Origin of the sequence: Mesorhizobium sp. CA8 (assembly GCF_020164955.1) — a bacterium.
Classification (GTDB): domain Bacteria; phylum Pseudomonadota; class Alphaproteobacteria; order Rhizobiales; family Rhizobiaceae; genus Mesorhizobium.
Genome location: NZ_JAIUHG010000020.1, coordinates 1 through 57,418, shown reverse-complemented (window position 1 = coordinate 57,418; position 57,418 = coordinate 1). Strand labels below are relative to the sequence as shown.

51 protein-coding genes and 1 pseudogene (1 of these 52 cut by a window edge) are annotated in these 57,418 nt (G+C 61.3%); 19 read left to right on the top strand and 33 right to left on the bottom strand.

The genetic code is table 11. The features are described 5' to 3' along the window. Positions 1-2,669, top strand: the 3' portion of a protein-coding gene (locus tag LB553_RS20950) for an SNF2-related protein (RefSeq protein ID WP_224516215.1). It extends 202 nt beyond the left edge of the window; 2,669 of the gene's 2,871 nt are visible here — the last part of the coding sequence; its start codon lies off the left edge, out of view; the stop codon is at positions 2,667-2,669. Here the strand turns inward: LB553_RS20950 and LB553_RS20945 are convergent. The 11 genes from LB553_RS20945 to LB553_RS20895 form a co-directional block, all read right to left on the bottom strand. Further along, positions 2,638-3,588, bottom strand: a complete 951-nt coding sequence (locus LB553_RS20945) for a hypothetical protein (RefSeq protein WP_224516214.1) — start codon at positions 3,586-3,588, stop codon at positions 2,638-2,640. The genes LB553_RS20950 and LB553_RS20945 overlap by 32 nt on opposite strands. Continuing rightward, positions 3,585-5,306 (bottom strand): NERD domain-containing protein, encoded by a 1,722-nt coding sequence (locus LB553_RS20940; RefSeq protein ID WP_224516213.1) that lies wholly within the window; start codon positions 5,304-5,306, stop codon positions 3,585-3,587. The genes LB553_RS20945 and LB553_RS20940 overlap by 4 nt, the downstream gene beginning before the upstream one ends. Then, a complete protein-coding gene (locus LB553_RS20935) occupies positions 5,306-11,464 on the bottom strand; it encodes a DEAD/DEAH box helicase (protein WP_224516212.1) in 6,159 nt (2,052 codons plus the stop codon). Before LB553_RS20935 ends, LB553_RS20940 begins: the two co-directional genes overlap by 1 nt. 85 nt (positions 11,465-11,549) lie before the next feature. Then, positions 11,550-13,571: a Druantia anti-phage system protein DruA gene (locus LB553_RS20930; protein WP_224516211.1), complete on the bottom strand. Its 2,022-nt coding sequence runs from the start codon at positions 13,569-13,571 to the stop codon at positions 11,550-11,552. Positions 13,572-13,582: 11 nt separating this feature from the next. After that, a complete protein-coding gene (locus LB553_RS20925) occupies positions 13,583-15,151 on the bottom strand; it encodes an ATP-binding protein (RefSeq protein WP_224516210.1) in 1,569 nt (522 codons plus the stop codon). Positions 15,152-15,465: 314 nt separating this feature from the next. After that, entirely contained in the window at positions 15,466-15,738 is a 273-nt protein-coding gene (locus LB553_RS20920) for a DUF1403 family protein (RefSeq protein ID WP_224516209.1), read from the bottom strand. A 53-nt stretch (positions 15,739-15,791) separates the two neighbouring features. Next, on the bottom strand, positions 15,792-17,756 hold the full coding sequence (gene rlxS, locus LB553_RS20915) for a relaxase/mobilization nuclease RlxS (protein WP_224516208.1): 1,965 nt from the start codon (positions 17,754-17,756) through the stop codon (positions 15,792-15,794). Positions 17,757-18,008: 252 nt separating this feature from the next. Further along, positions 18,009-18,629, bottom strand: a complete 621-nt coding sequence (locus tag LB553_RS20910) for a lytic transglycosylase domain-containing protein (RefSeq protein WP_412033367.1) — start codon at positions 18,627-18,629, stop codon at positions 18,009-18,011. Next, the gene (locus tag LB553_RS20905; RefSeq protein WP_224516207.1) at positions 18,617-19,165 is read right to left on the bottom strand and encodes a S26 family signal peptidase; all 549 of its coding nucleotides are present in this window, start codon (positions 19,163-19,165) and stop codon (positions 18,617-18,619) included. Before LB553_RS20905 ends, LB553_RS20910 begins: the two co-directional genes overlap by 13 nt. Further along, positions 19,162-19,401 carry a helix-turn-helix transcriptional regulator gene (locus LB553_RS20900; RefSeq protein ID WP_224516206.1) on the bottom strand — a complete coding sequence of 80 codons (240 nt, stop codon included), beginning with the start codon at positions 19,399-19,401 and terminating at the stop codon, positions 19,162-19,164. Before LB553_RS20900 ends, LB553_RS20905 begins: the two co-directional genes overlap by 4 nt. A gap of 181 nt (positions 19,402-19,582) precedes the next feature. Continuing rightward, on the bottom strand, positions 19,583-19,906 hold the full coding sequence (locus LB553_RS20895; RefSeq protein ID WP_224516205.1) for a DUF736 domain-containing protein: 324 nt from the start codon (positions 19,904-19,906) through the stop codon (positions 19,583-19,585). Between the two features lie 239 nt (positions 19,907-20,145). On the opposite strand from LB553_RS20895, the gene LB553_RS20890 reads away from it, so the two are divergent. Further along, on the top strand, positions 20,146-20,304 hold the full coding sequence (locus LB553_RS20890; protein ID WP_224516204.1) for a hypothetical protein: 159 nt from the start codon (positions 20,146-20,148) through the stop codon (positions 20,302-20,304). A gap of 140 nt (positions 20,305-20,444) precedes the next feature. Here the strand turns inward: LB553_RS20890 and LB553_RS20885 are convergent, their stop codons facing one another. From LB553_RS20885 to LB553_RS20865, 5 genes are all read right to left on the bottom strand, one after another. Beyond that, the gene (locus tag LB553_RS20885) at positions 20,445-22,175 is read right to left on the bottom strand and encodes a ParB/RepB/Spo0J family partition protein (protein WP_224516203.1); all 1,731 of its coding nucleotides are present in this window, start codon (positions 22,173-22,175) and stop codon (positions 20,445-20,447) included. Positions 22,176-22,252: 77 nt separating this feature from the next. Next, positions 22,253-22,669 carry a DUF2958 domain-containing protein gene (locus tag LB553_RS20880; RefSeq protein ID WP_224516202.1) on the bottom strand — a complete coding sequence of 139 codons (417 nt, stop codon included), beginning with the start codon at positions 22,667-22,669 and terminating at the stop codon, positions 22,253-22,255. A 14-nt stretch (positions 22,670-22,683) separates the two neighbouring features. After that, positions 22,684-22,887: a hypothetical protein gene (locus LB553_RS20875; protein ID WP_224516201.1), complete on the bottom strand. Its 204-nt coding sequence runs from the start codon at positions 22,885-22,887 to the stop codon at positions 22,684-22,686. Further along, positions 22,884-23,849, bottom strand: a complete 966-nt coding sequence (locus LB553_RS20870) for an ArdC family protein (RefSeq protein WP_224516200.1) — start codon at positions 23,847-23,849, stop codon at positions 22,884-22,886. Before LB553_RS20870 ends, LB553_RS20875 begins: the two co-directional genes overlap by 4 nt. Before the next feature lie 383 nt (positions 23,850-24,232). After that, positions 24,233-24,469, bottom strand: coding sequence for a helix-turn-helix domain-containing protein (locus LB553_RS20865; RefSeq protein ID WP_224516199.1), 237 nt, complete (start codon positions 24,467-24,469; stop codon positions 24,233-24,235). Positions 24,470-24,590: 121 nt separating this feature from the next. Here LB553_RS20865 and LB553_RS20860 point away from each other — a divergent pair, with 121 nt between their 5' ends. Beyond that, positions 24,591-24,872 carry a DUF2285 domain-containing protein gene (locus tag LB553_RS20860; protein WP_263484157.1) on the top strand — a complete coding sequence of 94 codons (282 nt, stop codon included), beginning with the start codon at positions 24,591-24,593 and terminating at the stop codon, positions 24,870-24,872. A 13-nt stretch (positions 24,873-24,885) separates the two neighbouring features. On the opposite strand, the gene LB553_RS20855 is transcribed toward LB553_RS20860, so the two are convergent. From LB553_RS20855 to LB553_RS20810, 10 genes are all read right to left on the bottom strand, one after another. Continuing rightward, complete coding sequence (locus LB553_RS20855; RefSeq protein WP_224516197.1) at positions 24,886-25,491, bottom strand: DUF2285 domain-containing protein; 606 nt, start codon at positions 25,489-25,491, stop codon at positions 24,886-24,888. Further along, positions 25,406-25,699: a transcriptional regulator domain-containing protein gene (locus LB553_RS20850; RefSeq protein ID WP_224516196.1), complete on the bottom strand. Its 294-nt coding sequence runs from the start codon at positions 25,697-25,699 to the stop codon at positions 25,406-25,408. The genes LB553_RS20855 and LB553_RS20850 overlap by 86 nt, the downstream gene beginning before the upstream one ends. A 40-nt stretch (positions 25,700-25,739) precedes the next feature. Continuing rightward, the gene (locus LB553_RS20845; RefSeq protein ID WP_224516195.1) at positions 25,740-26,369 is read right to left on the bottom strand and encodes an acyl-homoserine-lactone synthase; all 630 of its coding nucleotides are present in this window, start codon (positions 26,367-26,369) and stop codon (positions 25,740-25,742) included. Between the two features lie 91 nt (positions 26,370-26,460). Further along, a complete protein-coding gene (locus LB553_RS20840; RefSeq protein ID WP_224516194.1) occupies positions 26,461-27,189 on the bottom strand; it encodes a LuxR family transcriptional regulator in 729 nt (242 codons plus the stop codon). Between the two features lie 384 nt (positions 27,190-27,573). After that, positions 27,574-29,337: an ABC transporter permease subunit gene (locus LB553_RS20835; RefSeq protein WP_224516193.1), complete on the bottom strand. Its 1,764-nt coding sequence runs from the start codon at positions 29,335-29,337 to the stop codon at positions 27,574-27,576. A gap of 26 nt (positions 29,338-29,363) precedes the next feature. Continuing rightward, positions 29,364-30,404 (bottom strand): ABC transporter substrate-binding protein, encoded by a 1,041-nt coding sequence (locus LB553_RS20830; RefSeq protein WP_224516192.1) that lies wholly within the window; start codon positions 30,402-30,404, stop codon positions 29,364-29,366. 28 nt (positions 30,405-30,432) lie between these two features. Further along, on the bottom strand, positions 30,433-31,452 hold the full coding sequence (locus LB553_RS20825; RefSeq protein WP_224516191.1) for an ABC transporter ATP-binding protein: 1,020 nt from the start codon (positions 31,450-31,452) through the stop codon (positions 30,433-30,435). 68 nt (positions 31,453-31,520) lie between these two features. Next, positions 31,521-32,726: a M24 family metallopeptidase gene (locus LB553_RS20820; RefSeq protein WP_224516190.1), complete on the bottom strand. Its 1,206-nt coding sequence runs from the start codon at positions 32,724-32,726 to the stop codon at positions 31,521-31,523. Positions 32,727-32,736: 10 nt separating this feature from the next. After that, positions 32,737-33,498: a PfkB family carbohydrate kinase gene (locus LB553_RS20815; protein WP_224516263.1), complete on the bottom strand. Its 762-nt coding sequence runs from the start codon at positions 33,496-33,498 to the stop codon at positions 32,737-32,739. 67 nt (positions 33,499-33,565) lie between these two features. Then, positions 33,566-34,591 (bottom strand): SIS domain-containing protein, encoded by a 1,026-nt coding sequence (locus LB553_RS20810; RefSeq protein ID WP_224516189.1) that lies wholly within the window; start codon positions 34,589-34,591, stop codon positions 33,566-33,568. Positions 34,592-34,736: 145 nt separating this feature from the next. Here LB553_RS20810 and LB553_RS20805 point away from each other — a divergent pair, with 145 nt between their 5' ends. Then, the gene (locus tag LB553_RS20805; RefSeq protein ID WP_224516188.1) at positions 34,737-35,834 is read left to right on the top strand and encodes a LacI family DNA-binding transcriptional regulator; all 1,098 of its coding nucleotides are present in this window, start codon (positions 34,737-34,739) and stop codon (positions 35,832-35,834) included. 1,505 nt (positions 35,835-37,339) lie between these two features. Here the strand turns inward: LB553_RS20805 and LB553_RS20800 are convergent. Continuing rightward, entirely contained in the window at positions 37,340-37,612 is a 273-nt protein-coding gene (locus LB553_RS20800; protein WP_224516187.1) for a hypothetical protein, read from the bottom strand. A gap of 147 nt (positions 37,613-37,759) precedes the next feature. Here LB553_RS20800 and LB553_RS20795 point away from each other — a divergent pair, with 147 nt between their 5' ends. The 3 genes from LB553_RS20795 (at position 37,760) to LB553_RS20785 (ending at position 38,504) form a co-directional block, all read left to right on the top strand. Next, on the top strand, positions 37,760-37,957 hold the full coding sequence (locus LB553_RS20795) for a hypothetical protein (protein ID WP_224516186.1): 198 nt from the start codon (positions 37,760-37,762) through the stop codon (positions 37,955-37,957). A gap of 12 nt (positions 37,958-37,969) precedes the next feature. Beyond that, positions 37,970-38,263, top strand: a complete 294-nt coding sequence (locus LB553_RS20790) for a hypothetical protein (protein WP_224516185.1) — start codon at positions 37,970-37,972, stop codon at positions 38,261-38,263. 91 nt (positions 38,264-38,354) lie between these two features. Continuing rightward, entirely contained in the window at positions 38,355-38,504 is a 150-nt protein-coding gene (locus tag LB553_RS20785; protein ID WP_224516184.1) for a hypothetical protein, read from the top strand. Here the strand turns inward: LB553_RS20785 and LB553_RS20780 are convergent. The 3 genes from LB553_RS20780 to LB553_RS30720 form a co-directional block, all read right to left on the bottom strand. After that, positions 38,501-38,710 (bottom strand): hypothetical protein, encoded by a 210-nt coding sequence (locus tag LB553_RS20780; RefSeq protein WP_224516183.1) that lies wholly within the window; start codon positions 38,708-38,710, stop codon positions 38,501-38,503. The genes LB553_RS20785 and LB553_RS20780 overlap by 4 nt on opposite strands. A 626-nt stretch (positions 38,711-39,336) precedes the next feature. Beyond that, the gene (gene ligD / locus LB553_RS20775) at positions 39,337-41,106 is read right to left on the bottom strand and encodes a DNA ligase D (protein WP_412033366.1); all 1,770 of its coding nucleotides are present in this window, start codon (positions 41,104-41,106) and stop codon (positions 39,337-39,339) included. 336 nt (positions 41,107-41,442) lie between these two features. Further along, positions 41,443-42,819, bottom strand: coding sequence for a recombinase family protein (locus LB553_RS30720; protein WP_224516182.1), 1,377 nt, complete (start codon positions 42,817-42,819; stop codon positions 41,443-41,445). Positions 42,820-43,225: 406 nt separating this feature from the next. Between LB553_RS30720 and LB553_RS20765 the strand changes: the two genes are divergently transcribed. The 5 genes from LB553_RS20765 to LB553_RS20745 all read left to right on the top strand — a co-directional run bounded on the left by LB553_RS20765 (position 43,226) and on the right by LB553_RS20745 (position 46,402). Further along, on the top strand, positions 43,226-43,984 hold the full coding sequence (locus LB553_RS20765; RefSeq protein WP_224516181.1) for a metallophosphoesterase: 759 nt from the start codon (positions 43,226-43,228) through the stop codon (positions 43,982-43,984). Between the two features lie 667 nt (positions 43,985-44,651). Next, a complete protein-coding gene (locus LB553_RS20760) occupies positions 44,652-44,903 on the top strand; it encodes a helix-turn-helix transcriptional regulator (protein ID WP_224516180.1) in 252 nt (83 codons plus the stop codon). Between the two features lie 58 nt (positions 44,904-44,961). After that, positions 44,962-45,183, top strand: coding sequence for a helix-turn-helix domain-containing protein (locus tag LB553_RS20755; protein WP_224516179.1), 222 nt, complete (start codon positions 44,962-44,964; stop codon positions 45,181-45,183). Positions 45,184-45,212: 29 nt separating this feature from the next. Then, entirely contained in the window at positions 45,213-46,070 is an 858-nt protein-coding gene (locus LB553_RS20750; protein ID WP_224516178.1) for a hypothetical protein, read from the top strand. An 11-nt stretch (positions 46,071-46,081) separates the two neighbouring features. Continuing rightward, the gene (locus LB553_RS20745) at positions 46,082-46,402 is read left to right on the top strand and encodes a tyrosine-type recombinase/integrase (RefSeq protein ID WP_224516177.1); all 321 of its coding nucleotides are present in this window, start codon (positions 46,082-46,084) and stop codon (positions 46,400-46,402) included. A gap of 835 nt (positions 46,403-47,237) precedes the next feature. Here the strand turns inward: LB553_RS20745 and LB553_RS20740 are convergent. The 3 genes and pseudogenes from LB553_RS20740 to LB553_RS20730 all read right to left on the bottom strand — a co-directional run bounded on the left by LB553_RS20740 (position 47,238) and on the right by LB553_RS20730 (position 48,375). Beyond that, positions 47,238-47,705, bottom strand: coding sequence for a metallophosphoesterase family protein (locus tag LB553_RS20740; RefSeq protein WP_224516176.1), 468 nt, complete (start codon positions 47,703-47,705; stop codon positions 47,238-47,240). Continuing rightward, a pseudogene (locus LB553_RS20735) lies at positions 47,702-48,232 on the bottom strand (MBL fold metallo-hydrolase); the annotation flags it as partial. The pseudogene LB553_RS20735 and the gene LB553_RS20740, both read right to left, overlap by 4 nt. Continuing rightward, the gene (locus tag LB553_RS20730) at positions 48,223-48,375 is read right to left on the bottom strand and encodes a hypothetical protein (protein WP_224516268.1); all 153 of its coding nucleotides are present in this window, start codon (positions 48,373-48,375) and stop codon (positions 48,223-48,225) included. The gene LB553_RS20730 and the pseudogene LB553_RS20735, both read right to left, overlap by 10 nt. 574 nt (positions 48,376-48,949) lie before the next feature. On the opposite strand from LB553_RS20730, the gene LB553_RS20725 reads away from it, so the two are divergent. From LB553_RS20725 to LB553_RS20695, 7 genes are read left to right on the top strand one after another with little or no spacing between them, the layout of a single operon-like run. Then, a complete protein-coding gene (locus tag LB553_RS20725) occupies positions 48,950-49,039 on the top strand; it encodes a K(+)-transporting ATPase subunit F (RefSeq protein WP_036257910.1) in 90 nt (29 codons plus the stop codon). A 21-nt stretch (positions 49,040-49,060) separates the two neighbouring features. Next, positions 49,061-50,764: a potassium-transporting ATPase subunit KdpA gene (kdpA, locus tag LB553_RS20720; RefSeq protein ID WP_224516175.1), complete on the top strand. Its 1,704-nt coding sequence runs from the start codon at positions 49,061-49,063 to the stop codon at positions 50,762-50,764. Positions 50,765-50,771: 7 nt separating this feature from the next. Next, positions 50,772-51,002, top strand: a complete 231-nt coding sequence (locus tag LB553_RS20715; RefSeq protein WP_224516174.1) for a hypothetical protein — start codon at positions 50,772-50,774, stop codon at positions 51,000-51,002. After that, on the top strand, positions 50,999-53,092 hold the full coding sequence (gene kdpB, locus LB553_RS20710; RefSeq protein ID WP_224516173.1) for a potassium-transporting ATPase subunit KdpB: 2,094 nt from the start codon (positions 50,999-51,001) through the stop codon (positions 53,090-53,092). Before LB553_RS20715 ends, kdpB begins: the two co-directional genes overlap by 4 nt. A 12-nt stretch (positions 53,093-53,104) precedes the next feature. After that, entirely contained in the window at positions 53,105-53,668 is a 564-nt protein-coding gene (kdpC, locus tag LB553_RS20705; RefSeq protein ID WP_224516172.1) for a potassium-transporting ATPase subunit KdpC, read from the top strand. Positions 53,669-53,723: 55 nt separating this feature from the next. Then, positions 53,724-56,447, top strand: coding sequence for a sensor histidine kinase (locus tag LB553_RS20700; RefSeq protein WP_224516171.1), 2,724 nt, complete (start codon positions 53,724-53,726; stop codon positions 56,445-56,447). Continuing rightward, entirely contained in the window at positions 56,444-57,136 is a 693-nt protein-coding gene (locus LB553_RS20695) for a response regulator transcription factor (protein ID WP_224516170.1), read from the top strand. Before LB553_RS20700 ends, LB553_RS20695 begins: the two co-directional genes overlap by 4 nt. Positions 57,137-57,418: the final 282 nt, after the last annotated feature.

Below are 57,418 nucleotides of genomic sequence, written 5' to 3'. Positions count from 1 at the left end.
TCATGGTAATGCGCGCGCTTGCAGCGCAGTCTTCCCGCCTGTTCAACGTTGCGCTCGTCGTGCCCGACGACCTGGTCGAGCAATGGGAAGAGGAGTTGCTGGCGCGCGGCCACACAATCGCGATCGAAGCCGGCGAGTCGGGGGGGCCCAACAGTAATCTCCTTATGCGCCTCATCCGGCCGAGCCGGATCGTGGCGGGCGGAAAGATCGCTGCCGACAGAGTCGACATGCTTCTCGTCGACGAGTTTACCAAGCTGCAGGTCGCGGTTCGCAATGAACTGATCGCGGCCGCACGAACAATTCCGCACGTTATCGCGATGACAGCCACTCCGGCGCTTCACCAAGTTCGCACGCGCGGCGAACTCATGGAGTTGCTCGAGCCGGAGGCTGCGCGAATTGCCCGGGCCGAAGGCCGCAATGTCCTTGAGGTACTCTCGGAGCGCGAACAGGCAGCCTTCGACCGATTCCGCGGCGAACTTACCGACGCCGCCCGCCGTCGAGCGGTCGGGGACAGCTATGGCCTCTACCGGCGGCTCATTCGAACTCAACGCACCGACTATCCCGACACTTTGCCACAGCGCCGCTATCAACCGATCCGCGTTGCGCCAACTGACGGCGACGTGGAGCGCGCCAAAGCGACTCGAGCCTACCTTGAGGCGGCCGAAGCGGCCGGTCTCGATTATAGGCGGGACGCGCTGCTCCAAGTTGCGGGTCGCAGTCCGCAATCGCTTCGTGAACGACTCTCAACGCTCAAACGGACGCAAGCCGTTGCAGATGCCTGGCGGCACATCGAGACCGTGCTACGCGAAGAACCGGGGGACGCCAAGCTTGATGCACTCGTCGACCACGTTCGAGAGGTCCGCGCCAGCAAGCCCGACGCTCGCATCGTGATCGTCGCGGAGGACAATCCCACCACTGATTACCTTTACGATGCACTGACGAAGCTCGTCGATGCCAAGGTCGCTCGAAAACGTCGTGTGATGCGAGCAGCCGAAGAACTCGAAGTTCAAGTCGCCTTGCTCAAAGGCGCGCTCGAAGATTTCGTCAGCGGGGAAGCGCATATCTTGATTGCCGCGCTCGACGCTCGTGAAGGTCACAATCTTCAGTTCGCAGACGAGATCATCTTCTTCGCGCTCCCGTGGTCGCCGCCGGACATTCAGCAGTGGATCGGGCGCATCGACCGCCTGGGGACGCGAGGGGTTCCATCAAGTCGAACCATCGCCATCACCCCCATCGTGACGGAGAACTCAATCGAGGCTCGAATCCTCGATGTGCTCGAGGCGACGAAGGTGTTTGAGAGAAGCGAGGTTTGGGACGACTCTGAATGGGAGGCTATCAGCAAGGCGATTAACGCGGCGGCTGAAGGTGATCGCGGAGCGAGTTGGAGCGACGCCACATCACATGCGCGCAACCTCGGCGAAACTGCAGATGATTGGCTGAAGAGTACCAAACTACCGCCTAGCCCCCGTACTACGATCGCAGAAAAGAGAGCTGCTGGTCTGCGCAACCGCGACTATGCGTGCCCGCTCACGGCCGAGGCCGAGGATCGAAAACTCAACTGGTTCCAGTGGCGCGAGCGAGGTCTGGATGTCCTTCTGAAGCTAGCGCGCGAAGAGTATTTCGACATCCGCAGCGGAAAGGACGGCCAACAGAGCTTCAAAACCATCTGGTACAGAGGTGATGGTCGCGAACCAGAATTGGCCCTGCCCGACATCGACAACCGGAGTTCCTGGCATCGGCAAGCCTTCATCGCGAAACGCACCGCGATTGAATGCCCTCCTAACACCTATGTAGAGCAGAAGGACGGCCAGAAGCGCCGCCTGCACTTCCTCGATCATGGCTGCAGCTTGCACGACCAATTGATCGATGCACTCGTTAGAAAGCCCATATCAAGCGACCTCACGACTGAGTTCGTCGTAGAGTTCCCACCCGGTCATCCAATCCTCGCCTGGGAAGGCAGGAGGCTCTTCATCGCAGTTGCAGTGCTCGATCTCTCCAGTGCGCTGGCGCCGGACTTGTATGCAATCATCGGCCCGATCGATAGGCAGGCGTCGAAACCCGAACAGGATGCGCGAAACACCGCGCTACGATCCCTTGAAGCATCGCTCGCTGCCGACCGCCGTTGGCTACTCGACCGCTGCCCGCCCGTTTTCCTGATGAGCCTGTTTGTCGAGAACACGGGCAGCTTCTCACCGGCGATGACGGCAGCCGGCGCGATCCTGGATCCGTCACATGACCGGTTGCGCGGTCGCCAGCTTTCGCGACGACGATCATCTCTTGCCGAGCCGCAGATTGCGGAGGCTCGCGCCGCCGCACAGGCGGACCTGCAAAAAAGGGGGTCTGAAGCGCTTGGTCGCGCGCTCGTTTCCATCAAGAGCGCTATGGAGACTCGCCTGTTCGCGGTCGACGCAGATGCGGTGCAGCATGTCAAAGCGGCGCGAGCCGAACTGGCAAGTGCCGAGGCGTTAGATCAGAAGCTGGTTTTCAATCAGGCGGCAGTGCGTGGGGCAAAGCTGGCGGTCGAAATCAGTGAGAGGGCAAGCGCCGCGCGCAAGGCTTGGCTTACCGGAGTGGCCGGCAGCGTTTCGAAAGCAGCTGCGCTGAGCAAGCGGCGGTATTTCTGGGTTGTTCCCAGGACTATGTCCGAGGAGAGCCTAGCAGGCGCTTAATGACGCCACGCGCTTGATCGTCGAGGCGCCAGGACCAAGCGTTGACCTGCTCGCCGGTCAGCAACGCAGCTCGCTCGACTTGTCGCGGCGGCGGTGTGAGGAATTCGAACGTTCCTGCCTCTCGGTTAATGGCCCAGACCGGTTGTCCCACGGACAGTGTGATGCCTACGATAATCCAGTGCCAGATGTCGCGTGTCGGCGGCTCCCACACCGTTGCCTTTCCATTCTCAATCGCCAAAATGACGCGGCGCTTCCGATACCCTCCGCTGATCATCGCTGCAAAGCATCCGTCACCGGCGGCCCGAGCCCACCGCCCGCTCGGGCCGTCCGGCGTGCCAAAGTAGGCACCCGATCCGCTCAGCACCGCCAGGTTCTGCGGTTCATCGAGGGAATACCGCTCGCCCGAATTCGCCAGAGCTCGAGCATACTCCCAGAGTGCCTTGGCATCATCCTGGGGCTGGTCCGCACCGCCCAGTTCAACGAGGGCATCCAGCCACGCTGGTCGACCTAGCTCGACGTGGAGAGGCGTCGGGATCAAATCCATTCTCCCATCCAGCGGCAATCGCCTGATCGGATCGCTAGAACTGAGCTCCACCGCACCGAGTACCACATTGTCGGCGCCACCCCACACCAAACGCCGCGGAGTAGTCGGCGCATATCCGCGACCGGCACCGGTCGCTAGTTCATCGATATCTCCCGATCGCATGAGCAAGCCGATCGCGTCGTCGATCACTGCGCGCAAAGTGTCTTCGGCGATGCCCAGAGGGCGATAAGCCTCCTTTATTCCGCTGGTGATGCGGCCTCGACTGACATAACCCCCCTCCCGGATTGCGTCGCGGATGTGCCTTAATACGCTGCCTGGCAGTGCCTCTTCGGTGTCGAGGTGTAGGACTGCCGCCCATAGTGAACTCTTGCTCATTCGTCGGAGCCAAGGGCTACAGCCGCCGCGATCGCATCATCCAGTTGTTCGCGCGACGATCGATCGTGCGCCACTATGATCAGATGCGAACGAGCACGCGTCAGCGCGACATAGAGATCGCAAACCGTGAAAAGGCCACCGAGCCCCGAAAAATCGGCAAGCACTACCACGTCGGCTTCGAGTCCCTTAAAACTGCGCGCGGTCGTCACCAAGATGCCGCCGCCCTCGCGCCAGGTCCCGGCATCTTCAACGAGCGACACTCCGTCAACATCACGGACGTTCGCGAGCGGTCCCTTTCCCTTAGCGGCTGGACCAAGAATGGCGATTTGACGCGATGTGAGCCGGTGCTCTTTCAACAGCGAACGCAGTTCTCCCTGGATCAGCCCGGCGATCGATGCGGCGCTAGGGGGAGTAATGATCTTCGGAGGCCTTCCGAGGGGTGCTGTCTCGAACGGTAAGGAGGCTATGTTGGTCGCGGCGGTGGCGCAGGCGACGATTCGGCGCGTGTTCCGGCAGTTGATGTCTAGCCGGAAGCGGAACGCACCCTTAATGGGCGGATCCACCGGCTCGCGACGTAGGCTCTGCGCTGTATCAAGAAATGCCCAAACCGGACCGTTCTCCTCGAGGAGATACTCAAGCGCGTCCCACCAGCCGGGCGAAAAGTCCTGCGCCTCGTCGACCACGAGTGCAGTAAACGGCAGTCCATCGCTATAGATATCCATTGCCGCCTGCGCGAGCAGATCGGGCACCAGTTCGTCCCACCATTTCTGCGGCTCGGAGGCATTCGCGTTGAATTCGATACCAGCCTCTCGGCAAAGGTCGGCCGCGAGGCGATGGAAGTTCTCAACCCTGATGCGTCCCCCATTCTCGACGAGTTCGTCGGCGAACTCCTCCCGAATCCACTTCGCGAGTTCGGAGTTGAAACAGGTAAACAACACTCTGTGGCCCGCGCCCGCAAACGACCGTGCGCGCTGCATGGCCACGAGCGTTTTGCCGGATCCGGCGACGCCTTCGATGATCGCACGAGGATTGGTCTCGAACCCGCGCAAAACCTGAAGTTGCTGATGGGTCAGTCGCGAGAGCGTCGCCTCATTGGCGGACAGGCTTACACTGAGCGGTTCGTAGATCCGGAACTCTGGCGCTAGCGCCTTGCGCACCGCCTCGAGATCTTCAATCGAGAGTTCGGGTTTGAAGGCACCGTTGGCCTTATAGACCCGCGTCAATCCCGCCTCGAGGTCGGCCATGTCGTCGATCGAGAGCACGGCCTCGATCGGAAGATCTGTCGGTGCCTCGCCCTTGAACACGCAGTGGGGGAAAGCAACCGCCGTGCCCCAGGTCACGCGCTCGACGAGAGCCCTCCCGCATATCAGTTCGACACGCTTCCTCAGAGCCCACTTGCTTCGAGAGGCCTGTCGAACCGGGTCTTTTATTTCTTCGACACAACTCTTCTTGCGCCGAAACCAACGACGCTGCCTAACTTCGATTTCGCCGCCCTTAACTTCCAGAACGAGCACACCGTGCTGACGGTGAAGGATCAGGAAGTCGGCCTCACCCTCGCGAGCCGGCGCGGCGAGATCGTCGCGGGCAGGATTTGCCCATGGCAGGGAATGCATGACGATAAAGCCGGCCCCGAGGCTGGCTTGCATTGCGCGCGCGACGTCGGCCTCTGATCCATGCTCGATCGTGTCCGGATTGATTGGCGGGATGAACAATGCCATCAACCAACAACCTTCACAAATCGAGCAAGCACTTCGACCGCAGTCGCAGGCACTACCAGTTCACTCACGCATTCCATATGCTGAGAAGCCGCACGATATCGGATGCGCATACCGTCGGTGCCTGCAGGCTGGAGGATGCCAATCGTCCATTCGGCACTCGTCGATCCGAAGGCCTTTCCATCGGTGCGGCGAAGCAGACAGATGTCCGTTTTTCCAGGTGCGTCGCTTGAAGGTCTGAACAGACAGAGAGCACCGCTCTGAACCGCGCTACCTTGACCATCCCCATTCTTGCCGCTGAGCATATTTCCTCTAACCCGGAAAAGCAGGTCGTTTGTCCCCGCACCGGCGACTGCATATTTTGGCGTTCCGGAATCGCCGGCTAGATTCCCGGCGATGACCAGCGATGCATCCAGCTCAGGCGTCCCGTTGGGGTCGAAGGCGAGAGTGCTCGTGCTTGTCGTTACTGGTCCGACAAGCGCGATATTGGTGGCGATCGGTAGGGCGCGCAGAACCATCAGGATGTCGACGGCCGCCACCACCTGGCCATTGGCGAGCGCTTGAGCTCGCGACGAGCACGGCTCGCCATCGATGAAGGGGTGCGAAAGGCAGACTATCCGGCCATCTTCCTCGACGAGCCCTCCGTCGACGCGGGTAAACTTCGCATCGCTTTCCAGGAGGTCGCGACCCAGCCGATCGAGCGCTTCGTCTTCACGTTTGACAGCAATGGTGAGCGGTTGTCCCCCGAAGCACGCCTTCAGCAGATCACCGCCGATAAAGCGATCGAACATCGCATGGTCGAACCGATTCTTGTACGACCGTAGGCACTGGTAGCAGCTATCGTCGCAGGTGCAGTCATCGAGCAGTTCGATTGCACGTTTGACCAACCGGTTCGGGTCTTTGGAGGCTGCCTTCACGAAGCCGGCGCCGCCGGCTGCCTGATCATAGAGATAGAGATCCATGAACTGTTGATCGCCGCTCGCCGGAGCAAACCGGAAGTCCCCATCGATGTCGTTGGGCTCAAGATCTTCGAGTTGGCAAGCCGCGCGGCGGAGAGCTTCGACCGCTGATCGCGCTGCGATGACGGTGGAAGGCCGATCCGGATCAAACCGCCAGCCGACCGGCAGCCCCAGGCGAAACACTGCGACATCAGTCCTAAACTCATTCCCAAGGACGATCTTCAGCACCGAGCCCGTACACTGTTCGGGCTCCTTGGGGCGCCGGGGGCGTGGCCTGTCATGCGGCTGTTTGCCGAAAAGCTGTCGCATCGTGGGATCAAAATTCGCAGGCTCAATCCGGCCGCACTGCGTGCAGTAGTTGAATGCCGGATTCGCAGCATCAAGAGATCCGCGATTGGTGACGACGAGATTCTTGCTCTCGCTCCATGCCTCCCAACTCGTCCCGAGCGGCCAAGTCGCGCCACCGATGCGCGAGCTCGGCGTGAATGTCATGGAGTCGAGAGTCGCCTTTGTTGGGCGGAGACGCATCCCCGCGTCGAAATCCGGAGGGAGCGCGGTTATGGTCGGAGGATGCGAGAAGCCGGGCGGCCGAACCCAGCGCCGTGCCGGCCCCAACGTGGCCCGGCCGCTGCAGGCCGGACAATCTCGGGTCTGGTCGACATAGCCGTCGGACCAATCCAGCAGATCGGCGTAGTTGCAAACCCTGCACTGATAATAAAGCTTGCGAGCACGGTAGGCGTCGAGCCTGTCACTATCACGCTCGGCGTAAATGCCGAGGGACAGGAAGCGCTTACCATCGACCCAGACCTCATGACCTGGTGCATACTGACTGAGCGCCGCGTTGAGCGCTTGTTGCGGTGAATATCGACGCTTGGGGCGCCAGGGATCAGTGTCGTCCTCAAATACGCTGAAAGCGGCGACATCTGTCGGGAACGCATACTTGGGGAGCAATCCCTCGGCGAACAACCGATCGAGGAGACGCCCATCTCTGACGGGAGGAACGTCCTCTTCGCTCCCGTCCTCCAAGATCTCATCGGAATAATCGTCGTCCCCGTCAGCCGCGGCTACGGGCTCCGCTGGGATTCCCTCATCCGGTTTGATGAGAGCTTCCTCGAGTACTCGCGGAAGGTCATCGAGCACACCCTTGGCGTCAAGCGCTGGGCAGGATTGCACGAATAAACGCTCGATGTCGGCTTCAAGCGATTCCTGATTGAACGACAGCCAGGCTCGCAGCCCGGCCAGGGAAAAGCTCTCCTCAGCGCCATTGACAAAATCGGAGACGGAGCCGAGGGACGAAAAGACGTCCGAGGCACTAGAGACGTCATCGATCCGATCCTGTTGGAACCGGCCGATTAAGAACCCGAACGCTTGGCGCTTCGCAATAACCACGTTGTCGAGATTGAGGATCGGGTCTGGCGCCGGCCCCGCCACGATCGGTCCAGGGTCGCGATAATAGGTCTGGTCGTGACTGTCCGCGCCGCAGAACATAATGACGGTCGAAAGCCCGGCACCACGTCGGCCGGCGCGACCGGCGCGCTGTTGATAGTTCGCTCGTCCCGGCGGGACGTTCCGGAGGGCGACCGCTGTCAACCCGCCAATATCGATGCCAACCTCCATCGTGGTAGTGCAACTCAGGATGTCGATGGGCGCACCCACCTGCCCATCTTGCTCGATCGGAATATCCTGGAATCGAAGCTCGTAGGCCTCGTTTCGCGACATTGCGTTGGCCATGCCGCTATCATTGAGAGCGGCCGAATGCTCCTCGGCAATCAGTTGATGTGGAGCATAACCGTCGGCGGGATCGCTCAGCCTCTCCCATAGCCTACGGAAAAACGCCTTTCTGCTTCGAAACACTGGATCGTGCGCCGGATCAATGGGATGCGCGTTTCCGGTGCAACTCGTGCAGCGGTCGCCGATCAAGGCGTTGCGTGGCGATACCGTCGTGCAGCGCTCGCAGCGAATCCACTGAGTGGCGGGATTCAGCTCAAGTGCGACTTTGGCGCCCTGCACATAGAAATCACCAGTAACGTTCGGCGAAAACACATCGCGCAGCGCTGGGCCGACCGAACTGGCAAAATCGCCTTTCAGCCATTGCTTGAGGCCGCGTGCTTCAAGCAGCGTTGTAAACTTCTTGGAGAATTTGCCGTTCCACGCGCGGATGCCCGACGATCCGCGGCCCGTTTCGACATTGTCAGGCGTGTCGCGCAATCGGATTGCGTGCTTGTGCAGGGCTTGCCAAAGCCAGAGCTCGACAAGGGCCGCACGCGCCTCTTCATCACTCAACCCGGGGATCGTTGGCAACGCGACGGCCGCATTCAGCTTGTCCGCCTCGATCTTGGTCAACTTTGCTTTTAGGGTTGCGAGGGCGAGGGGGAAGATACCCGTGTGCTCGTCCTGGAGCACAGCGTAGATGCTCTGAAAAACAGAGAGCGGCGTATCAGCGCTGGTCTGGTTGGTGAGTTGCCGGAAATCTTCGGCGTCCGCGTCGGGACTTCGGATTAAGCCGATGGCGTGCCGCCCCGCCCGATCCATCCGGCCGTCTTCAGCGCCGCTTGGACGCAACCGTACCCCGTGACGGGCGCCCCCAAGCGCGATCGCGAGAGGCGCATCGTCGAGCGAGGGGATGAACGCAGGTTGCTTTAAGGCGGACATGCCCGCCAGCAACAGCGGCCGAAGACTGTCGCGGAAGGAAAAGGTTTTTAGGGTACCGGCCAAGCGGGACGCCGTTTGGCGGCCGTCTGAGAACACCAACGCCTTTCGCCCTTGAAGAGGCGTATCGCTATCGGGCCTCGGAGGCTGCTCGAGCACCTGAACCGAGATCAGTTCCTGAAAGGGTTGCTCGCCTTTGGTCTGAAGATCAGAAATTCCGTTCGAGGAGGACGGGTCGCAATTAGCGCCGCAACGCGGGCATTTCTCGAATAGCTTCGAGCCGAGAAGCGGCGCGAGCCACACCTCTCGAACGAACGTGCCACCACCGTCGATCTTTCCGGTTGCGAGATCGAGGTACACGGGCCGGACGGTCCCCGCCACTTGTGGCTTCGGGTTTTCGAGACAAACGTGGACGGGCTCGATCAGGCCTGTGTCACCGGCATAGGCATAGCCGTTGTCCTGCCAGAGATGCTCCGTGCCCGCAGGTGCTCCTATGTTAGCGCGGGCCACCGATAGTCCGCACGACCGACAACTGTGAAGTTCAAGGACCTGCGATCCGCAGTCGCAACTGCGGCGGGGCTCGGAGTATAGCTTCCCCGTCGGCCCCCCACGATAGGAAGGGTCGATCTGGTCGCAGTCTGGGTTGGCGCAAGCCCACAAGCCGGGCAGACCGCGAAAGAGCATGTGGACACGAGCGGGCAGCAGCGGCGGTTTGTCGGGCGCAGGCTTGGCGAGCGATGCTAATTCGAGCAGCGCATCGGTCGCCGCGACGCCGTTCGAGCTGTCGGTAAAAAGCGCGCCGGGCAACTCTGTCACGGCCCATGCGGCGCCCGGCACGTCGACGGGGTCAGCGGGATTCTCGGCACCGCTCGTAATATTCCGGAGGCGACCAACGACCGGAAGAGGCGCCAAAATCTCGAAAAGGGCTGCGGGCAGATCGTCCGCGGTATTGCGAAAGCCTTCGGCATCCGCTTCGCCCAGCGGATAACATCTTGCCACGCTGACCCGTCCCTCGGGGGACAAAACCGTGTCGACAATGAGGAACGGCTCTTGAGAATGCGCTTCGCCGCCAGGTTCGACAACGACGGCTTCCTCGAAGCGACGGCCGCGCAGATCGAGCCCACCGATCGTAACCGATGCAGCCTCGAGGCCGCTGTCGATCCTCTTTAACGTGACGCGGTTGCCGGATAGGCCGGAACGCTGCGACGCTAACGGTGCGACGACGCCGGAGCGGTCCCGAAGATCCGGCGAGTGTAGAGCATCCAGCGGTACAGTGGCCAATTGGTTCGCCAAATCGGTAGGCCCCGCACCTGCCACATCGACAGCATGTTTGCTTCCGGTCAGCCGGCGGATGGCCTTGGGCTCAAGACCGCAAAGTCCGGCTACGAATTCCTTCGCGCGCTCGTCTTTCGAGAACGACGCGCTCGTCGCTATGAAGATAACACGCGACGGAGGCAGTCCCAGTCGGTCCAGGAGCCGACGGATGAGATAGGCGACTTCCGTGCCATTCGCGCCTCGGTAGAGGTGCGCCTCATCCAAAATGAGGAGGAACTTCTCCTCAGGGTGGGCCTCGAAGTAGGCGCGGGTTTCTCCAAATATTTCGCGCTCAAGCGGACGCAGGAGCATGTACTCCAGCATCGAGTAGTTCGTGACCAACAGGTCGGGACAGGCCTCCTGGATTTCGTGCCGGGTCAGCAGTTCGGGATCGTCGAGTTGCTCAATCGCACGGGCGGGCTGGCCACTTGCATCCTCCCAGTGTTGGCCCGAATTGCCGTACCAGTTCCGCAGGCCATCATATGCGCCTATGAAACTGTCTGGCTTTCCCGGCCACCTGCCTTTTGCCCGGAGCGTCTCGACGAGTTCCTGATCCTTAGAACTCCCCGCGCGAGCAGCGTCTTCGATCTTCAGGTAATAGCCGAGTGTTTTCAGACGCTCCCGATCGCGGTCCGCACTCCGAAATCCCGGATACAGCGTGCGCCCAGTGTAACGCCCGAATTTCGCCGGTCGACCGCCGGCACTTTTGAAGGCCCGTCGCACCGACGGCGCACCGAATAGGTTTCGCAGGCGCCCCAGTTGATCGTTAACCAGCGCGTTCATCGGGTAAAGCAGTAATGCGCGCACCGCCCGCGTCTCAAAATGCGCTTTCCTGTTGAGCGCCTCGTCAGCGAGGCGCGCAAGCACAGGCAGTAGGAAGCTCTCAGTCTTGCCGGAGCCGGTGCCGGTCGTTACGACGATCCCACTTCCTGCTGCATCCGAACGAGTCGTGTCTTCGAGCGCCTGCGCCTGGTGCTCGTACGGTGGGTTGAAAAGCAGATCCTCGGCCTTTTCGGCTAGGTCGGTAAGGAAAGCGGACACACCCTTTGGCAGAGAGAGGTCCGCATATTTGCGGTGACCGGCGTAGCTCGGGGTGCTTTCGATGAACGGTGTCTGCGCGACACCATGATCAGTCAGCAGCTTTCGCCGCAATGCGACGACCTTCGGATCAGACAGATGATAGGTCGCCTCAATATAGGAAGCGAGCGCCTCCCTCATGTGCTCAATTTCGGTACGCACGTGCCCCCCAATCCCCCGCTTATCCCGCCCCTTTAGTTTTTGATTCTTTGCCGCGTAAGGCTAAGAAATTTCACCCCGATTGTCCTTATTCGCCAAGCGCAGTTAGTAGGTCGATCATCGGCTCGGCGTTCAAGCTGCGCTGCACGCTTTCCGGGCCGAGGACCTTCACCGCGGCTATGGTCGCATCGCGGCGAACGCGACCGTCCAGCCATCGACGCCGCCATGCTGCCGAGATCGCATCGGCGGAGGCGGCGTGGGTCTCGATCGATGCCAGGCTCATTAGCGAATTTCGCGAGCTTCCACTGAGTTCGCAGGCGTAGAATAACCGAGGGGTGGCATGGTGGAGAATGCTATGGCTTGCGATGCCTAGTGCGTCCAGCCCCTCCCTGATCTGTCGCAGGCGCGGGCTTGTGCCCTCACCAAACCGGTTGTTCACGCGGCGAGAGGTGTGCAGGCTCTGCGCCATTAGCCGAAGGGCGTGGGCGGTATCTTGGCCGAGATGCAGCGTGCCAAAGCCACCGGTCTTGCTCCGCCCGATCGAGTCCCATCGTAGATCGTGCGTCAAACCCTCGTGCTCGATCGCCCGGAGGCTGAGCCGATTGTATTGACTCGATCCTACCCCATAGAGGCTGGTCGTCGTGAGGACGCACAAGTCAGCAGGCTTCGAGATCGCTCGTCCGGCCATCTGCGACGCGATCACACTCACCTGGCCGCCGTATCGTTTGGAATAATGATCTCGGACCTCCTTGGACGCCAGCAAGAGGGCCACGAGCTTGCCGCCAAGCAGTTCATTGTAAGGAGCGACCGCTCCACAGATGCTTACGTCGGCCACGCGGCTGGAAAGTCCGGCCTTTCTAAACTCGGTCAGCACAATGTCGATGGCACGCTGTCCGCTTCTTGCGGAAAGAAGTTGGTCGAGGGCGGACGAGGGATCTGAATCGAGGTCGGCCGCCCGAAACATTTGCTTTGCGAACAGCAGTTGAGCGAGCAGTTCGGCTCTCTTCCGCACGAAGAGCAGGTCTTCGGAAGCCCTGACCCAATCGGTATCGGCCCCGACCACCTTGACGGCTCCGCGCATCGGGCGAACCCGATCCCCCTCTTGAAGGCTGGTTTGGTAATGTACCTTCAATTCGAGATCCCGCGCATACGCGGCGCCGGACGCCTTTTGCTCGAGGCGCAGGATCGTGTTCTCGCTCGGGCTTTCGATCTCGTCCGGCCGCGCCAGGTCGTCCCAACGGACCTCCTCAATCGACGAATTCAGTCGATCGAGGAAAGCCTCCGCGAGGCATGCGGGGTCCCACAGACCCGACCGGAGATTTTTCTCTGTCGACTCCCGCAGCCAACCTATCCAGTTGTCTCGCGCCGAGAGCCGCATGACGGGACTCGCCAGCATCGCGATTCCCATGACGGGTCGTCCTGAGCGCGCGGCGTTTCTGATCAAAACCAGCAACTGGCGCCCGGGAATCGGACGATACTCGTGCGCCCAGGTATGACGGAAGTAACGCCAGATTTCGTTTAACGGCAGCCCAGTCTCAGAACATTTCGCTCCCGCTTGGCAAACCTCGACCACCGGATCGATCAATCGTGCGAGAGCTACATCGCGGTCGGCCGCCGGCAGTTGATTGATCGCTTCCAGATCGTCCCCTAGCGCTGCCCCATCATCGATGAGATCGAGCACAGAACTGCGCACGCCTGGCTTACGCAGCGTCCGCCGCCCCATCCGTTTGATGAAGTTCGCCACGGAGGGTTCGGACAACTGGCGACGGCGAGCGAGTTGGAGGGCGGATCGAATTCGAAGCTTGATATCGTCGACAGTCTGGTCGGGGCTCGTTTCGATTCCAGGCGCTTTGAAATGCAGCCCATTTCCTTCGAAAGCGACATGCCACCCTTGATCCAGAAGGTCCGCCACCAGCAGGCAGATGGCGCGCAGCTTGCTGCTATCGCCCTCGTCCACATATCTTCGGGCAAGTTTGCGAAGACTCTGCGCGAAACCGGGAGGTGTCGGTCCAGTAAAGTTGAGAAGCTCGTGGAGTTCCTCACGTTCCTCGGGGGCAAGAAACGGCGTGAACGGCCGTAAATTCAACCGATCAAGCTCATATTCTGCCATGACTTCCCCCTTTACGACCGCCCACGGGTCTTCACTGTCACTTTCGGCGCCTCTGCGCCAGCCGGCAGCGGCAGGTGGCCAGCGCGCATGTCGGAAGCCCATTCTCTCAGCAAGCTGTCATAGTCGGCGGCGTGTTCAGCGCGACCGAGCCTAATCCGGACAAGGATTTTCGCCAAGAGAGCATCCAGGGCGGCTTCAGGCGCAAACTCTCGAAGTATGCGGCCAGTCAGAACCTTTACATCCAGTGGGGAGGCAGGTTCGATTGCATGAGATTTCGTGCTTGAGGGAGAGGCGACCACCGAGGTGGAGGTCGACGCGACAGCAGGTCGCGAAGCAGTTGTGCGGTCTGCTTTCGCAGAACGCACCTTTTGCCGCAGATGTTCGATTGCCTTGGGCAAGCCGGCCGCGCGAAGCAAGTCCCACATCTCGCGCGAAAGCGACACCTGCTGCTTCGCGGTGGTGACACCGAACGCCTCGTCTAGGCCTGCGGAAAACTCGATCTCAACGCGGATATATCGATCGTTGTTGATGAACGTCGTCCAAGGCGTCCGACTCTGAATGTCCACGATCCGTCCATTTCGGCTGAAGATGATGCCGTGATAGTGCTTCAGGATGGGGAATCGCGAATTGGCGTTGATGCCGATTGCGTCGCGGCTCTTATCAATCGCGCCAAAAGAAGGCGGCAGCCATGCATACCGCAGCGTCACTGATCCGCGCGCATCACCCAGTTCACCATCTATCGTCATGGTGACCGAATCGAGCGCATGAGCGTGATCTTCGTCCAGGCCAAATAGTTCGGCGTCAGGGGACAGGAACAGCGGGTCGATTGGACGGACCCTTTCCCCATCGATGTAGATCGACGTCGCCCGAAGCAGCTTGTGATAGGCGACCCCGAAATGCCGGACCAGATTGCGACGCAGGCCCGCCGCGGTGGTCCAGTCCAGGCGGTCCAACTTGTCTATGACCACGACCGTTCCGGACTTCCATCCACCCGGATGGCTTTGCGCAAGTGCGTTGCTAACAAAGTCTGGCAAGTGGGCGCGACGCGCTGGTGGGATTTCCAATTCGCCATCGTTGTTTCGGTAGGCGTCGTTATCGAGCAGATCGAGATCAAGAGTGACAACGTGGGTCGCGCCGCGTTCAACTTTCGAATAGATCGAGAAACGGCGCCCCATGCTGACGGTCGCGCAGGGAAGCCCGTATCCGAACCTTCCCAGACCTTCGCGATCATTCTCTCTGTGAGTCCCGCCCCACATCATGGCAAACCGCAACATTGCAGGTGCCATTCCATGTCCATCATCGACAACTGCCAATTGGGTCGGCCTAGCAGTTGATCCCTCGCTCGCGAAGTTGAAGAGCAGATCTACCCGTTCCGAATAGGCTTGGATTGAATTGTCGACGAGTTCGGAGAGCGCCTCCAGATTGCTCTTGTATCCGATATGCCTGATGCCGCGGATGAATGCTTCGGGGACGAATAGATTTAGGTTTCGGTCTCGCGCTTTGGCCTCGCAATAACGCCGTTGCTCAGAGATCACTTTGCGAGTTCTCAGTGCTCCATCCATATCATCCCCCACGTCCATCTTTGCGTATCTTAGCTAACCCAACAAGCTGTCGGGTAGCTGGAAAGCCCTTACATCAGTCCAGCGTTCTTGGCTCTTTTCGTGATCGATAATCAAGGCGCCATATCCTGTTCAAGCCCATTCAGCCGTTCAACGCGCGCCTCGGCAAAGTCCCATCATCCGTTACGCCACCTTGGTCCCCAAGCATACCGGCATCCTCGAGCGCTTCGAGACCAGGCTTTGGGATTGTTTCGCACGTCTGGCCATCGTCACAACCCGTAGAGCCGAGAGGCCGGGCGGCGGCTGGGCTCACGCACCGCGCCCGGTTCCTGCAGCTATTCGAACAAGCCGCCGCGCCGCGCGCCCCGAGAGTTTGGCGCTCGACCACCACCAGGCAGCGCATCGTCCTCGAGCAGCAGCGTCACCACCTCGGCCGAGCCCTTGGCCCGCAGCTTCGGCGCCACCTCAATAAGCTGCCGGGCACGCGTGCTGAGGTTGGCGCCGAGGTCGCAGGCCTCGGCCCCGCCTGGGCATAGGCGACTAGCACCGCCCTGCCCCAGCCTTCGCTGCCCGGCCGGATGCGTCAGCGCGGCTCGTCGGCCTTGCATCTGGCGGCGTTGACTTGCCCGATGAGCCGGGAGGACGGTGCCGTGCTACCATGTCACAAAACGCTCGGGCCACTCCTTTGCCGTCCAATCGTCCACGAAATCCCCTCTCTCTGTACGATCCCAGTCACCTGCTTGCCCATATGCCGATCCAGCACCGGCCGCCACGGCACGAGTGTGAACTCGCGTGACTTCTCGATCACGGCGTACCTGCCGCTGGCAAGCTCGACCGAACGGCGCAGCGTCCCGTCTACCCGATCTCCCGGCTTCGCTTCGGAATACGAGAGACGGAGCTCATCCGAGAACTGACTCGCCACACGGTTCAGCTCGCGCTGGCGCAAGACCGAAATCATGTTGGCGCGATAGACGATCCGGTCCTGCTCTTCACGCGCCAGACCTTCCGCAATCAACCACTGCCGCCGGCGGGCTTGCGCCTCCCGCACCTCGCGTCCGAAGCCGGAATCGCGCAATGCCTCCGGCCGATCCGAAACCAGCTCCCTGTCGATCCAGGTCGCGCCGTCGAAACTGACCTGCTTCTCCAGCACCATCGACGAGAGCTTGTCGACAACGACAGGCTCCGCCCTCGCCCGCTGGCGCTCGTAGTCGGAGACACGCTGGAGATGATCCGGCGCGATGATCCAAGTCCCGTCTGGCTGGCGCTCCACGCCACCGGTGGCACGGCGTATCGCCTCGAGCCGTCGGACGTGCGTTTCGGCAAAGCGTTCGGTGGCGGAAGGGTCATGTTTCAGATGAATGTCGACGTTGTAGCGCCCGCCATTGGCCGCGGCGGTGTCGGCGATGGTGCGATCGACCTGTCTGGGCTCGGTGTTCCGAGGCCTGACACGGACGATGCAATTGTCAGGCGTCGGATCGGTGGCCTCGCCTTTGCCGATGTCGATATAGTGACTCTTGCCATCTAGGCCGTCGACAATGAGGTAATGGCGGTCATTGATTTCATCGGCCAGCCCTCGCGCAATAACGCGGCCGACCATGGGTTCGGTATTCTGCCCCGCATCGTAGACAACACAATCGGCACCGCGCGTGAGCCCCTTGCTGGTCAGTTCGCGATGCATGGTCTTGATGATATCGCCGCGCTCTCCAATGCGGCGCAGCGTTGCTTCGAGCCTTTCGTCCAGCCGCCAACGACCCGGGGCGGTCTCCTCGGCAAGTCCCATGCGTTCCAGCTTGCGCAGACGGCCTTGGTGCAGCGTCTGGCGAAACGCATCGCGGCTGACCGGCGAGACGAAGCCGTCACCGTCACGCACACGCAGCAACTGCCGGTCGACGCTGGTGAAGCGCTCCTGCTCCATTTCCTGGCGCAGGCGAAGCTCGATCTCGCGGTCGGTGCGTGGGCCGAGATCGAGGCTGACCAGTTCGGCCGCTCGCTCTCGCAAACCAGACGAAATGTATTCCCTCGCGATGACGAGATTTTCGCCGCAATCGTCCTTGCCGCGAACCATGATGTGGGTGTGCGGATGACCGGTGTTGAAATGATCGACGGCGGCCCAGTCGAGCTTGGTGCCGAGGTCCTTTTCCATTTGCGCCATGAGGCGTCGGGTCAGCGGCCTGAGGTCGTCATAATCGATGCCATCCTCGGGCGCGACGATGAACCGGAACTGGTGCCGATCGCCATGGGCGCGATCGAGGAACTCCGTGCCGTCGGCGCGATCCTTCTCTGCGCCATAGAGTTCGCCCGGCTCTCCCTCGCGCGTGACACCATCGCGCTGGAGATAGCGCAGATGCGCACGCGCCCCGTCAACACCCTTGCCGACCAGCTTGACGATGCGCGCCTTCACCATCACCCGGCGCTGCCGGAAAGCAGCGTAGCGGTCACGTGACTTGAGCAGCGCAGCGGCCGCTCCGCCGCGCCCTGTCCTGCCTCCGGTGAAGCGGCCGCCACGCTGATATTTGCCCCCTGCCCGATTGATCGCCGACCGAAGCTGGTTTGCGTAGCGCTTGCCGGCCTTGGAGGCATTCGACCGGATCTTGCCAAGTCTGGGCGTGAACTCGTTTTCCTTCACGTGAAGCCTCCTGGAAATCTCGCGCCAGATCAAAGGGTTGTGGCCAACAGCCTCCAAGGCACGCGAACAGCCTCCGGCAAAAACGATGTGCAGACAAAGACTTGACCGCCTCCGGGAGGCGGTCCCTTTATCTTGCCTTCCGCGAACCTGCCCTCGCCCGCCTCCAATCAAGCCCGCCGCCCTGCTCTCACCTGCTGTCCGGCTGCTCCGATCCCGCTTGATCCGATCTAAGCGGGACTAGGATTTCGCTGTTCAGGCTGCCCACAGAAAGACCGTCCCGCAGGAAGAAGAGCGACCGCCCGGATGAGGCTTTCGGCGACTTAGCGGGCGGAGATTTGCCTCCGAATTCATCCAAATCCGCAGCCGAAACCCCGGCCGCATTGAGCTTTCTAAGATAGCCGACCGTCTCGGACGGCAGCGGTCGACCGCGCTGCAAATGATCGTCGTAACGCTCCGGCCCTGCGTTGTAGGCGGCGAACAAGCCGGGGACCCGAAGCGGTCATACATGGCGCGCAGATAGGCGGTTCCGGCCAGAATGTTGTCGCGCGGATCATAGGGATCGGCGCCGAGACCGTGCTCGATGCGCATCTGATCATAGGTTTTGGGCATCACCTGCATGAGGCCCATAGCGCCAGCGCGCGAGGTAATCGGACGCCCATAGAGCAGGGTCCTGCCGCTGCTCTCGGCCTCCATAACGGCGTAAATCCATATTTCGGGCACACGGAAACGTTGGCTTGCTTCAGCTACGAAGTGCTGCCACTTTCCAAGCTGTGGACTTATGGAGATGGCCACCGACTCAGCGCCGGTTGAGGCGGAACAGGCGCATGGCGCGACGGCGATCATGCCGAGCATCAGAAGGGTCACTCGGTCCATAACGGCTCGAGCCTCCCGATGATGTTTTCGGACGACACCGGCCCGAAATACCGGCTGTCGAAGGAGCGAGGGGCCTCGCCGTTCAGCAGGAAAAGCTCGTCAGCTGAGAGCACGCGGCACTCGTTCCACCAAGGCAGCGCTCGGCCTTGGCCGTCGGTCGCGAGCCGACGCGCGACGATTTTTCCGCCAATGATGATCGCCTCGTTGAAGGCGCAGACGTGCTCGCCCGGCAGCGCGGCAACGCGCTTTACCAACGGCACATTGCGAGGCAGATAGCCGCGATCAGCGGCGAGACCGGCGATGAATTCCGGTGCGCGGGCGAGCACCAGATCGCCACGCGCTGGCGCTCCAGCGACGACGCGATAGAGGCCGATCGGCGCGCTGGCCGAGGCGTTCCAGACGAGCCAGGGCGTTGGTCTGGCGAAGGCCGTAAAAGCAATGAGACCCAGGCTAAGCGCCGTCGCGGCGATCACTTTTCGGGCGCGAACTCTCCGTAGCCTACTGCCTATCAGATGGATGGATGGACGCCAGCTCATGAGCGGCCTCCATCAGTGGAACCGGTCTCGTTCTGGCGGCCTTTCGACCACTCGTCGAGCTCGTCGATGTGGTAGCGGACGTAGCGGCCGTGCTTGCGGAATTTCGGGCCAGCGCCCTTGATCCGCATCTTTTCCAAGGTCCGTTGGGAAAGGCCGATATAGAAGGCAGCCTGCGCCGTGTTGAGAAACGGGCTGCCCTTCTTGGCGCGGGCGGCGCGTTCGTTTTCGTCGTCCATGATGATCCTCGTTTCGCCGATGGAAGGCGACAGCGAGGATCGGCGAGCGAGAGCGTCTGCGGGACGGGCGAAGAGTCGGTCGGGAGTTTTCGCCGCCCCTTCGGGCGGCTCTGTCCAGCTGGAATTCCGGCCGGGCGAAAGCCCCCGCGCCCGCGGCGCGAGGGGCTCTCGGCACTGCCGATCAGTCGACCGGGTTCCAGATGATGGCGTAGGTCTCGTCGTCATCCTGGCCGGCGGCACGGCCGAGATTGGCGTAGAGTTTGCGCGGGCCGAACTCGGGTGCGGCGATCGACAGGCTCACATAGTCTTTGCCGGAAGCCTCGCCCGTGCGGACCCAGCCGGCGCCTACCTCGACGCCTTGAGTCAGCACCCGGAAGTCGGGATGGGTATCGGCGCTCTTGGTCTGGTTGGGCACGATGGCGATGTCGGCGCGGACGCTGAGTGTCTTGAGCTGGCCCTTGTAGCCGCCGTTTTCCTGCTTGGTGACGTATCCGATCGCGGTCATTTGAAGTCTCCTTTGGCGCTCGCCGGGGACCATTCCCCTGCGATGGCTGACCGTGATGGGCGCGTCCGGCACGCCCGAACCCGATAGGGTCGCAGCGGCAGCGGAGGACCCGAGCAGGCGGCTTTTTTGCAGCGAAGCGGCGCGAGGAAGCCGCCGCAGGCGGCGGGGAAAAAAGTTGCTGGCGAGGGTTTCGGGCGTGGCCGGATCCGCCCATAGGTCAACAAGCCAGCCGCAGGGGAATGGCCTTCGGTGAACACATGGAGACAGGCCAGAAGCGCGGTCGCTGCGGCACCGAGCAGGTCAAAACGGCCACAGGATTGCGAACGCCTTATGCCCTGCCGACCATCATCCTGGCCAAATGGACACACGCCAAAACCCGCTATCCGGACGAGGTTTGACGCTCAGATTGGGAAGGACGCGCCGGTCCCAACGGAGCGACGCAGTGCTGGTGCTTGGACAGGCTCCGTCGCCGTTTCAAGCTGGCTGAACGGGCAAGCGACGGCGGTGCAAAAGCGCGCCGCCGCCGACCTTGCGATGATCACTCGGACACGAACAGCGCCCGGACCTTCGACCACTGATCGGCGGTGCGGAAGCCACCGCGATCGGTGTAGCTTTCGACCGGGAATTTCATCCAGCGCGGCAGCCAACCGTCGGCTTTTTGCCTGCCGTTCTCGCCAGAAAGGAAGTCGCTGATGATCTTCTTTTGCGTCTTCACCTTCTCCGAGACGTTGCTGTCCGCGACCATTTTGCCGCCGACATCGGCGAGCATTTGATTGGCAACTTCCCTGTCACGCAACAGCTCGAAGAAGGCAGCATCCGGCTGCCAGTAGTCGGTCATGTTGACGTTGAGATGATTGCCGAGCGCTTCGACAACGGCGCTTCCCACACCAAGCGTTTCGGCCATCACGATGGCTAGCACGCGCATGACATCGTCATCGGAAAGCGCAAGCAGCCGAGCGAAAATGCTGGCGGTGGCAAAGTCGTCGCCGTTGCCGCCGGCAATGGGACCGTCCTCGTCGATCGCGCCGATCAGCGCCAGAACCTCACGGCGTTTATGGGCGAAAGCGGCTTCGGCCTTGCAGCCGGCGATGCTTGCAGCCACCGTTTCGTTAGCGGCGCGCTGCGGCTCGACGCGCACTTGCCACAGGCTCGAGCCTGTAATGGCATGCGCCACCATCAGGCGCAGTGCCGTGCCCGGATGGTCGAGCAAGGTGGTGCGAACGGTGGCGTGGCGATGCAGATCGATATAGTTCTGCATCGGGCCGCTGAGTTCAGGCCGTGACGGCTTGGCCGGTGTCTCGGCCTGCTCGCCACCCTCGTCGTTTGAGCGGGCGCGACGGGCTTCCTTGCGCGACAGGTAGCCCTCATGGGCCTCGACCTCGCCGCGCTGCGAGACGGTGATGATGACCTTGCCGCCCTTTTTCTTGGGCGTCTTTTCATAATCCCACGAATGGAAATACTGGCCCGGTTCGAGCACCACCACCTCGGCCCAGCCGGCTTCAAGATAGGCGTCGCGCTTTGCGGCAATCGCCTCATTCTGCTTCTGCCAGAACAGGTCGGCATCGGCGAAGTAGCTGTCCTCGCCGAACAGGTCGGAGACGATCAGGCCGGCATAGTCCTCGATGGCAAACAGCGCCACCTTGGTGGAGATCGACTGGCCGCCGAACAGCCATTGCTTCAACTGCCAGCCGCGTGGCGCATGTTGATCTGGGTCGGCGAACAGCGCCAGCCACTCCTTCTGCTGCGCCTTCGATGCCATGGTGAGATGGCGCACGGTTTCCGTGTCGATCTCTTCACGTCGATAGGCCTCGCGTATCTTTGGCAACAGATCGCCGAGCGCCAGAATCCGTTTCACCTGATGCTCGGTGATCCCGAATGTGGCGGCGACATCGGCAACGCTGCGCCCCTGCCCGCTCAGCCGCGAAAACGTCTCCCATTGCGAGACTTCATCGGGGTCGAGGCGGGCGATGTTCTCGATCAACGAGGCTTCGAGCGCGTCGGCGTCGTCGCCGTCTTCCATGATCGCGCAGGGCAACGGCTCGGCCTCGCCACGCTCGTCGGCGACGGTCCTGGCCGCGAAATAGCGTCGCCGCCCGGCGACGATTTCGAAGGCGTCTGGCGCACCGTTGGGCCGCACCAGCAGCGGCACCAGCACGCCGCGCGCGCGGACTGACGGCAGGATGTCGGAAATGTCCGGCGCGCGCTTGGAATAGCGCATGTTGGCTGCTGAAATACTCAAATGGTCGATTGCGACATGAGCAAGCTGCATGGTTCTGTCTCCTCTTGCACTGGTTGAAAATGCCCTTTCCGCGAGGCCGGAGGCCGAGCGGCGGGCCGGTTTTGCGCCTACCGGCGCTGTTCCGCCGTGTTTGGCGGAAGCTCGGAAATGGGAATCGAAAGGGCTGCGGCGGCCTGCCGCAAAAGCCGTTCGGCCTCAGTGATGTGGCCGGCGGCACGTGCGGCCTCGGCATAGACCGAGAGCGGAAACCGCGCCGTGAAATACACGTCGCGCTCGATGCCGAGGCCAAGCGGACCTTTGACCGCTCCAAGCTCGGCGAGGCTGACGCTGCCGAGTTCGGGGTAGCCGAAACCGAGGTCGCAAAGGCCGAACAGCGTATCGCCGTCCGCGTCAAGTTCGGTCAGGAGCCAGGTCGCTGCTCCGGTCGGATTGAACAGCTTCACGACCGGAACATGATCGGTCTCGGTGTCGGCCGCGCCATTGGCCATCAGCCTGGCGCGTAGTTCATCGGTGATCAGGATCATGACAGAGCTCCTTGTCAAAACAGGTCGAGTTGATTGCGTGCGGCTTCATCGAAGAGGCCGATGTCGAGCGGCTTTTGCGCCGCACGCGGCCGCATGGGTGCGTCCATCAGGAGGTTGAGCCGGTCGCGCACGGTAATTGGCCGGACGCCAGGAACGAGCGTCTGCTCGCCTGCCGGTGTCGGCTCCGACTGCAGGGAACAAGGATCGCGCGTACTCATGCCGCGATCTCCCCAAGGTCCTCCGCGTCAGCAGCGCCGGCACCGAAAGCGAGCAGGAAATCGGCGGCTTTCGAGGCTAGGCTGGCGGCGCGGAAGATGGCGCGGTTGTCCTCGCGCAGCACAGCTAGCCATGAGCCGATGTAGTCGGCGTGGCGCACGGTCGGTTCGATGCTGAGCGTGGAGCAAACAAAAGCTGCGGCGATCTCGGCGACCAGCTCCTCGCGGGCATAGGCCTTGGATCCGAACGAGCTGGACAAGTCACGGGCGAGCCGCGTCGGGTGTCCGGTCCAGTGGCCAAGCTCGTGGAAACCCGTGCGGTAGTAGTCGATCTGCTCGAAGAATGCGGGCTGCGGCGGCAGCTGTATGAAGTCGCCGGCAGGCATGTAGAACGCGCGATCGCCGCCGATGCGGATATCCGCGCCAGACGCGCGAATAAGAGCCTCCGCCTGCGGAATGATCTCGCGTTCGGGCAGCGGCTCGGCGTGAGCGTAGAGTTGTTCGGGCAAGCCATCGCACTGCGCGACGTTGAAGACCGTGAAGCGCTTGAGAAAGGGTACGGCCTGCGGCTCGTCGCCGTCAGTCTTGGCCCGCTCCTTCTCGCCTTTCGGAACGAAGCGGTCGGCATGCACGATAGTCGTGCCGTGCTCGCCCTTCCGGACATTGCCGCCCAGCGCAAGCGCCTGCCGGAAGGTGAGCCAATTCTGGCCCGGGAAACCGCGCTCGATGACCGCGCCCCACAGGATCAGGATATTGATCCCCGAATAGCTCCGCCCCGTGGCGGCGTTCTTCGGCAGGCCAAGGGAGGCATTCGCCTTCCCCCAAGGCTGGACCCAAGGCACGCAACCCCGCTCCAGATCGGCGATGATGCGGTCGGTGATTTCAGAATAGAGGCTGGCCCTCGGCGGCTCGCCCTTCTTCCCACCAGCTTCGCCACGGGCACGATGTTTGCCGGTCTTGCGCATGATCTGATCTCCGTTCGCACTCTCGCTGCGCCCTTCCCCGGAAGCGGGGTGGGCGGCGAAAACGACCGGAAAGGCCTGCCGTCAGAGGCGGCCGGCATCCGCAGGGCCGGAACGAAGTGGAGGACCCGGAGCTAAAGCGGAGGGTTGCGGGCCGCCGCGGCGGGCCTAGAAGGGAGAGCCGCCCACCCCGCGCCGCCGGGAAGGCCAACCCAAAAAGACAGCGCCGCACAAAGGGCGGCGACCGTCACAGCCCGCAAGGGCTGCCCGCGCCAGGGGGCGAAGCCGTATGGCCGAGACCGCCCGAGCTTGTCGAAGAAAAGCGGACTCGGTTCACGAGCACCTGGTGCGCGCCATCAGGCGCGCAGGCGCTCCGATGAGACTGGTCACAGCCGACGTACTTGAGCGAGGAGCTCGCACGGATCGATTTCGAGAACCTCGGTGAGGTCGAGAAATTCAATGACGTCCAAGCGGCGTTCGCCGCCTTCATATTTAGCTACGAAGGATTGCGGACGGCCAAGGACTTCGGCGACCTGTGACTGGGTCAGGCCTTTGTTCTTGCGCGCCGCTACCAGCTCTTTCAACAGGCGAAGCTGGCGAGGCGATCGAAGGGATCTTGGCATCAGGCGAACCGGTCAGGAAGGAACCGGCTCACCGACTAATCCTAGTTTCGGATTATCCCAGTTTAGGATACAATGCGCGCGTATGGGTGGAAGAGAGTTCGAGTGTAAGACGAGGCGAGAGTTGGAAGACAGACCACATCAGGCGCTTAATCAAGCCATTGCCGTTGCGGATGAAGTCCCCTGGGCGGACAGCCTGACCGCTTACGACAACGAGCATTTTGCGGTCTATCTCAGGCTCCTCGACGCGTGCGCCGACAATGCCAGCGAGGAGGAGATGGCGCAGACCGTATTGGGCATCGATCCAAGGCAGGAGCCAACTCGCGCCCGCAAGGCTGTCCGTAGCCATCTGGACAGGACGCACTGGCTAATCACCAGCGGGTATAAGGAGCTGTTCGCAGACTAAATGGCCAGAGCCGCTACAGAAGAAATTGCCTATATCCGCCGTTCATGAGCGAGCGCCCGCGTCTGACCGCTCGACGCACGATGTCACGAAGATGATCACCGGGATCAGCCCAGTCACCATCGACACGGGCCTTCCCGAACAAACCGACACCGATCTCGCGATGCCGAGCGCCGGCAATGGAGCCGTCGAGCGCGCGCAGAACCCAGCGCAACCGCACACGCCGGGGCTCCGCTGGAAAGAACCTCGCGGGCAGCCTCCCGGTCGACCGTAGGTTGTTCAAGCATTCAAGACCATGCAGACGTTGCCTTACCTCCGCAGGAGACCAGAGGACGCTGGCGGTCAATCGCGCAGGCTCGAAGAGCGTTGCGCCGGAGACTGTCAGTTGGAGGGTCCTGCCACCATCGGTGAACAAGACCTGTTGGTGTCCATCCCCTGCAAGGAGTACGGAGACCCGGCAAGAGAGCGCTGAGAGATCGAAGGCGTCAGCAATGCGCGAGCGTTGCGCGCGTTCGGCGGCAACAGGCAGCACGTGGCTACATAGGCCAGGGCTCCAGAAGACGCTGGCATGACTGTGGATCGAGCTGGCAAAAAAGAAGCCCCCATCGTGAAAGATCGACATCCTGCGGCGACAGCACGGTGAGGGAAGTTCCTGATGTTAATTCAGAACGGTGCGCATGACGAAGCGCGTCCTCCACATCGTTCTGGAAATGATGATTGCGCCTTAGAAACTCCCAGGCCCAACCCCGGCTGGTAAGCTGCGCCGTATAGTCATATGTGCTGCTGTCCTGCCAGTCAGGATAGGCAGGACCGAGATCTGTCTCGTCCATTGCACCGCTTCCAGCTGCGGGAGGAAATCACATTCAAAGGTCAGGGGACCTTGATTGCCGGTGCCCAAAGCACCGGACCTCTGATGCCACCATTGCTTCGGACGACTGCCAGGCTGCCAGGAGAGACGTCGAGATAGCCGGCGACAGCACGGGTGTTGCCGATCGTCCGCGGATCGGACAGGCGCTCGAGTGGCCAGCCAGCGCGACGCAGGATCCGCTCAATGCGCAAATCCGTCACGGTGACGATGCTGCGCAGATCGCGTGACAGACCGAACTCGATCATTCCGGCGAACAGCTCGTAGGTGGCAAGCGCTATGCCTGCCACTTTCGGCGCGGAAGTCGGAACATCAAGCGCGAAACGGCTGCTTTCCCAAATTCGTGGATCCTCCGGCGCCCGGCGATCACCAAGAAGGATGGGGAAGCTGTCACGCAACATCGTCGGGCCAGTGGTTGGCAACAGACGCACGCAGCCATCGATGCCCCCGGTCGGAGCCCTCAGCAGCAGATAATGAGGGCGGCCCCCCGCATCGAAGGTGTCGACTTCGTAGCCATTGTCGACCGACACATCCCAATCGAGCCGATCCTTGAACACACGATGCCGCAGACGGTGCATCTCCTCGAGCTCGTCGGCGAATTCAGCGTAGCTGTCCGGTGTAATCAGCAGCATCATGACGGCCTCTCCTCGCATGAAAGATGCCTGCGATTTGAGATGAAGGCCGGAGCCGCTACAACCTGTGCATGTATACAGGTTGATCAGGTTTTTACGTGTCGTCCGATGGCTTGGACATCGCAAACCGAATGGCCGCCTGGGTGACGGTCCGCACGCCTAGCTTCTTCTTGGCGTTGTCGAGATGAAAGGCCGCGGTGCGCTGACTGATGCCCAGGATTTCGCCGATTTCCCAGGCTGACTTGCCTTGTGAAGCCCACTGGAGGCACTGAGTTTCCCTACTTGATAGAGCAACTCCATCCACCGTTCGGTCGGTCGTCAGCCTACGACGCGCCTGGATGTGGAAGAAGATGGCTATCAGTTCCAGCGCGCGCTCATATCGGTCAATGACCCGGAAGAACAGTGGCTGCCTTTCATCGGAGGCGAAGGTAAGAGCGGCAAACAGACCGCGGCGGTCATGGATGGGGATCGTAAATCCGCTGCGGAGGCCGAATTGGTTCGCCTCATCCATCAGCCGTCGTTGTGGAGGCGACAAATCGAGGCCGCCGCCGTTCGCATCCCAGCGGAATATTTCCTGACGACGACGCGCCTGATCAACCACTGGATCCACATCTTCATAACGTCTGTGAAGATAGTGAGACGTCCACGGCTGAGGATAGGTGGAGATCAGATCCGTCGCGCGGCCCAGCTGGAGCGAGGGGAAGAGGTAGGCGAATAACGGGATATCGAGCGAAGAAGCCGTCTCAGCCAGGGCATCGTGAAGATCCACTTTGTCAACGCTGCCGGTAAGCTGCTCGGCAAACCTGTGGAAGAGTTCATACATGCCTAGTGTAGCGCGGCTACCGGTTGCGACAGCTCGGTCATCTGCACGCCGGCGGCGACGTTGGCCCGAACAGCGCGCTCACGGCGATCAGCACGGGCTGCGACGCGTCGTTTTGCGCTCGAAATGAGTGCCGGTGGGTCACCTGGGAGGTATGAGGCCCACCGGCGTCCTGGCGCGCCGCCGTGCGGCCAGGATAGCGGATCGGAATTGGAATGATGTTCGACCGAGACACCCACGCTGTCCCCAGGTGACCGGCTGAGAGAAAGCCGGGAACTGACGGTCTGCCTTTGTTGTCCATCGTCAAAGTCAGTTGTTTCACTATTCACCTTGTCTCGATCGAAAAGCGGCATTCGCGTGAGGCGAGACCAAGACAATTGAGACCGGTCAAGGAAGGGGTTCAGGAGCGCTTTGCAACGTCAACGGAAGATTTTTCCGGCGCCCGAGGACGACCGCCATCCCCGCGATGACCACCACGCATGTCACTCCAAGCAGCATGGCGGAAACGGCCGCGGATTCGGGGCTGGTGTTGAAGCGAATGCCCTCCCAGAGCTTTCTCGGCAGGGTCTTGACCGACAGATTGCTGAGGAAGATCGAAGCAACGGATTCATCGAACGAAAGAAGCATCGCCAGCAAGGCACCGACAGCCAGGCCTGGAAGCAGCAATGGGAACGTGACCGTTCGAAAGATGCGCCAAGGATTTGCCCCAAGGCTTGCTGCTGCCAGCGACAGCCACGGATCGATGGAACTGTATGTCGCGGATGCGACCAGGTAGACCACGGGGAAGATCAGCACCGTGTGGGCTATGATGATGCCAGTCTCGGTATCTACCAGCCCGACGCGCGCGAAGGTCAGATAGGCGCCAAGCGCGAACACAACGCTTGGCACAGTCACGGGTGAAAGCACCAGAGCTTCAGCGGCGCCCTGAAACCGGAAATGACGCCCGAACCCGAGCACCGTAAGAATGGCCAGGACGAGGCTCAGGACGCAGGTCGCTGCGCCGATGCGCAGGCTGGTCAGTGCCGCCGCTAGCCATTCCTGGCTGCCGAGGATCTTCTCGAACCATCGCATCGAATAGCCGGGTGGCGGAAAGATGAGCACGTCCGCCGAACTGAACGATACCGGAATGAGCACGACGAGCGGAAGGAGAATGAAGACAGATATAGCGCCAAGATAGGCCGGTTGGACAAAGCGCGCGCCGAAGCGAACAAGGGCAGGAGTGCGAAGATGCGATTTAGGCGGTGCCGCCGGCCGGCGAAGAAGCGCCGTGTCCACCTGCTCTGCTTGCTGTTGCGGTACGCTGGGTGGTAGCGTCCCCGGACGCTGCCAACGCGACAAGTACCGCGCGATCATAGAGAATCCTACGACGATGATCGTGGCCGTCACCGCAAGTGTTATGCCGAGTGCCGCGGCGAAGGCCCAGTCAGCCCCGGTCTCGATTTCAGACTGAATCACCTGTGCGAGCATTTGCTGACGCTGATTACCGAGGAAGGCAGGCGCGATGAAGCTCGCCATGGTGAACAGGAAGATGATAATGACGCCGGATTGGATGCCGCGTATTGCAAGCGGCACGAGTATGCCTATCCAGGCGCGCAGCGAGTTGGCTCCAAGCGTATGAGCAGCCAGGAGAATGCGTCCGTCGACGCGCCGCAGCACACTCACGAGGGCAAAGACCATCATCGGGATCGAAGAATGCACCAGTGCGAGAACGACCGCCGGCTCGCTGAAGAGAAGCGGGAGGGGCTCCGATATCAGCCCCATTTTGAGAAGCGTCGCGTTGACAAGCCCCCGCTGTCCGAGGATCGCCAGCCAGGCGAAGGTCCGCACCAGTACGCTGGTCAAGAAGGGAACCAGCACCAACAGCCCCAAAAGCAGGCCCTTGATCCCGGTCGCCCGGCTTAGGAGCCACGCCAGGGGAAAGGAGACGACGAGCGTTATCGCGGTTGCTTCTAGACTGATGCGCACCGTCGTCCAGATGACCGTTCGATAGACCGGGCTTGCGAAAATGCGCAGGAAGCGCTCGGCCGCATGACCGCCGAACGCCTCCGGCGCGATATTCAGGAGCGGCAGGGCGAAGGCGAGGAGGAGCAGCAGGAGTACTGGCGTCAGTAGGAAAAACCGCTGCCAAACTATGAATCTGTTCCGCCTCATCTTGGTTTGCTCCTGTCCAGCCGCTGCTACTGCATGATGTACGAGTTCCAGCGGCTCTTCACAGAATCGCGGTTCTCGTTCCACCATTTGGCATCAAGCACAGCGCCGAGCTTCGCGTTGTCCGGATAGCTCGGCAGATCTTTGGCGACGGCGGGGTCGAGGAGCTTCAACGCGTCGACGTTCGTCGGTCCGTAGGGGATCTGCCGCGTGAGTTCCGCTTGCTGCGCAGGCTGTACGGCATAATTGATAAATTTCATTGCTTCCTGAACGTGGGGAGCACCCTTCATCACTACCCACCATTCAGTATCTGATACCGAATCGTCCCATCCGTACGCCCAGTTGGCGCCGGCCTTTATCGCGTTGTTGACTCGGCCGTTCGGGACGAAGGCCACGTCCACCTCGCCCTGCTGGATCAGCGCCTGGGTATCTGCGGCGCCCTTGAAGGCGACGATTTGGTCCTTGACCCGCCCGATCACCTTGAGGGCGCGGTCGACGTCCAGCGGATAGAGAGCGGCCGGCTTGACACCGTCAGCCAGCAACGCGAATTCGAGCGTGTACTCCGGTTCCAAGGTCACCGCGCGCCGGGCCTTCACCGAAGGATCGAAGAACTGAGCCGGGGTAAGTCCCTTCGGAAACTTGTCCTTGCTCCACGCGAGGTTCATGCCGAACTTGATATAGCCGACACCGTACTTCGTGCGGAACTCGGCCGGAATGCCGTCGGCCTTGATAATCGAATAGTCGAGCGGCTCGAGAAGCCCGTCCTTCACCTCATTCGCATGGGCCGAGCTCTCGGCCGAGACGACGTCCCAGCTGATATTGCCCCCCTCCTCCATCGCCTTCACCTTGGCGTAGCCCGAACCGGTGGTGCCTGTAACTTTAACACCCGTGGCTTTGGCATATGGCTCGAAGAAAGCCTTTGTCTGGGCATCCTGGAAGGAGCCGCCGTAAGAGGCGACCACGACTTCGGCCGGATCGGCAGCGGGCGCCGACTGCGCAAACAAGGTCACGCTGGCCGCAGCAAGCAAGCCTGCCGAGATGCCAATAGAGAGTCTGCTTTTTTGTTTCATTGGGTTCACTCCTCCACAAAAATCCGCCTCAGGGAGATCCTTCAGCCGGAAGAACGGCGACGGAAGCCGGCGCCCAGCGCGCAACGACGGGCTTGCCAGGACCGAGGTAACCGGCCACGTCGTCTCCACGCACGATGCTGGCGAGCAGGGACTGCCCGTCGGAAAGTTCGAGCGTCACGCGCCAGCCGGCGCCGAGATAGGTGATGTCACGGATAGTCGCGGGAACGCCGAAGGCATTGTTCGATGCGGCTTCCGGTAAGGGGTGCACAGAGACGTTCTCCGGTCTCACCACAATATCGAAAGGCGTCACCTCCGGAGACGGCAATGCCTGACGCGCGCCAACAATCTCATATCCACGGCCGCCATCTGTCGCGGTGACACGCAGGATCGAACACTCCCCAAGGAAACGTGCGACGAAGTGACTAGACGGCGCGGCGTAGATGGTCTCAGGATCGGCGACCTGGAGAAGCCGTCCCCCGGCCATGATGCCGATCCGGTTCGCCATGGCCATGGCTTCCGACTGGTCGTGCGTGACGTAAATGACGGTGATGCCGAGTTCGCCCTGAATGCGCTTCAATTCTTGCTGCATCTGGTCGCGCAGCCTTCGGTCGAGAGCCCCGAGGGGTTCGTCCATGAGCAGGAGGTCGGGGCCGAAGACAAGGGCGCGGGCAAGCGCCACGCGTTGCTGCTGCCCGCCAGACAACTGCGAAGGATACGAAGCCCAGCGATCGGTAAGATTGACGAGACCAAGCGCTGCTTTCACTCTCGCCTCGCGCTCGCTACGCCCGACGCCGCGCATCTTCAGCGGATAGGCCACGTTGTCGGCAGCGTTCATATGAGGGAACAGCGCATAGTTCTGGAAGACCACCCCAATCCGTCGCCGATGCGGAGGCACGTCCGAGACAGAAGTGCCCGCCATCAGCACCCGGCCTTCGGTCGGCGTGTCGAACCCCGCCAAGAGCATCAGCAGCGTCGTCTTGCCCGAACCGCTGGAGCCGAGCAGCGCGAAGAACTCGCCCGGCGAGATGTCGAGGCTGACGTCGTTCACCGCGGTAACGAGCCCGTAGCGTCGGGTGACACCCTGAAAGGAAACGGCAGGGAGCGAGTTGTCTCTCATCAGATATCCCTGCCGAGAGCCAGCGGGGTGAGCGGCTCGTATCCGTTTTCGGTAACGAGGATCGTGTCGCCAAAGCGTGCGCCGCCGACACCCTCGACGTAGACGCCCGGCTCGATGCCGAGGAGCATGCCCGGCTCTAGTACGGTCGGGTCCTTGGCCTTTATCTCGGGCCACTCGGGGTCGGAAAGACCGATCCCGCGACCGGTGCGGTGCTGCATGGCACGGTCCCAGCCGTGGCGCCCGATGACCGCGACGGCCGCTTGGTGGACCTCGCCCGTAGTTACGCCAGCGCGCACTTTTGCCAAAGCCGCTTCCTGGGCCTCACGCGCAACGTCCACGATCCTGCGAACCTCCGCCGCCAACCCCGCCGAGCCCACCTGAACCGGTCGGTCGAAACAGATGCCATGCCCGAAGAAGGGCCGGCCGCAATAGCAGAGCTGCAGGACTTCCCCCTCTCGCATAGGGCGGCCAGCGGCGACAGCATGGGCACGTCCGGAACGGACGCTGCCGCTACCCATGACATGGATACCCTGGAGAAGCGGAGAATGATCCTCATCGCCGTTCCACCATTCTGCGGCGCGCCGCATCGCGGCCGTGCGGGAAGCGAGCGCAACTTCCCATTCCGCAACGCCAGGGGCTACAGCTTCGCAGCTCGCCTTGAACTGATGTGCAGCGATGTCTGCACAGCGCCGAACTACATCGATCGTTGCGGCGTCCTTCCGGCGACGCACCTCGCGAAGCATTGCCGTGACGTCCCTGATTCGTTCGCCGCCAAGGGCGTCCCTGACGAGGTCGAGATTGCGTGCCGAGGTGGCATCGAAGTCGACCCCGATCGTGCGCGCTTCAGGTGCTACCTTTTCAATCTGGCGGGCGAGCGCGGCTTGGAATGACATGGGAGGCATCGCCGGCTCTTCCCATTCGATCCATTCGACAGCCACCGGCACACTAGTTTGCGACCTGATCTCTGGTGCTTCAATGCGGGGCGAGACAAAGGCCGCCGCGCCGTCTTGTGGCAGGACGAACCAGACCGGCCTGACCGTTGCGATGCCGTCCAGCCCAGCAAAGAAACGATGATTGTCGAAGCTTGACAAGGCGAGAACATCGATCCCGTCCTGCTTCATCGCAGTTCGGGCGCGTGCGACGCGATTGCCGTAGTCGGCCTCGGAAGGAAAAGTGAGCTTAGAATTCGTAAGGTTATGGTTCATTTTTTTGCTCTCACGACGGTATTTCACGGGTGATGGGACGCGCGTGGCCGAAGGCACCGCGCGTCCCGCATATCAATGCGGAGTATTGCGCCGCTTCACTGGCCGCTTCGGTAAGCGGTACGCCGCTCAGCACGCGGCAGGCGAGGCGGCTTACAAACGCATCGCCCGCGCCGAGCGTATCCACGGGATCAACAGGAACCGCTGGCGCGAACAGGATCTCGCCTTTGTGGCATACGGTCGCGCCGCGCGCCCCTTGGGTGACCGTGACCAACTCAACACCTGCCGACTGAGCAACATCGAGAACACGTGCCACTTCGTCGTCGCCTGCATTGCCACGCGAGAAGGCCGCCGCCCTCAGATAAGGCAGCACCCCTACGGCATATTCCAAATTTCGCTCCGAAAAATCGAAGGAAATCGCGACGCGTTCGCGGATCTCGGGAAGCTGACTGTCCAATCGGCTGGTCTCACCGGTGTGAACCAGGTCAAAGCCAGCAAGATAGTCGAGATCGGCGCTATCGAGCCGGAACATGGAGACGCCTTTCTCGCACAGACCCCATTTGCGGTTGTTGCCGTCGTCGTCCATATGAACGGTGGCGAAGGCATTAGGGCCGTCCTCGACACGAAGCCGTCTGAGCTCAATGCCTTCTGCCTGGAGGCTCGATCGGATCAGATCGCCATCGGCATCGGTGCCGATGACGCCGACATAGGCGGCGTGCGCGCCCCCCCGCCGGGCGTGAACGGCGAAGTTCACCGCATTCCCTCCAGGGAACATCAGCTTTTGATTGAAATATCGATCCACAACATTGTCACCGACGCCGCAAACACGCATGCGAAATGCCTCAGTAGGTCGTCTTGAACATATAGCGGCGGTCTGTGAGCGAATGGCCGGTGACCGCCTGGTAGTGTTCGGCCAAACGCTTGGACAGGGTCGAGAGAAGGAGCGGGGAAATGTCACCACGCATTGACGCGGATACGCCGGGAAGGCTGTAGTCCATAGCGTCGATGACGCGGCAGCGCTTGGTATTCTTGCGGAGGAACGCCTCAACTCGATCTATTACTGGGCGGGTTTCGTCTTCGCCCTTGAAGAGAAGAACCGCCGTTTCGGGCTGAACAACCTCGAAAGCTCCGTGCAGGAATTCGTTCGCGTTGAACCAGGACGCGTGTTTCCACTGCATCTCCATGAGATAACACATCGCGAAACCGTACCCGGCGCCCTGGTTGGGACCGGCGGAAAGGACGTAGGTCAAGGGTTCCGCTGCGAAGTCCGTGGCGATCTCATGGAGGCGCGTCTCCGCCTCTTGCACAGCTACTTCAAAAGCCGCCGGCACCGCCGCGAAGGCCTCTTCCACGGCGACGAAATTGAGCTGTGCGCCAGTTTCCTTTAGAAGCGCCGCCACCATCAGGCCGATGAGCACTTGCTTCGGCGCCAGAATGGTTCGGTCGCTGTGGTAAGTGAAAACTTCATCACATTCGGCTGCGAGTTTCGTCGTCTCGTCCTTGGTGAAGCCGATAACGCGGGCGCCGGTGGAGCGCGACCGGCGAGCGGCTTCGATTGTTTCTCTTGTAGTACCGTTGTGCGACGCCACGAGCACTACGGATCCAGGCCCGAGCAGGGCCGGCCGCCGACGATTGAACTCTTCGCTATTGAGACAAAAAGTCGGAAATCCCGCACTTCGGTCGCACTGATACGATGCGGCGGAGAAGTCGTTTAGGGAGCCGCCGCAGCCGATCAGGAAGAGGTTGCGCATCCCATCGGCTGCAGCCTTGGCGACTTGCCCGATCCGTTCGCGCTGCGCAACGGCGGCTTCGGTGATGCGACGGAAATCAACATCGGGAGATACCAGATTTGAGTAAGAACTCTTCATGCTTCTCTTCACGCTCCAAAGTGTGATACCGCTCTCATGTGATACCGATCTCACATTCTTACATCGGTTGTCAAGAGGTATCGCAACGGTCTATTCGTCGATCATGCAGACTCGGGGATTCCGGAACGGAAATGCGAGCAAAACCATGAGTGACAATGGACGCGCGAGCGTTAAGCCGACGATCGCCGACGTCGCGCGCACGGCGGGTGTCTCCAGGGCTACCGCGGCGCGAGTGCTTGGCGGTTATGGCTACGCCGGCGCGGACACCCGCCAGCGCGTGTTCGATGCGGCAAAGCGCCTCGCCTACCAGCCCAACGAGTTGGCGCGCAGCATGGCAACAGGCCGCAGCAACATGATTGGCGTGGTTGTTGCTGACATCGAGAATCTTTATTTCGCACGAGCCATCCGAGCGATCACAGATACAGCCAGCGCAAATGGCTTCGGCGTTGTTCTGGCCAACACTGACGAGGATATTGAGCTAGAACGTGACGCCGTGCGCGTGCTGCTCGCCAACCGCGTCGACGGCCTTATCATTGCTCCAACGTCCAGCATCGAGGTGGATCACCTCATCAGCGCGCGAGAGATGGGCTGCCCCTTCGTCCTCCTCGACAGGCGCGTGCCAGAACTCAATGCTGACACCTTTGCAATTGACAACTTTCGCGCAGCCCATCAGGCGGTGGCATCTCTCATCAAGCAAGAACACCGAAGCATCGCGCTTGTGTCCAACGCACCCTCCCACGGTGAGCAACATTATCTAATTTCGTCAATTCGCGAGCGAATCGACGGTTACCGAGCCGCGCTCCACGATGCCGGGATAAAGATTATCCCCAACCTCATTGTCCTCGGAGGATGGGACACCGAGAACCTTGCTCGCCAACTAGGCAAGCTCTGCCAATCGGCGAATCCTCCGACCGCTTTTCTCGCGACAGACAGTTCCGTCGCTCTCATCCTTCTCAATGTTCTTCGGGAGAAAAATCTGTCGATACCCGACCAGGTTTCGCTCATCTGTTTTGACGATGCCGATTGGACAACAGCGGTCACTCCACCCCTTACGGTCGTTTCGCAGCCCATTAAGGAACTGGCCACCACTGCCACGGAAGATCTGATCGCTCGCCTGCAGGGCTTGCCTCCAGGTCCTGCAAAGGAAACCTTACTGCAAGCAACGCTTATCGACCGAGGCTCAGTCAGCGGCGTCCTTGTAAAATCGCGTATGGAGCGACAGCCGCAAAGAGTTAGGGACTGAAATTCGGCAGATCAATTGTTGCTGCGCAGCTTTCAGTATGAAGGAAATCGGCTTCCACAAATGCGCGGAGCGGATGGGACCAAGCCAGGACTTGCGGGTCCTGCGCGGGCGGTACTAGCGTTCTTCGGCAGGCAAAGCGGGTCGGCTGCGAGCACGGGACAATTCGTATCATCGGCTCCTGTGCTCTATTGCTGCCGGCCTCTGCCGTGCCGCTACCTGAACGATACGTAGCCGGGATGTCACCGCCGGTATGATCATCGCCATAGGGGGTGGCTGTCGCCTCGTTGACGCGAATGGACCTGCCAATGGCCTGCGCCCAGAACGGCCTACTCGTGGCACGTGGCGAAGTCGCAGACGCAGTATGGAAGGCGTGGCGCGCTTCCGCGGTATCGCCCGTTCTCTCAACAGAGGCGACCGACCTTCGGAGCAATTTGAGCCCTGAGCGCGCATCAGTCGTGAATGTCGGCGGCGCTGCTCGCTAGGCGTGCCGCTGCGGCTCAGTCCACAACCGCTACCGTCAAGCCGATCCGAACGTCGCTCGCTGACGTTCCGCTCAGGCGCCAAACACTTCCGTTCAAGCCGAAGCCGCCGATCCGTCCCTGCAGCAACATGTAACGCGGCGATCATTCGTCGCGCCCTTCCGGCCACCTACGCCACCACTCGCGTTCGAGTACGCTCGCCACGAGATCGCCGGCCGGCGTGCGCGGCGCGTCATGAGCGGCCTGGTGCTCAGCCAGAAAGCGTACGTCGGGCATCCGCTCGACCGCTTCGGAGAGGCAGCCGAGGACCTGGTCAATCCACGCCGCTGCGGCTGCGAACGCTTTTGCGCGCGCGGCGTTAGCGCCAACAGAAAGACATGGGGCCTGAGGCCCCATAGCCGGCAGGCCGGGTTGAGTCTCTCCAGCGCCGCGCAGATCGCGGATAAGCACCGCTTCGGTGGTGTCCTTACGCCCGAGCGTGCTGCCGGCCCGAAGGTCTCGTCGTTCCAGGCATCGACACTCTCCCGGCCGAGCTTATCCTTCAGGTGCGTGGCGAAGGTCGCCTGCACCAACCGGTCCTCGCTATTGATGGGAGGGAGCGCCATGTTCAGTGGGCCTCGGAGGTCATAACGCAATCTCGCCGTTCATTAGACGCGGAAGAAGCAGATCACGGGCCTGGACGAGTTTCTGGTTCTGTTCAACGAGAACGTCAACTTGCTCATGGCTGGCACGACGCTTCCTGCAAAAAGAGACTGAAGCGACGGTGCCGGAACGGGAACGACCGCGCTTCCCAACACCTTCGCGCTTGCGTTGGGCTGGGCCGCGCCTCCAAGGTTTCCTCTCACAAAGGCCTTATATGAATCCGATTGCATGTAGGTTGCCGCCAGTTCTGGGAGGTAGTCCTTATGGCGACCATGTCGGCGTCGTCCTCTGGTGCTTCTTCGTTCGCCGCGAGCCACTTCTCGAGTTTTTCACCCATTTTCGAGCGATGGGAAGAAATGCTAGCTGGCCGCCTCTGAAAAAAAATCACTCATCCCGCCAGATCACGCGCTTTTCCCATCGAATCTGCACCAGGCGTCGAAAGCGGATGGTGTGGGCCTGCTCGCCGGTCGCGTGGAAGAGCTGCGCGCTCATCCACTCTCGGCTGCCGCACTTCTGACAGCGCGCCTTGTCGCTCACCTCATCTATCGTGACGTTGCCAATCACCTCCCTCAACTCGAGCGGCTTGTAGTAGCGCGTGATGTTGCGGCGCGCGCAGCGGATGCCCGCCACCTGCCCGGCGTCATGGGCATGCGTCATGGTCCAGGCCGCGCCTCGCGGCCACTTTTCGGGTTGCTCCGGCATATGGTGAAATGAGGAACTTAATCCTACCCGGTCAAGGGATCCCTTGACATTTTTGTTCTCTTTTCGTTCACTGTCTCTCGTTTACGACGAAAGGAGCCCGAGATGCTGCATAAACCGCTGCACAAGCCGCCTCACATGCCAACTGGTGTCTCGATCGGAATGATGGACGACGGTATAACCAAGGTCGGGGTTTTAACGCTGCAGACGCTCGGCGAGGAAGTCGAAATTGCGATCAACCTTGAAGCCGTCGCCGTCATGACCAAGGCGCTTAAAGCCTTGGCTCAGGAGCTACGCAAATAGAGGACATTGGCGATGTCCCGCCATCTATTCGTTCATGAACTGGAAAGCACCGCCGACCACATCGCAGACGCCTCTCGGGCCGATTTGCAGGTGCTGTTGCGGCGGGCCGCGCTCGTGCTCAGAAACGTCGGCGGGATTAGCCTTGATCCGCGCACCGATGAGGCCTTGACCGGCCTGGCAGCCGAGATGGGAACGGCCAAGCCGGATCTGGTGGAAACGATCGTCGGCGAATGGCTCGTGGCCAACGCCTATCTGCCGGTGCCGCGACAGTTGGACGAAGAAAGCACGGTGGACGGGAACGGATGATCAGCGGACCGAGACGCGAAGGCGACTACCCCGACCGAGAGGTCGACTGCCAGGAAGCAATGGAGCCGGGTTTCAGGCGATCGTGGATTGCATGCTTGAAGCAGGATGGGCGCGCGGCGAGGTGGTGCGCGCCCTGCGGCGCCTGATCGCCGCCGACAACATGACGCAGAAGGAAAACGCCAAGGTAGAAGCAGACCTTGCCATCGCCCGAGCGATGCTGCGGGCGGGAAAGGCGCTCTAGTTGTCGCCTTTCGCGAGCGCGCCTTCGTCGACCTCTGTCTCCAGCCGATCACTCACCGGCTTCGCCTCGGTGCCAATAGGCACGCCGTCGAAGCCCTGCAGCCATGCTTCCGAACGGTCGGCCGAATATTCCGGCGCAGCACGTTTGACGAGCGGAACGATTCTCCCCTTGTGCGCTTTCTGAGTGCATGGCCCCGCTGCCACCAATCCAATCGCCCCTGCTTCCTGATGGCAGCCCCGACCGCCCAATCAACTGCGAAGTTGCCCTTGAGCCTGCGTTTGAAGCTTTGGTGAAGGCCTCCCTTGATAGAGGCTGGTCGGCGCAGGAAGTCTCCGAAACGCTGCTTAAACTCGCGACGGAACATGCGGAAACGGTTATGGGACCCGAAAGAGTGGCTGCGCGACTGTACCGTTGGCGCATCAGCAGCTTGCTGGATATGTACGTTAGCCAATTCTTCGGCAGACTTAGGTGAATGCCTGACCCGTCTACTGCTAGACCCCCGCCACATTTTGGAGCATTCTCCGTAGCGGGGGAGAGGCTTGGACAAATCAAGGTACGACAATCGATCCGACCAGTGGCGCAAGCGCGCCGGCGCGAAGCGGTCACGCGACTTGCGTTGGGCGAGTGTGCCGCGGCGGCTGATCTTTCTGACCGCAGCCGCGGCAAGCGCCTTCGTCGCCGAGATGGTGATGAAGCACAGCGAAAGCATGCAGGACCTCGCCGCAGCGTATTTGTCCGCGCCCAAGCAGCAGCCACTCATCGGCGTCGCATCGATCATCGACGGCGACACGATCGAAGTCCACGGGCAGCGGATCCGGTTCAATGGCACCCACTATGCCACCTTTCGAACAGCAGCCCTGAATGGATGGTCGATTGTGAAGGCGTCCGGCTGGATTCCGCGCTCGATCTGTGTCCATGTGACAGGATGGGCAATAGGAAAGCCGGGCCGCGCTCGTGGCGAGAACGTACCGACTGCAGTATTGCCGCGCCCGTTGCGAAGATAATCGAGGAAGATGCGACCCCCTCGGGCGGCCGGATCGGCTGACAAGAGGTAACGGTCCGGCTTGGCATCGATGAGGCACTGGGCGAGCGATCTGGCCAATTGCCGCGCCTTGTCGTGGGTCGCACCCGAAGCCAGCGGAGCCGCCAGGTGAATGCCTTTGCCTCCGGTGAGCTTCGGCCAGCTCCGCAACCCAGCCGCTTCCATGATGTCACGTAGCGACAGCGCCGCCTCGATCACCGCATCCCATGGCACGTCTTCGCCCGGATCGAGGTCGAGCACGAGCTGATCCGGATGCTCGATGTCGTCAACAGTGGCGTTCCAAGGGTGTAACTCGACAGCATCCATTTCGACCAAGCCGAGGAAGCCGTCGAGATCATCCACCCAAACCCGGACGCCTTCGCCGCCTTCGCGCTTTTGCACCCGCAGCTGGTGCACCGACGCAGGTATCGGCGGCAGCGGTCCCTTATGGTAGAAGGTAGCCCCGGACGCATGGCGAACCAGCTTCAGTGGTCTTCGGCCCAAATAAACCAGCGCTCGGTCGGCCACCCGCCGCCAGTAGCCCGCAAGCTCTTGCTTGGAAGGTGCAACCGCATCGGGTAGCAGCTGGAGAATGTTCTCGCGAGGAACGCCATGTTGGCCCTCCAACCTGCGCTTGGAGGGCGATGGCGGCTTCGCCGGGATCACCTGGAGATCCTCGCGCAATCCCTTGAACACGGCCTCGCGCAAGATGCCTCGGTCGGTCACGCCACTGAATTGCACCTCCGCCAGCACCTCCGGCCGGACCCACGTTGCCTTGGGCTTTTTGATGGGTTCCGAGAGAGGTGATTTGCTGATGATTAGCGGATCAAGCCGCTCGCGAATCCGCCGGGCTGCTTCCAGCGTATAGCCGCTTTGCGCCTTTCCCGCATAGAGCAGCCGCTCGCCCTCCCATCTGCCAATATAGAGCGAAGCAATGCGGCGTGGTTGCGCGCCGAGCTTTTCGACGAAAGCGACAATCGGGAAGGTGTCGCTCTTGACGCACTTCACCTTGAGCCAGCTCGTTTGCACACCGGAACGGTAGGGAGAGTCAGCGCGCTTTGAGACCACCCCCTCCAACCCCATGCGGCAGGCATGGTCGAACACGTCCTTGCCGCTAATTTCCAGATGTTCGGCATAGGTCAGTGTTGGAGCCGTTTCCTGCAGGAGCCTTTGCAGAGCAGCTTTGCGCTCAATCAGCGGCTGCTGTCGAAGGTCGCGGCCGTTGAGGTGCAAAAGATCGAACGCAAAGAACATGAGCTTCGGCGAGTTCGGGTTTGCCAGTTCCCGCTCGAGAGCTTGGAAATCCGGTAATCCAGTCTTACCGAGAACCACAGCTTCTCCGTCAATGATCGCGGATCGGACTGGCAGGTTCGCCGCCGTCTGGACGATCCGTTTATATCGATGCGACCAGTCATAGCCGCGACGAGTGAAGGCACGTGCCGCGCCGCCTTCAACGATAAGCTCGGTTCGGTAGCCATCGTATTTGATTTCGTGCAGCCAGTCCGTGTCGGCAGGAGCGTTCTCGACCAGCATCGGTGACTGGAACTCGATGAAGGTCAGTTGACCCTTCGGCTTAAGCATGCACTCAAACTCCTGAACCGGGATTCAAACCGGGCCGGAGCAATCGGTTCCGAAGAGTTTAGCAAAATTGAATATGATCGCGGCCGCCGCGCGGTCGGCTGTTAGCTCCGAAGCTCGTCGAAATCGCGTCGGAGGGCTGAGCGCTATGTGCCTGTTGCCTGATCGTGTATCTCAAACCACAGGCTCAAGGACGCTGGGGCGAACGAGGCCGCTCGGCAGCAGCCGTTCGACTGTTTCGGGGCAGGACGTCGAGCCTATCGTTGATGCCTCGGTGTTCTTGTCAGAAAAGATGACGACCTCCGCTACACCTCCGGGATCAGACACAAGCCAAATTGGCTAAACTGATCGTTTAGGGAGGGAACGCCGAGCCGCAGCTCGCTTTTGAGCCTCTGAGATACTCTGGCGCATCGTCGTCGGAAACCCGGCAAGGCCGTACGCTTCCACAATAGAGCCGAAGCGTCTCTTGAAAACCTTATCGCCCGGAAGGTTGGGGTCGTTATTGATCAGAGCGGTTGTGACGTAGCCGAAGGTCGCGTGCAGTCGCCGAACGCCACGAAGCAACTCGTCATTCGAGTAATATTTGGCTGGTTGGCCCGTCGGCGGGCACCTGAAACCGACCGCCTCATATGCCTTCAGTAAACTGCCAAAGTGCACCCAATATGCATGCGAGGATGGCGTGTAGGGGCACTCATTGATGATATCTTCCGAAAGCCTCTTTCTTTCTCGGAATAGGCGCCTCAGACTTTTGATCATTTCCGCCCTTTTGAGAGTATAGACTCGCCTCAATCTGAATTCCCGCTGCACTCGGGCGAACGTTTTTGGACTGACGATAGGCTCCATAACTCGCATTCGTAACCAGAGACTGGGCGGATTGTGAATTGGCGGCTTCTTCATTTTATGGTTGGTCCGGTTATAGACGTAGTCTCCAATCAATAGCTCGTTGCGGAGGACGCCTCTTACCCTTTCCCAGCTCCATAGAGCGCCATCCCGTGACGGCACCTTTTCGTCGTTCAACGTCCGGGCAATGTTCGCAACGCTTCGTTTTTGCGCCAGAAACATGCGAAAAATTCGTCGCACAATTTTGAGCTCATCCGGGGGCCCGGGCGTAAAAACCACGCGGTCTGAGTCCAGCCCCTTGCGGTCGCCCGGTTCGAGCAAACGTCGCGGCGTTCCATCTTGGCTAACCGAAAGCCGGCTTATGCCATACGGCGTAGGGCCGCCCTGCTTGAACCCGAGGCGAGCTTGCTGGAGGTGCGCTCTGCATATTTTGCTCGAAAGTTCGCGGCTGTACTCGGCTGCCATCACCCTCTTGAGATTCTTTACGATGCTGGCGACCATGCTGCCGTCATTCTCGAAGGGTTCCCCGCAATAATGGATATGCACCCCGGCATCGCGGCAGATAAATTCGTAGTGCGCGGCCTGGTCCGTGTCCTGGAACCTTCCCCACCTGCTGACATCCAATACGAGGATCGCGGAATAATTCCGCTGGCCCGTCACGACATCGGCAAGCAGCTTCTGCAACCCCGCTCTTCCTTTGAGGCTTAGGCCGCTCTTGCCGGCATCGGCATAGGTCTGGACAATTGCGAAGCCCCGCGCCTCGGCATATTCCCCGATTGCCCCGACCTGGTTATCGAGCGAATAGCGCTGATGTTCGGTTGACATGCGTATGTACTGCGCCGCCGGAATGCGTAGAGCAGTCGAGAGGTCAGTCACCGCAAAGCCTCCTTAGAAGCATGCGACAGAGTATGCGGTAGGATAATAACACGAGTGACTTACCGATTGTAACAAACAATCAAAGAACACAGGGGCGGCCAGATTTCTGTGCACTATAGTGCACATAGTTCAGCACGGATCAGTGCCGCCTTTGCTGCGTTTTACACGGAAGGCTTCCGCCGGTCTATCTCAAGCTGGTCGCGGGATCCCCTCGGCAAGCGACAATTGCAATGTCGCAGCAAGCGGTGCACGGATGCCGACCATCCCACCACCCGACCGGCGAGCAGGCCACATGATCCGATGGGCCGTATCGATCGGGGCAGGATGGTTTGGGGGACCCGTCGTCGCCGAAGGGCGGGTGCTTTCGCGTGAATGGGTTCTGCAGTAGCCAATCGGAGTTGAAAACATGAAAATCTGGCTCTTCTCGGATTTGCACCTTGAAGTCGCTGACCTGCGGGAGCCGCTAGTCATTCCTGACGCCGACGTATGCATTGTCGCTGGAGACCTCTGCCGCGCGCCAGCCGATGGGGTGCGCTGGCTTGCAAAGCACGTTGCCCACGCAATGACTTGCATTTACGTCGCTGGAAACCACGAATTTTATAAGGGCGCCATCAAGGAAGGACTAGAAGCCGGACATTCGGCGGCGGCGGGTTTCCCAAACATTCATTTCCTCGAGAAGGAAATGGTCATTGTCGACGGAGTTCGCTTCATCGGAGCGACGCTCTGGACAGATTACCGAATCGAAGGCCGACCTCAGGTCGCCATGTTCCACGCGCGCCAGAGGATGAACGACTACCGCAAGATTGCCGCGCGGCGGAATCCGTGGGAGCGCTTTGTCCCCGCTACTGCATACCGCTTGCACCAGCAGTCCCGGCTTTTCATCGATTCCTCCCTTAGGGCCGATCCGACTAAGACGGTCGTAGTCACGCACCATCTTCCGCACGCAAGTTCGATTCCACCACGCCTCAAAGGTGACTTGCTTAATGCTGCCTACGCGTCGGACCTCTGCAGCGTGATCGAAGTCGGCAAACCCGCGCTCTGGGTGCACGGCCACACTCATGACAGTTGCGACTACACGGTCGGCGATACTCGCATCGTTTGCAATCCTCGTGGTTATGACGGTGAAAACGCCAATTTCGATCCGTGCCTGACAGTGCAGGTATAAGACAATCAGGGACATGGCGCCCCCGAGTGCCGGCACGCTGCTCTCAACTCTCAGAAAAAATTCTCCTGAAGTCTTACCCACGGCAAGGAGATCTAGGACATCATTGGTCCTCGCCGAGCCATCTTGGGTCAGTTCAGCTCGAATGTGGCCGCAAGCGGCACGTCGGCGTTCTGGGAACCCAGATTGGAAAGCTGACCTGACGTCGCCGCCTAGACTAGCAACACGGAGCTTCAGGCTCTGCCGATCGATGCAATTGGTTTGTTAGCTCGGTTTCCGCTGCCCTTTCGATCAAGAACATCCTTGCGAAAACAGTTCTGCATTTCTTTGAAGGATCTGAAGCCAAGGCGCGGAGCGAGGCGAGATAAGGTCGTCGTGGATACGTTGCACCGGCGTGCGATCGAGACGGAATTCTCGAAGGCGATCCAGTCCCTCTTTGAACGCTCTACTGCGGCGATTCAACCAGTTCATACGTCCTTATCAGTTCGCGCCGATGCATCCAGCAAGGCCTCTTCCGAACGCGCCTCTTCTTATCTAAGTGAGCACGGTCCCCGCGGCTGAACTCGTATGAAGATGACCTTTGTGCTGCGTCACCAACACGCGCCCGGTCTTAGGTGCGAGACTTCCCGATTTGGCGCTGCCGCTGCTCCCACCATCCTGGCCGGCGTCGATGAAAAGTGACGCAATTTCATATCCGCCACGAGGCCTTTCTCGCGAGGAAGCGGCCCGTTATGTTGGTGTCGGATCTACTCTTTTTGACGAGATGGTCGCTGATGGGCGTATGCCAAAACCTAAGCGCATCAACAGCCGTGCCGTCTGGGATCGTGTAGCTCTCGACATCGCCTTCACTTCTTTGCCGGACAAAGACAACGGCCTCCAAGAGTTGTTGGAGCGAAGCAGGCGAGATGGGCAAACAAAATGAGTGATACGCTACTTGCGTATACGCTGAAAGCGTAGTACACCATTGGGAAAGGCGAGACGTGAGCGAGAATGAGAAGCTTGCCCAAGACGTGAAAGCCTGGCGGGCCAAGGAAGGATTCACTGCCGAAGCCGCGGCCAGAGCGTTGGGAATACCGAAGCGCACGTTTGAGGGCATCGAGCAAGGCAGAGGCTTCCCCTATCCGCTCCTCCTGCGCATTGCGATGGAAAGCAATGCTCTTTCACTCAAGGCAATGCAGGAGAAACTGTCGCGCAAGGATTAGCTGTCGCTCAAGTGCCGGAGGAGAGCTTAATGGCCAGACCCTTCAAGGATGCCCGCTACCCCGGTGTCTCTTCGCGCATCAAGAACGGCAAAACCGTTTATCGCTATCGGGCAAAGGGCATGCCCGAAATTCGACTTCCCGGTAATCCCGGTGATGCGGAGTTCGAAGCCGAATACCAGAAGGCGACGCAGGGTCATGGTAAGAAGGCGGCGATCATCGCCCTCCCTGGCCGAGCTCTGCCGAAGACCTTCGGCCACGCCGCGCGTCGACTTGAGACCACGATGGAATGGCTGGATTTTGATGAAGCGACTCAGCAGAAAAACGCGCGCCTGATCGAACGCTTTCTCAACCTGAAGGTTGATCCCAAATTCCCGCTGACCTGGCGTGATACTCCAGTTGAACACCTCGACGCGGATCGGCTTCGCACCATCATCGAAGGCATCTTCGGGACCAACCGCACTGTCGCCAAGCACATGCTGGTCGCCATTAAAAAACTGCTATGGGTCGCGATCGAGATTGAGAAATGGATCAAGCCGCAAGACGATCCATCGCTCTCCATCCGGGTGCGCGTGCCAAAATCGTCCAAGAACCCTGCCTGGCCGATCGCGGTCCGCGAGAGGTTCGAGGCACGACATCCGATCGGCACGGCAGCGCGCACATGTTACGCGCTGGGCTTTTGGCTTGGAAACCGGCGCGGCGATATTGCTGCGTTGGAGTGGGAGGACCTTGTCACCGAGGAGATTGAACTTTTCGACGGCTCGCTGGAACTGATCGAAGCCTTTGATTTCCGGCAGAAGAAGAACCGCAATCGTCACGGAGGGAGGGAGATGTTCATTCCCGTCGTCGACAACTCGCTGAAGCGTTGGAGCCGCTCGACCGCTCGATAGGCGGCACCGTCTTGAAGAATGGTTACAAACGATCGTTCTCGGAAAAGAGCCTGAGCGGCATGATGCAGCATTGGACGCGCCTAGCAGGGATCCCTGACGGCTACACGCTCCATGGCCTGCGCCGCACCTTCGGCACATACCTCGCTGAATGCAACGTTCAGGCGCGCGCCATCATGGAGGCTATGGGGCATTCTTCGATGACCGTGACAGACGACTATGTGCGCGAGGCAAACAAGAAGCGGATCGCGGTCGATATTGCTCGCGCAATCAATCAGCGCGAGGCCAAACGAGACGCCATGAAGCAGCGAACTGTCCTGCGAGTCGTCAAGTGATCAGATCGAGTTGGAACAAAGGGTGGCCGCCTTTGCATCATCGGGCCCACAATGGGCCCAAAACGTTTTGGGCCGAGGCCACATTTCATCAATGAAATCAAAGTTTATGGTGGGCCCGGAGGGTGTGAGACCTTCGAAGAAAATCAATGGCTTAGCGGATGGTTAGCCAACCCATATCCTTCGTATCGTCTCGTATGGTCTGGCGAACCGAACACAAAGAACACAGATTGAGCTCGGCCTACCTCCACTGCAAAAGCGACGTTGCAAGTACGTTGGTTGCGGGGGCAGGATTTGTACTTGCTGACCTCGCTTGCGAATTCGCTTCAACAGAGGAATTCGGTTGCAGTGCTGTATTGGCGGTAGCGCTCTACCGACTAGAACCCCAGAATGAGAACCTCCGATCAAGTTTGCACCGCTAGGGATCGAAACATCCAGCGTCCACATCTGAAGGCGCAGCCGACCGGAGGCGCAATGCGGAAAGTATAAAAACTTCCAGAACCCCAGTGTCTGATAGTGGAACGGTCCAGTGACCTTTTAGGGCCGGTTGCTGACTGGCAGCTTACCGCGACGGTGGGCTGAAACCCGCCAGACTGCAATCGGCCCCGTTCCAGCCATTGCTATTGATCACCGGAACTGACGGAATGGGCAGGCAAAAACACACAACGCCCTTTCAATGTTCGCCTTTTGTGCTTCGAAAGTCGCATAAAGGGCATTGTCGAACTCTCCATTCCGCGCATTTCGAGAAGGCAAATTGAGGTGATTGGTCGCGCGGATGTGTTCATTCAGCCGCTGCGGGCCGTCCCGCTTGGCATGCGATCGCCTTGAGCCCCGCACCTTAGCCGCTACTTAGATCGTGAATGGTCGGCTGTAGACCGTCAGGCGTGATATCAACCGTCGCAAAGGTGATCGGCAACTTGAAACGACGGTGACCGGCGCTGCCCGGATTAAGGTAGAGCACACCGTCAACGGTTTCGAGTCTCGGCACATGGGAGTGGCCCGACACGACCATGTCGATACCGAGTGCCGCTGGTGAGACCTGCAGTGTTTTCAGATCATGGAGGACGTAGAATGTTCGGCCTGCCAGCCGCACCAAGGCCGTATCGGCGTAGGTCGAAGCCCACCCGGCAGTATCCACGTTGCCTCTGATCGCGGTAACCGGTGCGATCTGCTGAAGCGCGGCAATAACGTCAGGACTGCCAATGTCTCCGCCATGGATGATGTGGTTTACCCCGGCCAGGCGTCGTTCCGCCTCAGGCCTCAGCAGGCCGTGCGTGTCAGAGATGATGCCAGTCCTGAATGTCATTGTCGGCCATATATGGGTGAGCACATCGAGATCAGCCGCATACGGCTGTTCGGAAATGCCCGCCCGGCTTCCGGGAGGATTTCTTCGTCGGCATAGCGGCCGGAGATATGCGTAAGAATGAGTTGCTTCACGTTGTTCGTCGCTACCAGAGATGCTGCCTGCGCAGCCGTGAGATGACCATAGTCGCGCGCCATGGCCGCATCTCGTCCGGGAAGGTGGCCTCGATCACCAGAAGGTCGGCTCCGCGGACATGTTCCGCGAGCGCATCGGTCGACTCCGTATCGCCGATGATGACCAGCTTCTTGCCTGCTTCCGGCGGACCCAACACGTCTTCCGAAGCAACTGTTTGGCCATCCGCGAGGGTGATAGACCGGCCTTCTACCAGTTCTTTTCCTGATTGGACCGTCTGGCACGCCCAGAGACATGAGGTGCTCGGCGCGAAGGTGGCGGCGCGGTAGTGTCTCGAGCACGAAGCCATAGCTATCTGTGTCGCGGTGACGAACTTGAAAGCAGTCGATCATGAATTCGTCGGTGCGAAGCTCATCCTGCGCAGCAGCTTGGCAAAGAGACGCTGCGTTGCCCCAGGGGGGGGGGCGAGGCCACGGTAGAGCTTGGCTTCCTCGGCGAAGGCTTCGTAACCGAAATTGCGAAACTGGGCCAGGTCGGCCACTTTCACACCTAGCGCCTGCGACAGGCGCTTCGGCGAAATATGGCGATGACTCAGGACCGTGACGACTGGTCGTACGGCAGCCGGTGATCGGGATCGTGAACCACGACATATTCGCCGTCGGTCATTCCTATCGTTGCTATCCACGAGCTCGGGCAATTCAAACGGCATTGCGCTCACTGCAGGGCTCGCGTCTGCGCTGTTACTCAACCCATCGCCATACGGCGTAACAGAACGGCCGAAGTCTCTAATCGCCACTGCATCAAACTTCAGTGGCAGGTCAGGCCGATCGAGACCTTTATAAGATTCCTATATCTTTCCCACCCGCTCCGTCTCGAACCTTTATGGCGATCGGGTCCATATTTCTATTCGAATAAGCGCTGTGAACCGCCGTCGCCGCCAAGGTGATGGGCGTCCGCGTTCAGTTTTCAGCCGACCTGCGCGGGCCGTGGCCACAAGTGGAAAACAAGGAACGACTGCAATGGACCTTATAGTTCTCGGGATCGGGATTTTATTCTTCGCCCTGTCCTTGGCCTACGTCAAATCCTGCGGCAGAATCTGAGCAAGGAGCCGTACCATGCTTTTCGACTACATCCTCGGCGGCGCGGTTACCTTGTTTCTGCTTGCCTACCTCACTTATGCCCTCATCCGCCCTGAGCGCTTCTGACCGGTACGCGGAGAGCCCATCATGACCATGAATGGCTGGATACAGATCCTCGTCTATTGCGGGATCTTGGCTTTGCTCGTGAAGCCGCTCGGCTTTTATATGTACCGCGTCTTCAGCGGCGACCGCACTTTACTATCGCCGCTGCTCGTCCCGATCGAGCGCGGGCTCTATCGCCTCGCCGGAACGAGCGAGAAGGAGGAGCAACATTGGGCCGTCTATGCGACCGGCATGCTGCTCTTCAACCTTGCCGGCTTCCTCGTTCTTTATGCGCTGCAGCGGCTGCAGGGCATACTGCCCTACAATCCGGCCGGGATGACCGCGGTCGATCCTGAGCTTGCCTTCAACACCGCCGCCAGTTTCATCACCAATACCAATTGGCAGAACTACGGCGGCGAAAGCACGATGTCCTATCTCGTGCAGATGGCCGGCCTCACCGTCCAGAATTTCGTCTCGGCCGCAACCGGCATTGCCATCGCCATTGCCTTGATCCGCGGCTTTGCCCGCGCTTCCGGCAAGTCGATCGGCAATTTCTGGGTCGATCTCACCCGCTGCACGCTCTACGTGCTCGTGCCGGTCTGTATCGTGCTGACGCTTGTCTATGTCTGGCTAGGCGTACCGCAGACGCTCGGCGCTTACGTCGACGCCACTACGCTGGAAGGCGCCAAGCAGACGATCGCGCTCGGCCCGGTGGCCTCGCAGCTTGCCATCAAGATGCTCGGCACCAATGGCGGCGGCTTCTTCAATGCCAACTCAGCGCATCCGTTCGAGAACCCGGACGCGATCTCGAACCTGATCCAGATGCTGTCGATCTTCGCGCTCGGCGCCGGTCTCACCAACGTCTTCGGCCGCATGGTCGGCAGTGAGCGCCAGGGCTGGGCGCTCCTTGCCTCGATGGGCGTGCTGTTCCTCGTCGGCGTCGCCGTCTGCTACTGGGCGGAAGCCGCCGGCAACCCGTTGGTCCATGCGCTCGGCATCGACGGCGGCAACATGGAAGGTAAGGAAACGCGCTTCGGCATCGCCTTGTCGGCTCTGTTCGCCGTGATCACCACGGCCGCCTCCTGCGGCGCCGTCAACGCCATGCATGATAGCTTCACCGCGCTCGGCGGCATGATCCCGCTGATCAACATGCAGCTCGGCGAAGTCATCGTCGGCGGTGTCGGCGCCGGCTTCTACGGCATCCTGATGTTCGTCGTCGTCGCCGTCTTCGTCGCCGGCCTGATGGTCGGCCGCACGCCCGAATATCTCGGCAAGAAGATCGAGGCCAAGGAGGTCAAGATGGCCATGCTGGCTATCCTGTGCCTGCCGCTGGCGATGCTGATCCTCACGGCCATCTCCGTGGTCCTGCCGACCGCCGTGGCCTCGATAGCCAATGGCGGCCCGCACGGCTTCGCCGAGGTGCTCTACGCCTATACCTCGGCCGCAGCGAACAATGGCTCGGCCTTCGGCGGCCTCACCGGCAACACGCCCTGGTACAACATCACCATCGGCATCGGGATGCTGATGGGCCGCTTCCTGGTCATCATCCCGGCTTTAGCCATCGCTGGCTCGCTGGCCGCCAAGAAGACCGTGGCCGCCTCCGCCGGCACCTTCCCGACCGACGGCACGCTGTTCGTCGGCCTCCTGGTCGGCGTTATCGTGATCGTCGGCGGCCTCACCTTCTTCCCGTCGCTCGCTGTCGGTCCGATCATCGAGTATCTGGCGATGATTCATGGACAGACCTTCTGAGACGACCATGCCCCGCTTCAACGACATAGGTCGCAACGACCGTCACCCGACCGGTGACGGAGCGCCCGACAACGGAAAGAACAAGAAGCCTCGTCCTTTCCCGACGCTTTCAACCTTTCTCGCCATGGCGGCCGTGCTGTTCGCGCTGTGGCTGCTGGCCACTGGCCTTCCGCACCTGTTCGCGCAGCCCGAACACCCGGCGCCGTCCAACATAACCGATACCGGAACCCAAAAATGAGCCAGTCCAAATCCGCTGTTATCATGGATGCGCGCATCCTGGTGCCCGCCCTCGGCGGCGCCTTCCGCAAGCTTGATCCGCGCACGCTGGTCAAGAACCCGGTGATGTTCGTCGTCGCGGTCGTCTCAGCTCTCACCACCGTGCTCTTCATCCGCGACCTGATCGCCGGCGGCGGCGATCTCGGCTTCACCTTGCAGATCATCATCTGGCTCTGGTTCACCGTGCTGTTCGCCAATTTCGCCGAGGCCGTCGCCGAAGGCCGCGGCAAGGCGCAGGCCAACTCGCTGCGCAAGGCGCGCACCGAGAGCCAGGCCAAGCTGCTCGTCAACGGCGACCGTACCAAATTCAGGCTGGTGCCGGGCACCAGCCTGAAGGTCGGCGATGTCGTGCTGGTCGAAGCCGGCGACATCATCCCTTCCGACGGTGAGGTCATCGAAGGCGTGGCCTCGGTCAACGAGGCGGCGATCACCGGCGAATCCGCGCCCGTCATCCGCGAATCCGGCGGCGACCGTTCGGCCGTCACCGGCGGCACCCAGGTTCTGTCCGATTGGATCCGCGTGCGCATCTCGGCCGCATCCGGCCAGACCTTCCTCGACCGCATGATCTCGCTGGTCGAAGGAGCCGAGCGCCAGAAGACGCCGAACGAGATCGCGCTCAACATCCTGCTTGTCGGCATGACGCTGATCTTCGTGCTGGCGACCGCGACCATCCCGAGCTTCGCCTCCTATTCGGGCGGCTATATCCCGGTGACGATCCTCGTCGCGCTGTTCGTGACGCTGATCCCGACCACGATCGGCGCGCTGCTGTCGGCCATCGGCATCGCCGGCATGGATCGCCTGGTGCGCTTCAACGTTCTTGCCATGTCCGGCCGCGCCGTCGAGGCCGCCGGCGACGTCGACACGCTGCTCCTCGACAAGACCGGCACCATCACGCTCGGCAACCGCCAGGCCACCGAGTTCCGCCCGGTCAAGGGCGTCACCGAGCAGGAGCTGGCCGATGCGGCCCAAATTGCATCGCTGGCCGACGAGACGCCGGAGGGCCGCTCGATCGTCGTGCTGGCCAAGGAGAAATACGCCATCCGAGCCCGCGACATGGCGACCTTGCACGCGACCTTCGTGCCTTTCACCGCGCAGACCCGCATGAGCGGCGTCGACATCGACGGCTCGTCGGTGCGCAAGGGCGCCGTCGACGCGGTGCTGGCCCATGTCAACCAGGCGACCGTCGCCGCCCACGGCACGCGTCCGGCGACCGAAACGATCCGCGACCTGCAGGCGATCGCCGACGAGATCGCCAAGGCCGGCGGCACACCGCTGGCGGTCGAGCGCGACGGACGCCTGCTCGGCGTCGTCCACCTCAAGGACATCGTCAAGGGTGGCATCCGCGAGCGTTTCGCGGAGCTGCGCAAGATGGGCATCCGCACGGTGATGATCACGGGCGACAATCCGCTCACCGCCGCGGCAATTGCCGCCGAAGCCGGCGTCGACGACTTCCTCGCCCAGGCCACGCCGGAGAACAAGCTGTCGCTGATCCGCGAGGAGCAGGCCAAGGGCAAGCTGGTCGCCATGTGCGGCGACGGCACCAATGACGCGCCGGCGCTGGCCCAGGCCGATGTCGGCGTCGCCATGAACACCGGCACCGTCGCCGCGCGCGAGGCCGGCAACATGGTCGATCTCGACAGCGACCCGACCAAGCTGATCGAGATCGTCGAGATCGGCAAGGCGCTGTTGATGACGCGCGGTTCGCTGACGACCTTCTCGATCGCCAACGACGTGGCCAAGTACTTCGCCATCATCCCGGCGATGTTCGCGGTCTTCTACGTCGCGCCCGGCCAGTCCTCCGGTCCGTTGCAGGCGCTCAACATCATGCATCTCGCGACGCCGCAGAGCGCCATCCTGTCGGCCATCATCTTCAACGCGCTGATCATCATTGCGCTGATCCCGCTGTCGCTGAAAGGCGTGAAGTATCGTGCCATCGGCGCAGGCGCGCTGCTCACCCGTAACCTGCTCATCTATGGCCTCGGCGGTATCGTCGTGCCGTTCGTCGGCATCAAGGCGATCGACCTGATCGTCACGGCCTTCGGCCTCGCGTAAGGATTTGCCCCGATGCTCAAGCAACTCAGACCCGCTTTTGTCATGATCGTCTTCTTCACGGTGCTGACCGGCCTCATCTATCCGATCGGCATGACCGGTATCGCCCAGGCGCTGTTTCCGAACCAGGCCAATGGCAGCCTTATCGAAAAAGATGGCGAGGTCATCGGCTCCAGCCTGATCGGCCAGGCCTTCGCCAGCGACCGCTATTTCCACGGCCGGCCGTCGGCAGCCGGTGACGGCTACAACGCCGCCTCCTCCGGCGGCTCGAATCTCGGCCCGACCAATCCCAAGCTCATAGAGCGCATCAAGGGCGACGCCGAGAAGCTGAAGGCGGAAAACCCGAATGCGCCGGTGCCGATGAACCTCGTCACCACCTCGGGCAGCGGTCTCGATCCCGACATCAGCCCGGACGCCGCCTATGTCCAGGTGCCGCGCGTCGCCAGGGCTCGCGGCGTGGCCGAGGACAAGGTGAAGGCGCTCGTCGACAGCCATGTCGAGGAGCGCGAACTTGACGTCCTCGGCGAACCGGTGGTCAACGTGCTTGCGCTGAACCTGGCGCTGGACGCGCTGAAGTAATCCGCTGCGCGCCGGGGATCGACACCGTTCCCGGCGCAATTCATGATTGGACCTGATGCCGGACGACAGGACCGACCCCGAGAACCGACCCTCCCCCGGCGCGCTCCTCGAGCACGCCGAGCGCGAGGGCCGTGGCCGGCTGCGCATCTTCCTCGGCGCCGCACCCGGCGTCGGCAAGACCTACGAGATGCTGATGGCGGGCCGCGCCCGCCGCGCCGACGGCGTCGACGTCGTGATCGGCGTCGTCGAGACGCACGGCCGCAAGGAAACCCAGGCCCTGGTGGACGGCTACGAGGTGATCCCGCGCCGCCTGGTCGAGTATCGCGGCCAGACGCTAGACGAGATGGACATCGACGCCATCCTGAAGCGGCACCCCGCCCTCGTCCTGGTCGACGAGCTTGCCCACACCAACGCGCCCGGCAGCCGGCACCCCAAACGCTATCTCGATGTGGAGGAGATCCTGGCGCAAGGCATCGACGTCTACACCACGCTCAACATCCAGCATGTCGAAAGCCTGAATGACGTCGTCGCCCAGATCACGCGGGTCAGGGTGCGCGAGACGGTTCCCGATTCCATCATCGACGAGGCCGACGACATCGAGATCATCGATCTCACCCCCGACGACCTGATCAAGAGGCTGCAGGACGGCAAGGTCTATGTCCCCAACACCGCGCAGCGCGCGATCGAGAATTATTTTTCGCCGGGCAATCTGACGGCGCTGCGAGAGCTGGCGCTGCGCCGCACGGCTCAGCGCGTCGACGAGCAACTGCTCAACCACATGCAGTCGCATGCCATTCCGGGGCCTTGGGCGGCCGGCGAGCGGGTTCTCGTCTGCGTCGACTCGCAGCCTGGCGGAGCGGCCCGCATCCGCTACGCACGCAGGCTCGCCGACCGGCTGCGCGCGCCCTGGACGGCGCTGCATGTCGACACGCCACGCCTCGCCGGCCTGTCCGAGGAAGACAAGGACCGCCTGGCCAGGAACCTGCGTCTTGCCGAGCAGCTCGGCGCCGAGATCGCCACCATTCCCGGCCAGAATGTCGCCGAGGACATCGTGCGTCACGCGACGGCGAACAACTTTACCCACATCGTCGTCGGCAGGCCGACCCGCTCGCGCTGGCGCGAGCTGATCGAGGGCTCGCTTACCTATGATCTGATCCGCAACGCCGGCGACATCAGCGTCCATGTCATTTCGGGCGCCGAGCGCGATGGCGACGCGCCGTCGGCGCGGGTGAAGGCCGCGGCCGAGCAGAAGCCTTTCCAGGTCTGGCCCTATTTGTTCTCGACGGCCTATGTCGCCGGCGCGCTGGCCGTCGGCTCGATCCTCGACCGGTTCCTCGACGTCCGCAATCTCGCCAGTGTCCTGCTTTTGGCCGTGCTGACATCGGCCGTAACCTTCGGGCTCTGGCCGGCGTTCTATGCCTGTTTCCTCAGCGCGCTTGTCTTCAACTTCTTCTTCCTCGAGCCGCGCTACACGCTGACGATAAGGGATCCGGAGAGCATCGTAGCCTTCGCGGTCTTCCTCGTCGTTGCAGTGATCGCCAGCAATCTGACGGCGCGCGTGCAGCGCCAGGCCGTCGCCGCCCGCTCGCGGGCGCGCGCCACCGCGGACCTCTATTCCTTTTCCAGGAAGGTCGCCGGCGCCGGCACGCTGGACGACGTCTTATGGGCCACCGCCTTCCAGATCGCTTCGATGCTGAAGGTCCGCGTCGTGCTGCTTTTGCCGGAAAACGGCACCATCACCGTCAAGGCCGGCTATCCGCCGGACGACACTTTGGCCGAGGCCGATATCGCGGCCGCTCGCTGGGCCTGGGAGCATAACCGCGCCGCCGGCCGCGGCGCCGATACCTTGCCCGGCGCAAAACGCCTCTATCTTCCTTTGCGAACCGGGCGGACAGCGATCGGCGTCGTCGGGCTCGACAATGACAAGCAAGGGCCGCTGCTGACGCCTGAGCAGCAACGTTTGCTCGACGCCTTGGCCGATCAGGCTGCAGTCGCCATCGAACGCGTCCAGCTCGTCGCCGATGTCGATCGCGCCAGGCTGGCCGCGGAAGCGGACCGGCTGCGCTCGGCGCTGCTCACCTCGATCTCGCATGACCTCAAGACCCCGCTTGCAGCGATCATGGGCGCGGCCGGCACGCTTAAGGAATTCGCGCCGGCGCTGCCGGAAAAGGATCGCGCGGAGCTTCTGTCGACGGTCGTTAGCGAGTCCGAGCGGCTGAACCGCTTCATCGCCAATCTGCTCGACATGACCAGGATCGAGTCGGGCGCGATGGAACCGAATTATGGGCTCCACTATGTCGGCGATGTCGTCGGCTCGGCGTTGAACCGGGCGCAGAAGATCACCGCCGAGCACAAAATAGAGACTGACATTCCGGCCGACCTGCCGATGCTGAGGCTCGATCCGGTGCTGTTCGAGCAGGCATTGTTCAACCTGCTCGACAATGCCGCCAAATATGCCTCGCCCGACTCGGCCATCCGGCTGCAGGCCTGGGTCGACAACGGCGCCGTCATCCTGCAGGTGATGGATGAGGGGCCGGGCATCCCGCCCGACGACCTGGAGCGGATATTCGATACTTTCTACCGCGTGCGCAAGCGCGACCAGGTGCGCGCCGGCACAGGCCTCGGCCTGTCGATCAGCCGCGGCTTCATCGAAGCGATGGGCGGCACGGTCGCGGCGGCCAACCGCACCGACCGTCCGGGCGCGATCTTCACCATCCGCATGCCGATGCCGGCTGAGTTGCCGGCGCTCGGCACACCCGTTACGGATGATGCGGCATGACAAATCGGACCGTCTCCATCCTGGTCGTCGACGACGAGCCGCCGATCCGCAAATTGCTGCGCGTCGGCTTGGGCAGCCAGGGCTATGCGGTCTCCGAAGCGCCGAACGCCAAGGCGGCGCTCGAACTCGTCCAGGCAGAACGGCCCGACCTGATCCTGCTCGATCTCGGCCTGCCCGGCATGACCGGCACCGAATTGCTCGGCAAATGGCGGGCCGACGGGCTCGATGTTCCGGTCGTGATCCTCTCCAGCCGCACCGACGAGGCCGGTATCGTCGCAGCACTCGAGCTCGGCGCCGACGACTATGTGACCAAACCGTTCGGCATGAACGAGCTGGTCGCGCGCATCCGCGTGGCGCTGCGCCACAAATTCCAGCAACAAGGCGAGAAGCCGGTGTTCCATACCGGCGACCTTTCCGTCGACCTGGTCAAACGCATCGTCAAGGTCGAGCGCAACGAAGTAAAACTGTCGCCCAAGGAATACGAGATCCTGCGTATCCTGGTGCAGTACGCCGGCAAGGTGCTCACCCATCAGTTCCTGATGAAGCAGATCTGGAACGATTCCACCGACGTCCAATATCTCAGGGTCTATGTCCGTCAGCTCAGGCAGAAGATCGAGAAGACGCCGGAGCAGCCGCGCTATATCATCACCGAGACGGGCGTTGGTTATCGGCTGCGTGAGGTGGACTGACGAGCGATCGACGACCGCCGATCTCAAGGCGCTGTGCCGTGACTGTCACTCCGCCGACAGGTCTCTTCAAACGAATCTTTCGCACTGGTGCCTGTGCGTACAAGGTTGATGCTAGCTTGTCCGCTTGTGGAAGACGGATGGCCTATCAGAATGACTGACATGCGACGCAAAGCTGCCATTTTCGCGGTCGGGCATGATGCCCTACCTCTCATGTTCCCTGTCAAGATTGGAGGCAAGAAGGCTCGCCTGCTTGGCAGGTTTGCCATGCAGTCGGATCGGCTG

What these genes read in the sequence shown, in the direction of transcription:
- LB553_RS20945 (WP_224516214.1), bottom strand. Translation starts at nt 3,588, where the DNA reads ATGAGCAAGAGTTCACTATGGGCGGCAGTCCTACACCTCGACACCGAA.
- LB553_RS20940 (WP_224516213.1), bottom strand. Translation starts at nt 5,306, where the DNA reads ATGGCATTGTTCATCCCGCCAATCAATCCGGACACGATCGAGCATGGA.
- LB553_RS20930 (WP_224516211.1), bottom strand. Translation starts at nt 13,571, where the DNA reads ATGGCAGAATATGAGCTTGATCGGTTGAATTTACGGCCGTTCACGCCG.
- LB553_RS20925 (WP_224516210.1), bottom strand. Translation starts at nt 15,151, where the DNA reads ATGGACGTGGGGGATGATATGGATGGAGCACTGAGAACTCGCAAAGTG.
- LB553_RS20920 (WP_224516209.1), bottom strand. Translation starts at nt 15,738, where the DNA reads ATGCAAGGCCGACGAGCCGCGCTGACGCATCCGGCCGGGCAGCGAAGG.
- LB553_RS20910 (WP_412033367.1), bottom strand. Translation starts at nt 18,629, where the DNA reads ATGGACCGAGTGACCCTTCTGATGCTCGGCATGATCGCCGTCGCGCCA.
- LB553_RS20905 (WP_224516207.1), bottom strand. Translation starts at nt 19,165, where the DNA reads ATGAGCTGGCGTCCATCCATCCATCTGATAGGCAGTAGGCTACGGAGA.
- LB553_RS20900 (WP_224516206.1), bottom strand. Translation starts at nt 19,401, where the DNA reads ATGGACGACGAAAACGAACGCGCCGCCCGCGCCAAGAAGGGCAGCCCG.
- LB553_RS20895 (WP_224516205.1), bottom strand. Translation starts at nt 19,906, where the DNA reads ATGACCGCGATCGGATACGTCACCAAGCAGGAAAACGGCGGCTACAAG.
- LB553_RS20890 (WP_224516204.1), top strand. Translation starts at nt 20,146, where the DNA reads ATGGCCTTCGGTGAACACATGGAGACAGGCCAGAAGCGCGGTCGCTGC.
- LB553_RS20885 (WP_224516203.1), bottom strand. Translation starts at nt 22,175, where the DNA reads ATGCAGCTTGCTCATGTCGCAATCGACCATTTGAGTATTTCAGCAGCC.
- LB553_RS20880 (WP_224516202.1), bottom strand. Translation starts at nt 22,669, where the DNA reads ATGATCCTGATCACCGATGAACTACGCGCCAGGCTGATGGCCAATGGC.
- LB553_RS20875 (WP_224516201.1), bottom strand. Translation starts at nt 22,887, where the DNA reads ATGAGTACGCGCGATCCTTGTTCCCTGCAGTCGGAGCCGACACCGGCA.
- LB553_RS20870 (WP_224516200.1), bottom strand. Translation starts at nt 23,849, where the DNA reads ATGCGCAAGACCGGCAAACATCGTGCCCGTGGCGAAGCTGGTGGGAAG.
- LB553_RS20865 (WP_224516199.1), bottom strand. Translation starts at nt 24,469, where the DNA reads ATGCCAAGATCCCTTCGATCGCCTCGCCAGCTTCGCCTGTTGAAAGAG.
- LB553_RS20855 (WP_224516197.1), bottom strand. Translation starts at nt 25,491, where the DNA reads ATGTCGATCTTTCACGATGGGGGCTTCTTTTTTGCCAGCTCGATCCAC.
- LB553_RS20850 (WP_224516196.1), bottom strand. Translation starts at nt 25,699, where the DNA reads ATGGACGAGACAGATCTCGGTCCTGCCTATCCTGACTGGCAGGACAGC.
- LB553_RS20845 (WP_224516195.1), bottom strand. Translation starts at nt 26,369, where the DNA reads ATGATGCTGCTGATTACACCGGACAGCTACGCTGAATTCGCCGACGAG.
- LB553_RS20840 (WP_224516194.1), bottom strand. Translation starts at nt 27,189, where the DNA reads ATGTATGAACTCTTCCACAGGTTTGCCGAGCAGCTTACCGGCAGCGTT.
- LB553_RS20835 (WP_224516193.1), bottom strand. Translation starts at nt 29,337, where the DNA reads ATGAGGCGGAACAGATTCATAGTTTGGCAGCGGTTTTTCCTACTGACG.
- LB553_RS20830 (WP_224516192.1), bottom strand. Translation starts at nt 30,404, where the DNA reads ATGAAACAAAAAAGCAGACTCTCTATTGGCATCTCGGCAGGCTTGCTT.
- LB553_RS20820 (WP_224516190.1), bottom strand. Translation starts at nt 32,726, where the DNA reads ATGAACCATAACCTTACGAATTCTAAGCTCACTTTTCCTTCCGAGGCC.
- LB553_RS20815 (WP_224516263.1), bottom strand. Translation starts at nt 33,498, where the DNA reads ATGTTCCCTGGAGGGAATGCGGTGAACTTCGCCGTTCACGCCCGGCGG.
- LB553_RS20810 (WP_224516189.1), bottom strand. Translation starts at nt 34,591, where the DNA reads ATGAAGAGTTCTTACTCAAATCTGGTATCTCCCGATGTTGATTTCCGT.
- LB553_RS20805 (WP_224516188.1), top strand. Translation starts at nt 34,737, where the DNA reads ATGAGTGACAATGGACGCGCGAGCGTTAAGCCGACGATCGCCGACGTC.
- LB553_RS20800 (WP_224516187.1), bottom strand. Translation starts at nt 37,612, where the DNA reads ATGACGCATGCCCATGACGCCGGGCAGGTGGCGGGCATCCGCTGCGCG.
- LB553_RS20795 (WP_224516186.1), top strand. Translation starts at nt 37,760, where the DNA reads ATGCTGCATAAACCGCTGCACAAGCCGCCTCACATGCCAACTGGTGTC.
- LB553_RS20790 (WP_224516185.1), top strand. Translation starts at nt 37,970, where the DNA reads ATGTCCCGCCATCTATTCGTTCATGAACTGGAAAGCACCGCCGACCAC.
- LB553_RS20785 (WP_224516184.1), top strand. Translation starts at nt 38,355, where the DNA reads ATGCTTGAAGCAGGATGGGCGCGCGGCGAGGTGGTGCGCGCCCTGCGG.
- ligD (WP_412033366.1), bottom strand. Translation starts at nt 41,106, where the DNA reads ATGCTTAAGCCGAAGGGTCAACTGACCTTCATCGAGTTCCAGTCACCG.
- LB553_RS20765 (WP_224516181.1), top strand. Translation starts at nt 43,226, where the DNA reads ATGAAAATCTGGCTCTTCTCGGATTTGCACCTTGAAGTCGCTGACCTG.
- LB553_RS20760 (WP_224516180.1), top strand. Translation starts at nt 44,652, where the DNA reads ATGAAAAGTGACGCAATTTCATATCCGCCACGAGGCCTTTCTCGCGAG.
- LB553_RS20750 (WP_224516178.1), top strand. Translation starts at nt 45,213, where the DNA reads ATGGCCAGACCCTTCAAGGATGCCCGCTACCCCGGTGTCTCTTCGCGC.
- LB553_RS20740 (WP_224516176.1), bottom strand. Translation starts at nt 47,705, where the DNA reads ATGACATTCAGGACTGGCATCATCTCTGACACGCACGGCCTGCTGAGG.
- LB553_RS20725 (WP_036257910.1), top strand. Translation starts at nt 48,950, where the DNA reads ATGCTTTTCGACTACATCCTCGGCGGCGCGGTTACCTTGTTTCTGCTT.
- kdpA (WP_224516175.1), top strand. Translation starts at nt 49,061, where the DNA reads ATGACCATGAATGGCTGGATACAGATCCTCGTCTATTGCGGGATCTTG.
- LB553_RS20715 (WP_224516174.1), top strand. Translation starts at nt 50,772, where the DNA reads ATGCCCCGCTTCAACGACATAGGTCGCAACGACCGTCACCCGACCGGT.
- kdpB (WP_224516173.1), top strand. Translation starts at nt 50,999, where the DNA reads ATGAGCCAGTCCAAATCCGCTGTTATCATGGATGCGCGCATCCTGGTG.
- kdpC (WP_224516172.1), top strand. Translation starts at nt 53,105, where the DNA reads ATGCTCAAGCAACTCAGACCCGCTTTTGTCATGATCGTCTTCTTCACG.
- LB553_RS20700 (WP_224516171.1), top strand. Translation starts at nt 53,724, where the DNA reads ATGCCGGACGACAGGACCGACCCCGAGAACCGACCCTCCCCCGGCGCG.
- LB553_RS20695 (WP_224516170.1), top strand. Translation starts at nt 56,444, where the DNA reads ATGACAAATCGGACCGTCTCCATCCTGGTCGTCGACGACGAGCCGCCG.